Here is a 57,671-nt window from a genome sequence, read left to right on the forward strand (position 1 = left end):
TAAGTTTGAGGCGCACAATGTTAGCACAGCGCAGATACGTGCTGACTCTACATTTGGTGGGGCTAAAGATAAGCAGAATGTTGAGGCGACATGCTCCCCTTATCCTGGATTTCTTGAAAGTATCACAGCCGAATATTTTCCTGGAAACATTTGGGGTGGGTTCCGGGCTCGCTTCCTCGATCCATCGAAAGGAGGCTGACCTCGCTCCTGCGTGGAAGCGTAGTGTGAAGCCATAGGGAGGTCGGCACAATCAGTCGGTCCCTAACGAACTGTTCCGTTGGTGACCTAAGCACTTTCCATAGCGTGTATCGCGGATGCTTGGCACTTGCATGGGCCGGCCGCAGGACGCGACGCGGGACCGACTGTCCCCATGTGCGGTGGTCCGCATGTTGTATTCATTGTGGAAGCCGATCGGCCGAGGTCACACGCGATCCTGATTCTCGATCGGCGATGGTTTTCTGCCTTGCTGCCTGAAAATGCATGAGGAAAGCGAGACGGACAGGAGCGCATATCCCCGACCGCAGTTGAACGAGACGATTAAGGTCGTGGGCGCGACATCGAGCGCCAACGTCAAGCCTCGTCGGAAAGCCTAGGCAGCCAGGGACCGAATGGATCGACCGAAGACCATCTAGTGTCTTGAGGACGCCTGGGGTTTCAACTTAGGTCGACAGAAATGGAACTCGCGCCAAGAATCGTGGCCCGGATTCCCGCAACGTCTCTTTTTTCAGGAGATCCATCAATGCGATCGGCTCCGAGGGGTAACTGGCGGGAAGACGCTCTTCGATTTCCTCGACCATTGCGATAAATTGGCCTGGCCCAAGATCCTCGATCTGAGCCTTCGGTATGGTCGCGGACAAGTTCCACTGTGATAGGCCGTCCGAGACACCACGATCGCCAAACGGCCAGGCTTCGGCCACTGCAAGTCCATGTTGCGTTCGCCCTAGGCCCTCCGTCTCGCGCTCGTGGAAGATGGTCATTCTCATCAAAGGACGTTGCAGTCGCTGCCAGGTTTCCGTGAATTCCGCACCGTTCTTCGGATCCTCCAGCAACGCCTTCGCATCATCATGGAGCGGCTTCACGCCAATGCTAGCCTGGCCGCTAACGAGCGCACTGACTGTGAGGTCGCCGGTCTGCACGGCGCCTGAGATCGTCAAGAGGCGGCGAGGCAGCAGTTGCGTCCAGACGCGCACCGGTGTCGAGACCTTCATGCTGTCGTTGATCGCGTTGGACTGGTATCGAACGAGTCCCAATCGAATGAAAGGATCCGTCGCATAGGACGGGGTTATGTCAACGTCGACGAACCATTCCTCGGCATCGATGTCGAAATATGGTTCGAACGTGAGGAGGGCCACCTCAAGTGGCGGCGCTGGCTGGCTTGGAGTGGCGGACGTGTCCGTGGGAATAGGCATCATGACACTGCCGATGTATTGTGGATCGTGCGGCCAGGGCGCGTCGTCCTGCTTGTCACCCAGGCAGTCAAATGCGGTGGGCGGCATGAACCAGCCCTTTTGCGGGGACGCGTCGCCGCGAATGGGGTCGCCGCCCCAGCGCGAGATGTATTGACCTCCATCGCCCAGGTCTCCGTCCTGAAAGTCGCCCAGGGTCATCGGGCGATGCCCGGGGACAGAAATCACGTTGTTCTCGATGTCAGGGCGTGAGACGTCGCGGATGAACGGCGGCCACAGTACGATGCCAATCCGCTCGCCTTCACCGGAAGAAAACATGCCCCTTTCAAATCTCAAGCGCACGGAGCAGCGCCGCTCGAGATGCTGGGTCACATGTTTTCCATCCTGCAGCGCGAAACGCTTGGTTCTGAAAACAAGAGTCGGGGTCTTGGCTGCGGGCGGGGCAGGCGGTTGCGTAGCCCGGCTCCAGACTGCGGTAGGGTACTGCCACGATCTTTGCTGATCCACCGGCATCAATGGCTGGCGACGCGTCAGCACGTGCTCCACGCGATCGTCGGAGAACATCGCAGCTGTCTCGAAGCTATGCGCAAAACGCGAAATGCCCAAGACCTCTATCTGCAGCTTGCGGGCCCTCGTGTCCGATATTTGACTTGGGCGCGAGACGCTGATCAGTCGCGTATGGGACTTCACTTGCGCAGGATCGCCAAGCTCCGGATGACCCTGACTTGCGATGCGAAACTCCACCCTTTTGCCCGAGAGCGCTGCCGCATGCAGCAGGCCAAGGTCGAGCCGGGTCAACCGGCCCTCCTGCGGTTGAAGAAATACCGGCTGGCTGTCGGTGTTCTCGGCCGCGCGCGAGGCCGGCAGGCCCTCAATTCGCAGCAACGTCACTTTTTGCGGGAGAAGAGTCGTCTTGCCATCTGGGTCAACGTCGAATCCGAATATCGTGCTCTTGCGAATGTATTCGGCGCCCGTCCCACCCCTGGGCTTTTGCGGCCAGCGTCCGGAACGCTTTGCCAGAACACCGCGCCCACGTGCGGGATCGTCGATGGGCTCGCCGTTAGGACTGACTGCACTAGCGACCACCTCAATGGTGTCGATCTGGTCGAGATCGACGAGAATCTCGCCGGAGAGCATCAGGTTCGCCGAGCCCGCCTCATCCTTTGGAGGCGCCACTGCCCCGGGAGCGGACTTTGCAGCGTAGAAGACGAGACCTGGGGTACCCGGACGCCAGCTCTCCAGATTTCGCAGCGTTGCCGGAACCAGTGGCGCATTCACTGCGTGAGCGACGCGCAAGGTGGCTACGCCCGCTATCTCCGTCAGCGGCCAGTTGTTTTTTGCTCCGTTGAGAAGGGTCTCGGCGATTGTCTGGATCGTCGCCTGGTCGGGGACGGGATAGCCACCGAGGCCCACATAAGGAGAGGGACGCGCCCCATCCAGTGCCGCATTGATCTTGCCGACCGCACCGTCTGCGCAGGCCTCGCTCAGCGCTTGCTTCACGACTGCGCTGCCGCTGGCGCAGCAATGTTGAACTGCGATATTTTCCGGCAAGGCAAACCATTCGGCAAAACTGGTTTTGGTTGGCAGGCATGTGACTTCGAGATCAAATTGCTCGCCTGGCGCGAGCTGCACGTCGACGCGGTTGACACGCACACCAGTGCCGAAATGTCCGTTTTCGTCGATGCGCCAGTTGCCGGGCATGATCTTGAGGATGTCCGCCGCTGCCTTCGGAGGCGGATCCCGCGGTTTATCTCCGCGCCTTACAACGTTTACCAGCAGTGGCAAGGCGTTGGGATATTTGACCCCGGTCGGATAGAGATCGACGCTCACATCGCCGGCAAGATAGACGTCGGCGCCGACAATACGCAGGCGTAGCGACATCGTCTGAGCTGCAGGATCAGGCAGATAGGCCTTGCCATTCGAACGTTTGGCGGGCGTTTTCAGCGGTCGGAAATATGCGCCGCCCGTGGCCTTGGGAGAAGGGTGGTTGCCTGTGCTCACCTCGCGCCGGTAAATAAGCTGATCGGCATTGAAGCCTGTGTTCGGCCGGATAAGAGCGTTGGGAAATTTTCGCCCTTCGGCGTCAAACTCCACATCGAGAAGTCCGCCCGCCAGGATCTCCTTTGCGTGCTTGGGGTCATCGAAGACCCGGTGTCGCGAGCAAAACTCCATCCCAGCCATCGGCGCCACAAAAATCCGCATTGTTTCTTGGGGGATGGCGCGCTTCGCGACGTCGACATAGGGCGGGCCAGCGGGTTTCGACGTCGGCGCAGGTGCGCGCGCTGGGTTGGAAGGGGTCTGGGTGCGCACTATCGCCCTCGCCGGAGATTCAAATCCCATCGCGCCGTTTCTGTTTTCCACCTGATGCCTGGGTAGCAACAGGATCGGCGCGCTGATGCTCTCCTGGCGCCTGTAGCGACGCAGTCTGATCCGGCTTGTCTCGCTCTGATCCTTCTTTGGTGGCGCCGCCGGTGGCAGCAGCCACGTCAAATCCTGCGCTTCGTGGCATTCAACAGACTCCTGCACCGTGGGAGATCCGCCGCCGAGAAAGGCGGAGCGCAGCGAAAAGACATAGCCAATGCCAAAGCGCAGCGGCAACAGCCTCAGATCGGGGGCAAGCGATCCGGTTGGAAGGCCATATTCCCGTTGGAAATGCAGAATGGATTCGGAGCTGGCATTGTTGTCGCTGCGACAGGCCAGCGCCGCCAGTGACGCGCCGCCCCACGAGACGAAACCCTCCTCGACCAGCGCCTCGACATTGCGCAGGCCTTTGCTTGCACCGGGATCGCCTATGATCGGCAGCGAACGTGAAACCAGTTGGAAGGAAGCCTCGTCGATAAGTGTGTGTCCATCGCTCCCACGCGGCCGCGGATAGCTCCTGGTTGCCGCCGCCAGCCAGGTTTCGACGCGGGCGCTCAGGCCATGGAAGCGAACAAGGCGCGTCATGAGGCTTCGCCATCTCAGCCCCGTCACCTTTCCTGATCCGTCGAAGACGCCAACGCCGACATCGAGGCGGCGCCCGACCGTCAGTTCCTCCGCGTAGAGCAGGACCGGACTGGGGGCCCTTCTCTGCTGCACCTGATAATCCGAAACGGCCAGATCGCGCGCGGCGCGTGCGGCGCGATTGGCGTCAAGCAAGGTCCAGCCGAACGAATGTAGCATGGCGCCCTTGTCGAGAGCATCGGGGGCATCCGAAACGGCGCCGCGCACATCGAGCGAGGTCAAATCATATCCATCACCGAGATGAAAGACGCCGTGCTTCTGTTCGGGCGGAGGATTGCTGCCAGGCGCATCGAAACGCGGTGCGGGCCAGAACCTGGCACAGGCATCATCCGCAACTTCGGCGTAGAGTGCTGCCGTCCAGATTTCGGCATCTCCGCCAGAGGTGGCCGCAAGCCAGAGTGCGCCGCCCGACGCCTTGATCAACCCGGCATCAATGGCAAACTCGACATCAAAGGCGAAGCCAAAAAGCCTTGCTAGAAGTGGGTCGCCCTGCAGGGCATAGTAGACCGCAAGGAGCTGGTCCGTCGCACCACCAGTCTCGGCCAGACGCACCGCGGCAGGGTCGGCCCTCAGAGCTGATACATATTTGTCGTAGCTCAGCGACCATTGTGTCCAGCTGCCGTAGACGTGCCCTGCACGAGGCTGGGTGTCTTGCGGGCCGCCCCCCAGCACACTGGACGCAGGCGCAACCGGCATTGCTGTTCGCCTTGGCGGTGGTGCGGATACAGGAGAGCCCGTCAGGGCGCCCTTGACGGCCTTGAATATTACCCAGTTCGTGTTGCGCTCAGGCTGTGTGGCATCGACGGCTGCCTTGAAGCGCGCAAGGTAGGCCTCGGTTCTCAGTTTTGCGCTCAGTTTTTTCGTGTCGTCTCGTTTGGTGTCAGATTCCGGCAGCAGCGACAGCTCAAAGCTCTCCTTGCTCTGTACGCTCCTCTGATCCAGGTTGACCTGATCCGAGGTTTCCCCTGGCTCGAGCTGGTCTCCAGGCAGGTAGGGACCGATGCACAACTTGCTCACGACACGCTGGGCTCGGGCGCTTTCCGTCTCAAGCGCATAGTGGCCCTGTTGATTCGACACGATGTCGCGGACTTGAAGTTTAGTGGCCGGGTCATGCTTTTCCGCGAGAATGGCTCCATGCTCATTCATCTGGCCGGTACCATTGCTTGTATCGCCGACATAGCCGCCGTGGAGGTCGGCACCGATCTTGTTTCCCGATGCACTTGCCTTGATGTCGGCTATCAGTTCATTCCAAGGTTCGCTCGGTCCGCTTTTGCCAATGGCATCGCGCCAAAGGTCCGTGACCGCGCCTATGCCGCTGGCGCCGTCAAAGGCCGGAAACCGAACGTCGTCGATCTTTTTGGCGGCAGCCATGGTTGGCGTACCCGCAGTGCAATAGTAGAAGTTGACCGAGCGCTCCTTCAGCACTTTGACGATGTCGGAGGGCCAGTTCGCCAGATTGACAGGTCCACCAGCGTCCTCCTCCTTGGGAGTGACGATCAAGACCGCCTTCAGCCTGAATGTCTTTCCGTCGCCCACGGGGGTTGCGCCATTGGCGATCAGCCGCAAGTTGAGCGAAACCTTTGGTTCAATCGCCATCGCTTTGGGTCCTAGACGAGACTGAAGTCAAAATAGGAAGCGAACGCGCCCCAGTCCTCTGAGAGGCACACGGCGGTCGAGACCACGTCGGCTGGGGGGGATTTCATCGGCGCGGCCATCGGGCCGAGCTGCCGGGCCACAGAATGCTGGCTGCCACCAAACTGCTGCTGATCGTGTTGCCCCGTCACACTGTAGTTGTAGTCGATGAGGCCGCATGAGAATGAAAACGTGAAGATCGCTTCACCGTGCATCTGGCGAGTGGTGATGTTTTGCGACAGTCCAATGTAAAGCGTCGCCGAGAAGTGGAATATCCAGATACTGGCTTGTCCGGCTGCAAGAAAACTGCCGCCGATCTCGGTCTGGTTGATGCCATCCACTTTCATCACACGGATGAAAGCACCAACCTGAATCTGTACCTGCGCGTGGAGCGGGCCAAAGTCCAGTGATCCACCGGCACCGAACAGGAATGAGGCCTCGAAGCCCACTATTCCGCCCGGGCCAGCGTAGATAGAGAAATAGCCAGAACCGGCATAGGGCAGGAAGCTGATTGTCAACGGCGTCAGCCGTGTGCCCAGGGAGGCCTTGAACAGCGCTTGTTGGTCCGTGAAAGGCAGTTCGGCGGAGACAGCGAAGTTGATGTTGAAAATTGAAACCGGACCGATGCTGATCGAGCCGAGATTGACGTCATAGCCAACGTCCAGCCCACGCGTGCGTTGCAAGGGCGAGATCTGAACGGGCGAGCCGGAGTCGGGACTGAGGACAGGGCCTAGCAACGCAAAGAAGGCGAGATCCGATCCCAGGTTATAGGCATCGTACATCACGTCAAAGCGCGGCGCTGACCCACCTTGGCTCGTGAATGCCAGTCCACCGAAGTGCAGCGTCATTGCGTCCAGATAGTCGCCCACCAGCTTGACGGCGAAGGGTCCGAGCGAACCGTTCGTTGAAATCTGGGGAGAGCCGCCATTCAGCAGGTCCACCTCGATGGCGGTCCTAAGTGCAAAACGTGTACCCACGGCCGCCTGGAAGATGTCCGATGCGTGAGGTTCCTCAGAGACGTAGCTGTCAAATTCATAGGAAAAGAGCGCCTTGGTTGGGATAAGCCGCGCAATGGCGTCGAGAAGGGCATCACGAAGCGCAGAGACATCGATCAACGACAGCACTTCGCCCTTGAGGACTTCAACCGCGAGGTCACCGATCTGCGTGGCAATCTGCAAGGGCGCCGCCCGCTGAGTAATGTCGGCGGCCCGCCAGCTGTTCGCGAAGCGCGCAAAATTGGCAAGGATCGTATCGGGGCTGGGTGGCGACGATGGATAGCTGACGATGTCGGACAGCAGCCGCACTTCCTCTGCCAGACGGTCATTCGCCTCAAGAACAGCAAGCGTGGCGTTGTCGTCGGGAGCGTTGATCACATCCACAGGCGTTAAGAGCCCGTACACCGGTTGCACAAAGACCGAACGCCGAGCCCTCAGTGACAGCAGCGGAATATTGATGGTCTCTGCTGCACTGTTGCGAATTGTGTGCAAGGTTCCATAGCTTTTGAACATCGCCTGGAGCGTTGCTTGCATCGGCCCCAGCTTCAGAGCCGCCTGTTGCAGAAATACTGGCCATCCGCTGGCTCGCGCCTGCAGCGCACGCCATTCGGCGACGAGCATGGCTCCGGTATTGCAAAGATTGGTCAAAAGGTCGCCAAGTTGACCTTTGGGATCATCCAGCAGCGTCTGAACTGTGACGGGCGGGACGCTGGAGATGGGAGCGGCCAGCAGTCCCGCAAGGCTGGTAGGCAGAGGGGTTGGGATTGGCTTGAACCCGCCGGATTTCTCAATCGCCGCCTTTAATGCTGCCAGGGCCGCATTGGCATGGGTCTGCTGCGGATCGAGATCAAGCCCGATGCCATGAAGCGGCGCCACGATATCGGACTGCAATGTGTTGGCGGCATCGTAAAGAGTTTTCGAGAATACTGATGAAGAATTGAGTATGGTGACGATGCTGTTTATCGCACCGGCCCCCCAGGTCGCCAGAGACTTCTCGATCGCTTCAATGTCTGCGCGAAGTTTATCAAAAACCTGCTTTGCGCCACTGTCGACATTGCCACCCATCCCGTCGACAATTGACGTCACCGCTCCTATCGCGACATAGATGCCGACGTTGTTGACAATGTCGCTATTTGCTTTGATGAAGCTGCTGACCATCGATCCGATCGAGGCAATATGCCCGATGGCGTTACTTACCAATGCGGAAGCATCCCGCTGGTACTGCAGCAGGGCATCTGCGAGCGCCTTGTTTGCCGTCGCAAAGGTGGTTGCCGCCACCAAGTCTCGACTCTTCTGCAAAAGCGCCAGGTCGCGAACGAAATCGCAATACATGGCCGCGATTTCGCCAGTCAGTCCCAAAGGACTGGGGCTGCCGCCTCCAAGTAGAAAAACAGCAAAGTTGTCAATGAACTGGGTGTAGCCGGCTGAAGGTGCGGCATTGTCGATAGCTGTTCGCAGCGGCAGTCCGCTGCCGGCAACCTTGGTGTCGAGCGCCTGCTCCACGCCTTTGATCTTATCGACCAGAGCCTGCATTGACGCCAGCATCTGGTCGACAGGCTGCATGACACCGCTGACTGCCGGCGGGTTCGGCATGGGGAGCACACCCAGCGGCTTTCCAGCAATTGCGTAGTTCCAACAAGCCGCCTTCTCGGCAGCAAAGGCGGTGGTATCACTTGGGAGCAGGGCAGACGCAGCCATGTCAAATTGCGCCTGCGCGGCTTTGAAGACATCGTTCAGCTTGCCGCGCGCCTCGGCAATCGTTGTGTTGGCGATCCCTGCATCGCCAAAGCCAAACATCTGGTCGGCGAGTTGACAGATGTCGTCGACTGCGTCGCCAATGCCGCCACGCTTGACGTGGTCCCGAAACTGCGAAAGCAGGCGCACCGCATCGGAAAACATCTCGTAGGCAGCGTAAATATTGGTGAGAAGTATCGGAAGATCCTGAAATGACTTCAATTCCCGATCTATGAAGTATGCCAGATATTCGTTCAAATAGGCTGCAAGAGCCGGCTTTGTACCTTTAATTTGCGCATCGATATTACTGCTCGCATCTTTGATGGCCGTCTCGATAGTTTTATCGATATCTTGCTTTACGTCGGCAATAAATGATCCCAACGTAATACTATCATTTTTGAGGTAAGCACCGACGGCAGCGCTGGCGAAATCGCGAATGTCCAGGCGAATTGCACCAACGAGCTTGTCCTGAATTGGCTGTATCAGCGTGCCGGTACCCGCCTCGAAAGCCTCGGCAAGGTCGACCAGCTGGGGCGCAGGCATGGAGTAGGTAGAGCCATCCTCAACGTCGTCCTTGCCGGTGTCAGGAATAGAGGCTTTGATCCACGCCTTCAGGTTCGCGGCGCCGGCGCTGAGTTCTGTGTCGACAACCGTCTCAAGGCCCTGGAGCGCCTGCGTCAATGGGCCTTGTGCATCGGCCAAGGCGGTCAGTTGGCGTTGCAGGACCGCTATCGCAGCCTGTTTCAGCCGCGCCACGGGATTAGAGGCGATGCGGTCCAGCGCGGACGCAAAGGACTTGGCGCTCTCGTAGACCTCGGTGAGATCAAGAGCGAGAGTGACGGGGTCGTCATCCTTCTCTGCCCGAGCGAGTTTGGTGTCGAGGTCTGCCAGGCCGTTGCTGATTTCCGGAAAGACCTTCGCCAGGCTCAACATATTCCCGCCGGCTTTACCGCTGGCCAGGGTGGTGACGGCGTGGCGGAAAACCTCCGCCAGATTGAAAATGTTCCCGCCTGCCTGCCCCTTTATCAAATCATCGGCGCGCAGCCATTGGTCCTGAAATGTGCTCACAACAGCCCGCAAGGGGGCCAGGATCTGCGAATGCGTGAATTGCGTGAGCTTGTCGGCGTCTTGGTCGGACAGGACGTCAGCGCCGAACTGAAGCGTCTCGCGCAAGGTCGGCGTGGCATCAGACAGGGTTGGAATATCGAATCCGAGGAAGTCCAGCAGCTTGCGGAAGCTGATTATTCCCAGCAGCTTGGCGTCCTCGCTGAAGAAGACTTTCAGGACGTTGCGGATGTCTGCGAAACGGTCGTCAACAACACGTGCCGCCCGAGCCTTCTGGGCCGGAACGCCAGCCGGGTTGCGGATGGCCGGCAAGCTGGCGGCCGCCTGTCCAATATAATGGGCTTTCGGATCGAAGAAATCAGCAAGCGAAACCAGTTGTCCAAAGTTCGTTGGCGGCGTCGCGGCCTTTTCAGGATCGGGGATCAGCGCAAGCGCGTCAGCATTCACGACCATCACACCGCCACCGTTGTGGCTGTCCTCGCTGACGGGAGCAGCGGTTTCATACTGGATGTTGCCACTCGCGCTGACAGGGCCGTTCTTGCGTCCCATGGCAACGATCAGTCCCGCGGGACGTCCAACGGCGGCAGCGCGCTCGCCATTGTCACCCATCGCCATTATCTCGGCGATGCGGAGGTTCAGATATATCTCAAGTGGATTGGTCGTGGGTTCGGTGGCCGGGCGGGCGAAGCCGAAGCGTGCATAGCGGCCGTCATATTGCGTGTCGACATAGGCGGGGTGACCACCCGCAAGGCGCTCTTTCTGCGTGAGGCGGATCGTCGCCGTTTCAAGTGCCGGATAGAAGGACGGCTGCTCGGCGCCCTCGAGAATTGAGTTTGTCTGGAACTTTGTGAGATCGCCGACCCAGGCACTGGTCAGATTTGCAACTTGTCCGGTTACGCTCAGGACCAGCTTCATTGTCTTGAACGAGCAATCGCCTGACTTGGTCTCGGAGGCAAATCTGATATGTTGGTCGCCGAGTGCCACCGTGCGACGCGGCAGCCATTGTGAGGTACTCAGATAGACAGATGCCAATGCACCAAGCGAAGCAGCGTTGGTGGCAGCGATGTTGTCAACAAAGACCAGCGGCATCGACGTCGTCGCCCCGTCGATCGTCAGGTCGAACTTGACGAGGCCCTCGTCGGTTTCGTTGACACGGGGCCAGAATGCCAATCCCGGATTCGGGCCTATGTCGATCCGTCCGCCCGACAGATTCTCCGGCGTTGGGCTGCCGGCGGGACCTTTGTCGTAAGGATCCCGCAAGTCGGGCGTCTGCAACGTGCGGATCGTCACATCGCTGGCGCACCACAGCCGGCCGTCGAAGGGCTGCCCCACACAAGGATAGAGCTGCGTCTTCCTGCCGATGCGCAAGAATATGCGCTGAAACAGCACCGCCTTGACGCCCAGCGTCTCATTCCTGAGGAAAAGGCGCTCGGTCAGTTTCACCAGCGATGCGCGATGGCCGAGCGGGAAGAGATAGCCCTTATAGACCACCTCGCCCACGATATCGCGGCCGACGACGATTTCGGAACGCCAGCGCTCAATCGAGAAGCCGTTGAATACCTTGCCACCCCAAAGGTTGTCGGCACCGGCAGAGGGCGAAAAATGCGTGTCATGAACAAAGAAGGCACCCAGCGCGCTCAACTCAAGCTGCTGCGCGCGCAGCGGCTGTGGTCGCTGGATGGCCTGCGCGCCGTCTGCGTCGAGCACGGCAAATTCATCGCCAGGCTCGATCTGCCCGGAGTCGGGGACCAACGCCCCGGGCTGGCCGGTGTCGCTTATCCCGCGCTTGCCGATGACCGGCAGGCCATAGGCCGAAGACAGAAGCACAAGCTCGTGCCTGTCGTAGGCGTCAAGCGCGTTGAGGAAATATTGCGAGCCGTTGAGCGCGTTGCGGGCGTCGCTGCGGTCACAAAGGCGGCGCAGGACGTTCCAGATGCGATCGCGCCAGGGACCCTTCGGTGCGCATAGATCAGCCTCCGTCACATCCTGCGGCGGGTTACCCGAGCGTATTCTCGAAGCCTCAGGCAGACTTTGGTTGACGTTCCCCGCCGTCAGGGTCGTTTCATCCATTTGCTCGGGGCCGAGGAACCATGGAGCGAGCGACCCGTGCGGTGGCTCGCCCTGTCCGATTTGCCGGGGATCGCCGACCGGCTTGAGCCAGGTGAGTGCGTTGGGCCTGAGATCAGGAGAATCCACGACCCTGAGATTCGGCTCGATCGCGTCGATGTCGAGCCTTGCGGTCCATAGCGAAGCCCGCGCGCGGGCAACTGCATCAGCCGGCTTCATGATGAGATTGTCCGGCCGCGGCGGTTGGGGGTCGGGGCCAGTAGCGTCGTATTTCCCCTGTACCACCTGCCACGGCGGTTCGTAGCGGTTGAGCCAGATGGCGTCCTGGGCGGTCGACAGGATGAGCCGTGCCGGGATCTCGATCGCTGTCTCGAACATCGTGGGCTTGTTCGCCAGCGCTGCCCGGATTTCGCCAAGTCGCTGCTCGGCCGTCACAGGGTGCCGTGAAAGGCCCTGGAAGGTGAGCACGTCACCATCATCAAGGTTGGCTGCTCGTTCGCCGATGGGCGGTACAATGCCATCTGGCGCGGCAGTGAACAGTTTGCGCGCCCGCAAGGTCACCGCTGGCTCATGGCGCGACCAGTTGGTCAGCGCCTCAAATGAGTACTCCAGCGGCGGATAGTCGAATCCGCCGCCGCCCGGCGCCGACGGTGCCGCGCCCGAGAAATGTGGAAGCCCTGCGTCCTCAGCGTTTGCGCCCGCGGTTGGCATGCAGTTGATGCGAAACGCAAGACGGGTCGGCCCGGCGAGACGCCCCTCGGTCAACTCCTTGAATTCATTGGGATCGGCGCCGGCAATGTTGTCGACATAAAGCTTACGCAGCGCCGTCTGACGTTTCCCGCGCAACGAACCGTCATCGTCATCTGCGGCAACAGGCCGGTTGTATTTCGAAAGAAATTCGACCTCGCCCTTGTCCATCGATATTGGCCAAAGAGCCGATGGGAATGGCGGAACCGGGCCGGTCCGGGACGTCGCGTAATTGTAGGCCCTCAGCATTTGATCGCGGTAGAAATCCCGGAAGACCCCATAGATCGGTTCGCTCTGCTCGAGAACGTTCTCGTTGCGAAGCGCGTTTTCCAGGTATTCTTTGGCCGAAAGAGGAGGCGTAATTTCAGCGTCGCTTATCGGCAACCAATAATCCGGCTTGGAGCTGCGAGAATTCTCAGCGACACTGCTTACTCTCTTAAATACGGCATCTATGGACTCGCTAACCGTCTCATTCGCCAACTTCAATGCGACACGCCGGGCAAGCGCCATGGCATCAGGATCGAGGGCGAAAGGTCCAATATAGACCTGCTGATCAGCAGGAAGTTTTTTTACATACGGATCAGATGCATAGCTGTAACAGAATTTCGAAAAGGCATCTGTAGGAGCAATGTCGATTTTTTTCTTCTGGATGACCTTTCTATATTCTGCCAGCGCCTTGACGTCGCCGGCGTATTCAGCGAGTTTCTGGAAAATGGCGCTTCGATCGAGATCCGGGTCAGGAGGTGTGGCAACCACGTCCGGCAGAGGCGTCATCTGCCCGAATACTGCCTCCTCGAACACGTGCTGCGGGTTGAATTCGGCGACCAGCACCGGCCGATTGTCACTGAAGCGTCCGGGCTCCGTTTCGATGACGCGGCAATCTTTATGGGCAGGGTAGATGACTGGCTTCTCGCCCTTTGTCACTGCTACGGCGAGGTCGAGAAAGCGGAATCGCAGATCAATCAGGTCCCGGTCGCGGCAGACTGCAAGCGTGGCACGGGTCAGATCGAACGATGCGATCTGCTGCCCCTGGTCGACGGCGCCGAGCCAGACAAAGCTCGACGGGCGGCGGCGCGGGTATTCCCCCGCGAACAGTTCGGGGATGGCCTGGCCGTCTTCATACACCAGGCGCAAGTCCCCATAGCCCGTGGGGTCTGCAACATCGAACCGAAGTGTACTGTAGCTCGCGTCGGGCAGTGCCAGGTCGCTGGCGTGCAGTTCAAGATCAATGGCGATACGTCGAGCGGCGAAATCGCCGCCCGTCTTCGCTTGATCAAACACTGCCCAGATCGACGCGTCGAGAACACCACTTCGATCGCCAATCGCCGCTAGCGCCGACGGGTCCACGGCGGCGGCCACGGAAGCGGTGTCGAGTACTGCAGCCTCGGCTTCCGACGTCCTTGCGGGTGTGAGACCGTTGACCTTCAATCGACCAGCCTGTGTCAGGAGGCTTTCCAGCCCATTGGCCTGGTCAGCCTCCTGGGTGGCATGAGCCACCTGTCCCCAAAGCGCGTTGCGCAATCGCCTGTCTGTGCCGGGCATCCGCCATTCGGTTACGAACAGCGCCTCGGTGAGCAACGATTCCGCGGTCACCGAATTGCCGTCCAAGACCGTCAAGCGCGACTTGCCGAAAGTCAGCTTTGCGTAGGTCGTCAGGGCGCCGCTATCACGGACGAGCGGCGAGCGAATGCGTCGAACCTCCAATTCGGCATGGCCATCCGAAGGATCACCGACAATTCGGATACGGAGCTTCTTGGCTTGCCCGAGGACAAAACTGGCCGGGATTGCAACCGATCCCTTGTCCACGACAGCGCCGGCGCAATTTGTCGTGCCTAGAAAGAATGGTTCCTTCTGATCCTGGAAGAACCATCCGATACAGAGATGCTTCGCCGTCACACGACCGGAGAAGGCGTTGACCGCTGGACTCGCCGGTCGCGAAAGGTGCCAGACGCCACTCGCATCAAATTCCAGCAGCGGGGGGTCGTTGGTCTTTTTCGCAACCGACACCCTCTCGTCGAACATCTGTGTCAGCCATTTGCCGGCACGGTCCTGGTCGATGAAGCCTCGCAGCGGAACGCTGCCTGCGTCGATTATGGCAAAGTTTCGAAACGGTACCTGATCGCTGATCCAAGGGCCGCCAGCTGCGCCGCCCAGTGGGGCCTTCAGTCGAAACGCCCAGTAACCGCCCGGGGTGTCCGGTGAGATATGCCTGAACTGGAATTCAAACGCCATGGGCGACGCGCCGCCCAGACTGGCGTCTCGTACCCACAGCGATCTCTTCTCGTCATCCCGCGCGTCCACGACTATGTCGAACCAGGCGGCAGGGCCGTACGACTCAGCCTTTGTCTCCCAGTTCCAATTTAGTGACCGATTTTCACGCTTATCCCGGTCTACGGGAAATTCGCGAATGTTGAGTCTTGACCCATCTGACGAGAGATCAAACTCGATGGTCGTGTCGGACTTGTCATTGCTGTCGGCGAGGGTCACTTCCGGGGCCAACGGCAACGTTGCACTTGCCAACAGAAATCCGCGCCGAGATATCTTCGGGCTCAGGATTGCGCGCCAGCCCACTGGCCGCGGTTCCGAACCGTCGTCGCCTCGCACCCCATGCTTGGAGGCCATTCAACGCCCCTCTGGTGGAATTTTGCCTAGACAGCGATTATCGACTTAAGGTGTTTACCGGGTAGAACGTTTCTTCACATTCTGCTTCGTGCCAGCTTGCCTTCTTCTGAATTTGGCAATGGCGCGCAGCGCAGCGGCGTTCTCAATGACCGAGAAGGCATCCCCGTCGTTGACGGGTTTGCCGCTGCCGCCCTTAAACCTTATCGTTCTTTCATGCACCGCCTGTCCGAGCCATTGATCATGTACAACCAGGCCGTCGCCATCCTGACTGATGAAAATAGCCGCATGGGACCGTCCATCAGTGTAGTTGTTATATTTCCCGTCTTGAAAGGTTGCTATCGCGGTTCCGGTAGCTATTCCCGAATCTCTTACTTTGGAACCTTCTGCCCACTGCGACGTAGCCGGGCAACTGGCAGCGGCCTTGACGTATGCCACGCATTGCCCATCCCCAACCACTTCCCCCATGTACGCGTCAGTGTCCGGTGCCACGTAGCTCATGCAGCCCTTCCCAGTACAAATGGCGTGCAACATCGCGATTGCTACGACACTATCGTATATTTAAGAATCAGTCCCACACCGGTTGCGCAAAAATGCGACAACCCCACCTTTGTGGCGTTTTTTCACTATCAAACATCCGCCTCGACGCGATCGGTGTCAAGTAAAATGTCTTGAATTCATTGTGAGAAAGTAGTGGTAACTGATTTTCGGAAATCTATGGTATATTTTCAACTGCCAGGGTAGCGGTGACAATTTCGGTCAGATGCTGGCCCCGCATCCCCTGGTGCGGAGAAATCGATCTCCCAAATGGTGCGTCGACGGTGGTTGAATAGGCGCATGTCTCACCATCCCCTATTTGCGCGAGTGAGTGCGAGGCGTTACGTTGTACTGGGTAGATCAGGACACGAAATGTTTTGATCATGTCGCCTCCTTCTAGTTCTGGGAGTTGGGCGTTCGGTATATGCTGGAGGGCAGCATCAGGCGCGCGGGAGGGCGACTGAGAATAGCGATGCAACTGATCGAGGGGGGGGGCAGCGGCCTCAATCTGTGGGCGCGGACCTTCGAGGGTGAGCGGACCTCACCCTCCTGGCTGGAGACAGCCCTCTCGGCCCCCCACCCCGCCTCCTAGCGCCCGCCCGACCGGGCCACCTTCAGAGGCAAGGCGGCCAGCACTTGCGCCGGTCCGGCGTTGCTGCATGGTTCGTGAATTGCAAATTCCGATCGTCGCGTCCGGCGGCGCGGCACTCGTGGCAGAAGACGACCTTAATCAGATCCCAGTGCATCGCCCCATGATCAGGACCTAAGCGCTTAACCATCTCGGCCACGTTCAGGGCCGCATTTCGCTTGACGGCTTCAACTGATGACATGAGCCGCAATCATCGTGCGATCCCCCGATAGTTCTTTTGGGGAATGATTGCAGCGATGCTAAATTAGGTCGCCTGTCTGGTCGGACAGTTGACGCCTTCAAGGGTGAATCAGGCGCCGGCGAACCGCTCGGCCGTTGTGACTATTACACAGCTGCCAACGCTTGGCCGACCTTGCGTTCAAGGCAAAACCTCGCTCTACTCTCACCAGCAAAGGAGCGGGAGGTAAGAATAATGGCGAAAGTTACGAAGAGTAACGGCAAGAGAAGACTGCCAAAATCAGACACTGATGGGTTCGATAGGGCCGCTTTATCTTACCGGGGAACCATAGCTGAAAAGTCAAGTTTCGTTGTAGGGATCGATCAAGCTGACATCGCGTCGCCGCCGGCGCTCCGCATTGGGACGAAAATGCTGGGCAAATCGCCCACCTTTTGGGGTCGGTTTTTCAAGGGGCCAGGCAATACTTCTCCGATTCAATATCAACCGACCGTCGAGAATACTTTCTTCAGCCAGCGGGGCATCCGCGTCCTGCCAATTGCCCGCCAGACAAATAATGTTGGTCGTAGCGAGCGACTAGGCTACGTGGACGGGCAGCGGAACGGAGCTGCCGTGCTGGCCGCCTTCGGAGCCAATCACCTGGCCCGCATGGCGGATGGCATTCGAGTGTTTCTGGACGTGGAGCGATATGGTCCAATGTCCCCTTCGTACTATGAAGGCTGGAGCAAGGGACTCATTGACGCCGGGCGTCAAACAATGATCGATTTCAGCGACGAGATCGACATGGGAGTTTTTCCCAGAGACATTTCGGTCACTTTTCGCCCTTGTGTCTACGGTCATCACTCGGCCGACCGCACATGGCAATCCTTGGGTACTGCAATTTCCGGTGGCGCTGTCTGCGACGGAGCCTGGATTGTTTTCATGAACAGTCCGGCGCGCTTCCCGATCTGGCCTTGGCGCTCCAGTTTCACCTCGCGCCATATGCCGTCCAGCGTACCGGTATTGGCCTGTCAAAGAATCCTCGATTACTCCCAGGACGGTGTCAATCTAGACTACAACCTTGCAAATCCAGCGCATGAGGCGGATTTTCTGAACACCCTCGTACTTCCGGCTTGAGCGGGTTGAATGATGCGGCCGAGGCGCCCCTTTGGGGTGGATCACCTTTGTCGAGCAATGTCAGCCAACGATCGTGGATGGCCGTTCACCCTAAGTATCCCCGTCCGACGTTTGAAAGCATTCTCCAGGGTAATGACATGAACTGCGTTTATATTGCAGGGACCTTGCGTCACTCTATCCTATATACAACAATATCCTGACCGGTTAGTTTAACATATTCGCCACAACGATTAGCAGTGTGGCCATATATGTTACCGCCGTCTGCAGTGATACTGCCAGCAAGCGCCATAGCATGATCTTTGCTTAAACCAAACCAACTGACCACAAAGCAGTAGTCGCCCTCGCGTGTATCCGCAAGCGCAGAAATCCGCCTTACGTTGCTATATTTCTTTACCGAGTTCTTGAACGCCGCTGCAAGCTCTGCAACTCGAACACACAGCCCCGAAGCGCATGTCGCCGCCGGTATATTCACAGTGACGCTCGATTTATACAAACCGTGACACATAAAGTGTGTACAGTCTGAATCAAATTGACCGTCATCGCAGTCGTTTCCGCTTCGACAAAATTGCGTATAGTACGACTTTGCGTCAGACCAGCTGAAAGGGAGTTTGGCGGGTGAAGACCCATCGATTGGAATCAGAATAATATCTGCCGCCCTGGGTCCAAGTTCTTTGGTAAGGATCTCATCAAGGTCGTCCTCACTCAGTATACGTACGCCTGCCGCCGAGCGTCCATCATCCTCTTTGCTCATACATTCCTCCATCAATAGCCTATAGATAGCAGATCTGGATCACGCTTTGAAGTGCGACTGTTCCGAACGACAGTGGGGCAGCGAGAATTTCGGCACATTACAGCCATGCGGATCAATGTAGCGATCTTCATCATAGCGCTCCTCCAGCTCTAATCTCGCGATCATACCGCAGGAAGGGAGGAGAGCCGTCCACATTGGGTAATCGCGGGAGCGACGCGCCCTAGAACCGATCATAGCCTTGGAGGGTGGCTGTTCCCCGATAAGATGAAATTCGGGCTCACGACCTGACGCCGGGCCCAGCATCAACGGAGAACAGCCATGACAGAATATATTGGTCTCGACGTGTCGATGAAAGAGACGGCAGTATCGATCCGCCGTGAAGGCGAACGGATTTGGCGCGGGAAGTGCGCATCTGATCCCAACATCATTGCTGAGCTTGTCCGCAAGCGGGCACCGGCCGCAAAGCGCGTCGTGTTCGAAACCGGCCCGCTGTCGGTGTGGTTCTATCATGCGCTGCGCGCCGAGGGATTGCCAGCCATCTGCATCGATGCGCGCCATGCCAAAGCCGCTCTCGATATGGCGGCGAACAAGACGGATGCGAATGATGCCGATGGTTTGGCGCGTCTTGCTGAAGCAGGGTTCTTTCGCGAGGTGCGCGTGAAAGGCTTCGACAGTATGTTGACCCGCACGCTCGTGGCAGCACGCACCCGGCTGGTCCGGATCACCGTCGAGCTTTCCAACCAGATCCGAGGGATCATGAAAACGTTCGGCCTGGTCGTTCCCGCAGGTAAGGGAACTACATTCGAAAAGAATGTCCGGAGCCTTCTTATCGATCAGAACGAGCTTGCTCCTATCGTGCTACCGATGTTGGAGGCTTGGCGCAGCATTCGCATTCGCGCCGCCGAGCTCGGGCGCCAACTGGTTGCGGGTGCTCGTCAAAGCCAAGCCTGCCGCATCCTCATGTCGATCCCCGGCATCGGCGCGATCACCGCGACCTCTTTCGTCACCGCCGTTGAAGATCCAAACAACTTCAAGAAGTCCCGCTCTGTAGCCGCATGGATAGGCCTGACAACTCGCCGCTACCAATCGGGAGAAGTCGATTTTGACGGCCATATATCCCGGCGCGGCGATCGACATTTGCGGGGGCTCCTCTACGAGGCCGCGGCGGTCATCCTGACACGCAGCTCGATCGACAGCAGCCTGCGCACGTGGGGCCTCAAGCTCCGGGAGAGGATTGGCTTCAAACGAGCTGCCGTGGCTGTGGCGCGCAAACTGGCGGTGATAATGCATTCGATGCTCAAAACCGGTGAGTTCTTTGATCGAAATGCAGGCGCCACAGCATGAAATCTTGCGAATAGCGTTCAGGATCTGAGCGCCTGAGACGTCCCTGCCGGGACGTGAGCCGAGCCATTCCGCTGATGCGGTTGCACCGCTGTCTCAGCAAAGTGCGTCGTCCACATTGAAGGCTCGTCCGCGGAGCTCCATCATGCGGCGACTGATGTCGACCGCGAAGACAACCATGCACCCGGCAGCGTCGTCTCGACGCAATTACATGCTTGACGTCCCATCGGCGATTAGACAACCGCATCAAAAGCAGACGGTCCGGTTCCAGAACTAACTAGCCGGAAAGGGTGCCGTAATGCTGGCGCCCCCCCATGCCGAGTGGGCCGGCTGCTTGAGCACACCGCTGGGGCCGTTTGCACCGATGCACTCAGCCATGGAGCTTCTGCAATTGCTTGACAGCACCTGTCAGCATCCGCGTTCCGGCACGAAGCCCCTGTTCGCGGAGCTCTGTCGTGTTAGCCATCGAGGCGAGTTCATTGATGGCAATTCCCAGCAATGCATCCTGATGTGCCGGGGCCAAATGCGAAGCATTGGCGACCAAGGGTCCCCACGGACCGACAGGCTGCGGACCACTGGGTCCCAAAACCACTCCGGAACCATCATTTGTGATACCGAAAAGAATCTGCGCAACTTGGCTCCACTTGTCGGACGTGGTCGCCACCAGACCTATGGTGTCAGTGTCATAAATGGGTGGCGCAACGACCGAAGCGGACTTTGAGGTGATCGAGGTCTGTTGATTTTCAGGAGGGGCCCAAGGCACGAGGTGGGTTCCGCCGGCCCAAGGTTCGAGATCTGCCAAAATGGATGGTGCGGAGCCATCTATCCCATAGGTCTGGTTGGGGTCGACCCTCCAGCTGCGCCCTGGTGCGCGTTGCCAAGTCGCCCATAGCCTATCGACATTCGAATGCAGCAGGAAAACGAATGGATCGTGGAACGAAAAATGAGGATGTCCGATGGAGCCCTGAATGTAGTCACTGTGCGCATACGCGTGCGCGATCTTCAGCTTCGTATCCATGGCATGGTATTGGCTCACCGTCGGAAGTGCATCACCAGCAGTGATGATCGAATGGTCCGACTGCATGGAGGTCGGCCCGAATACGGGAGGACCAGCGACCACGTTGCGCCAGGCGTGGGTGTGGCCATTGCCGATTTCGTCATCTTCAGATGACTCAAAATTCTGAAACGGCGGGCCTATGTCGCCGCCGCCATCGGCCGCTACGCGGTTGATTCCTGCACTGCCGTCATCGCCCATGAAGTTTGGGTCCATCAAATTGACCGTCCCGCCTTGGCCGTCGGGAGAGGCTCGGGGATCCGTTGTCCAATCCCAATAGTGGAGGGACAGCCTTGCGTCGAATTGTCTGAGCAGCGCCTCCAATTTGTCGCAGATAACACGATGCCATGGCAGGAATGCTGGTCCGACATGCACGTCCTGACCCGCAAGATGAGCATCCTTGTGTACCTGCTCTTGCTTGTCCCAGAAACTTACCCCGTCTGAAAAAACGTATGGCGCGGCGTCAATGGCCACGAACGCATCGCGTAGGAGCGTTCTTTCCTGAGCGGAGACTGTAGCTACATTTCTGCGGATACCATCACCAAGTGCCATGGGATCAATCCTCTTCAAAATCGAGAAATGTACGGTGGAGCACGAAATATTACGGAGAAGTCAGCAACCATACGAGTAAAATAGAAGGGTTTCAACATCCATATGGCAAATAGCGCTTGTTAGCATACGATGAGTTTGGGTTATCCGACTAGAACAAGGTGGCATAGCAAGTCTTTGAAAAACTGGCGCACCTGAAAGGACACGAATTTGTGAACTCTGACATTGGAGGACAAACGTTCCCCTTTTGTTGAAGCCGCTAATCCTTGCCGCTTATTAGATCAGAAAGCACGCGCCGGCTTGGAACTACGGGCCAAGAGCGAGCGAGGGGGTTCGTTTCTTTCCTTCCCAAGCGTCCGGCTTCGAGCATCCGACGTGAGATCACCTCCTGCTGCTGGCGCAGGTGGTCGCTCAGCAGCTTGTTGCGCGTGATGTAACCTGCATTCACGCCCGGGATGGAGTGGTTCATCAGAAGATGGACGTCCAACTCCGCAACGCCAGCGGCTTGGGCGATTGTCCGGAAAGTCTGCCGCAGGTCATTCCCCCATTTCGACAGATCGCAGCGTTTCTCCTTGTGCTCGATGACGTGACCGCGTTCGCTCTCTGCTGGGAATAGCCAGTCACGCGATTGCTCGGCGTAGAGAGCCCGACCAATGCGCACCACTCGAACCAGGCAGCGGATCATAGCTCGCGAAAGCGGTATGTCGAATGCCTTGACCTCACCACCCTTCGGCTTGGGTATGTGCAGGACACGTGCGCGAAAGTCGACATGTTCAACCCGCGCCTTCCTGATCGCTTCAGGGCGATGGCCTGACAGCAGCATGAACAGATGGAGTTCTCGACGAACTGGGTTCTTCAAGGCCGCGAGTTGTGTGAACCATTCCTCCAGATCCGAAAGCCCGAGCGCGGTGTTGCGCCGATGTTCGGCATTCCAGTCTATGGCCGAGACCGGGTTGTCCGCAGGCAGCGTGCGGGCAACCTTGCGAGCATGATTGTAGACGGCCCGTAGCGTCCGCATGCAGCCGTTGGCTATATAGGCGCCGTTTTCCTTGGTGAGTGTCTCGTGCCGCACAGTCACGAGGGAAGGATCGTTGCCCAGCTTGGAAAGCGGCTCGTCAAGCCAATCGGCCAACAGCCGCTCGATATGATCACGATAGTTGTTGATCGTCCCATCGCTTCGGCCTTTGTTCTTCATATGCCCGTCGCGGTAGCGTTCCCAAGCAATGCGCAGCGTCGGGTCCGTAATCGATGGCAAATCAACCGCTACAGCTTCGCCGTCCCGCTTGCGCGTCGACGCGCGAGGGTCCACGCCGTTGGCGATCTTCCCGAGAATGTCCTTGGCCTTCGCCCGCGCCGCGCGCGTCGTGAGTTCTCCGACGTCGGCAACCTTCATCCGGACGGAAAGACGCTTGCCCGCCTTCATTCGATCACCCTGGACAACGAACGTCTTTTTCCGTTTGCCCACGAGCACCATGAAGCCCGGCAGGTCGCTGTCCCGAGCAAGATATTGGCCCGAGGACGCCTGCTGGAGGCTTGCAACGGCGCGGTCTGTAAGGGCGAGTCGAAGGTCTGTCATGAAATTAGTACGGGATTAGTACGGCAATTGCGTGGTGTTGCTACCGGATGGATCTGTTGGTCTGTCGACGCTATCATAGCAGCGCAGTTCGAAAATTGCAACAATTTGAATATGTTAATAGTAGCCTAATCGTACAACGACCGGCATTGGGAAACAATAGGAAAGGCCATCTGGCAAATTCCTAATCTGTAGGTCACAGGTTCGATTCCTGTCGGGATCACCAATCACTCACAGCAAATATGGTGCTGTCGCTAGCCGATCAGTTTCAGCAGATCCTTGTAGCGCGGATGGCTGCGGATGGGATCGAAATCCGAATCGTTCTTGAACCATGATTTCATGTGGTCCCCTACCAGCCGCAAATAGGGCTCCAGCAGGTCGATGCACAGGAGCGCCGACAGCGTGCCGGCTTCGTCAAGCCCCATCAGCCTGGAATAGCCGACCACGTCGGCGGCCAATATTGCGGTCAGGTGTCGTTCCATTGCTATCTCGCAAGCTCCAGCACCGTCTGCCAGCGCGGAAGGCTGTGCAGCGGATCAAAATCCGAGTCTTGCAGAACCCAAGCTTTCATCTCGTGGTTGGCGCGCGGCATCACCCTCTCGAGCATGTCGAACGTCCGGTCGAAATCTCCGAGGAAGCAGTGGAAGCAGGCAAGGTTGTATTGGGTCAGGACATCGTCGGGGTCGATCGCGAAAGCGCGCGCGGCCCACTCCTTCGCCCGATCGAACTCGCCAAGTCCGGCGAGCGCGTTGGCGCCGAGGTAGGCAGGCCGGGGATTTTCCGGATTCCTTGCAAACTCGCGCTCGGCTCGTTCAACACCCCTGCGAGCCGTCTCCCTTTGTTCCTCATGCCGTCCCAACGTGCGATAGATCTGAATCAGCAGAAGCTGGGATTGGTAGTCGTTGGGGTCTATCTCGGCGGCGCGCTCCCAGTGGACGGCGGCCTTTTCGAGCTTTCCCCGCGCATAACAGCTGCGGGCGTAGAAATAGTGGGTTTCGAACAGGTTGGGATTGCCCGCGATCGCTTGCTCGAATTCTCGATCCGCTTCGTCGTACCGCTGGCCGATCGAGAGGGCCAGTCCGCGCGAGGCATGCGCTTCGGCCAGTCCGCTTTCGATCTCGAGCGCCTTGGCGGCGTTGGCCAGTATGCCGTCGAGCGACACCTCCTCGCTGTAGTCGAGGAACAGGAAGGAGTCGCAATCGGCGCTGCCGGCATAGGCGCGCGCATAGAGAGGGTCGAGCTCGATCGCCATCGTGAACATCCGTCTGGCGAGCCGGTAGTTCAGCTTCGTGCCGCGGTGGAAAAACTCACGGCCTCTCAGATAGTAGGTGTAAGCCTCGACACTCTCGGTCGGCGACGCCTCGATCGCCTTCTTTTCTTCCGGCAGCAGCCTGACCTTGAGCTGATCGACGATCGTTTTTGTGATCTCGTCCTGAATCGCGAAGATGTCCGTCAGGTCACGGTCGTAACGATCGGCCCACAGATGCGTGCTGTCCTTGCCGTCGATCAGCTGCGCGGTGATGCGCACGCGCTGGCCGGCCTTGCGGACGCTGCCTTCAAGCACCGTTGCGACATTGAAGCGCCGGCTGACCTCCTGCACGTCGACGGACTTGCCCTTGTAGGTGAACACCGAATTGCGGGCGATCACCGACAGGCCGGAGATCTTCGACAGGTCGGTGATGATGTCCTCGGTGATGCCGTCGGAGAAATATTCCTGCTCCGGGTCGCCGCTCATGTTGTTGAACGGCAGCACAGCAATCGACGGTTTCTCCTTCGCCGGCGCTGGCTTGGGCCACGCCGCGCCGGCGAAGAGGTCGACATTGTAGACTCGAACCGGCCGGTCGATGTTCTTCAGCGTCTGCTCGCCGGTGTCCTCGAAGGAGAGATCGAGCCGGTTGCCGACATTGTCGCGGACCGAGCCGGACACCGCGATGCCGCCGGGCTTGGCGATGCTTTCGATGCGCGCCGCTATGTTGACGCCGTCGCCATAGATGTCGTTGTCCTCGAAGATGATGTCACCGAGATGGACGCCGATGCGGAATTCGATGCGGCGCTCCTCCGGCACGTCGACATTGCGCTCGTGCATCCGGCGCTGGATGTCAGCGGCGCACGCCACTGCGTTCACCACGCTCGGGAACTCGACCAGCATGCCATCGCCCGTGAGCTTGACGATGCGGCCCTGGTGTTCGGCGATCTTGCCGTCGGCCATCTCGCGCCGATGCGTCTTGAGCGCCGACAGCGTGCCAGCTTCATCAAGCCCCATCAGCCTGGAATAGCCGACCACGTCGGCGGCCAATATTGCGGTCAGGCGTCGTTCCATACTCGGTTGCCCCGCTTCCTTCGGAAGCATACCTTAGCAGTTTCCCCACGTCGCAAGCAGCTTTTCGCCGACCAGAGGAAGAATACCGGCGTTCGCACAAGGGCAAACTGGCAAACCGCTGCTCGAATGTCCGTTCATGCCGCGATCCGCGCCTATCGCGATCGATGCCTTCGAAGCAAAGCCTTGTTGCGAGCGAATTCGCTGCTTTGCTGTTTTCAGGGAATTCAGGCGGAGACTGGTTAGCGCGAGACTGCCGCCTTCACCACTCAGTCACGGCAAAACTGGACTATGCTAGGTAGCCCGAAATTCGCTCGACTTATCCGTAAGATAGACTGGACCATCTCTGATCAGTCGGGCTTGGTCGCCCAGCCGGTCTCTGTTTCTCCCGAGTATTTGCGATCCGTCTCTGTGTCCGGATCGGATCATTCTCGCCGGTTGTGGCCTGTCTGTTCACGTCCGGTCACGAAGCAATCCCGTGCATCTGGGTTCACCGCGGTGACGCACATCGCAACGCCAGCAAGCACCTTTGCGCTTGCCTTGAAGGCATTCTATTCTGGAGGTAGAAGCGGCTCGTGGGCACAGAATGTCGGTACTGCGTTTCTTAAGAATATACGCGCCGCTCAACGCGGTTCTGGCTGCGCCCGGGCTTTTGGCGGTGGCTACGCTCACGACTCCGAACATCTCCGGTCGAAGCAGACTGGCTCTGGCTGCCGTGCTCGTAGTCATTTGGGGCGCCTATCTCCTGGAACTGGCCGCGACGCTGCTCAAACGCCGGGCGGGCGACGTTCGGGACAGGACGCCGGCGATCGCTATTGATGTGCTCGCGGTTTTGGTTCCACTCGCTGCATTTCTGCTTGTCGGCACCCCCGACTGGAGCCTCTACTGTGCTGTCTGGCTGTTGAAACCGCTGCGCGACTCGACTTTCTTCCCGGTGCTGGGCAGGGTCTTGGCCAACGAAGCGCGCAACCTGATCGGCGTCACCACGCTCTTCGGCGTCGTTCTGTTCGCTGTCGCGCTGGCCGCCTATGTCATCGAGCGCGACATCCAACCGGAAAAGTTCGGCAGCATCCCCCAGGCAATGTGGTGGGCTGTGGTCACGCTGTCCACCACCGGCTATGGCGACGAAATTCCGCAGAGCTTCGCCGGCCGCGTCCTTGCTGGGGCGGTCATGATGAGTGGCATCGGCATCTTCGGGCTCTGGGCCGGTATTCTTGCCACCGGCTTCTATCAAGAAGTCCGTCGCGGGGATTTCGTCCGTAATTGGCAATTGGTCGCCACCGTGCCGTTGTTTCAGAAGCTCGGCCCGGCCGTTCTGGTCGAGATCGTGCGCGCGTTGAGACCTCGCATGGTGCCGGCGGGCGCCGTGATCTGCCGTATTGGCGAACCCGGTGATCAGATGTTCTTCGTCGTAGAGGGGCGCGTCAGCGTCGCGACGCCGAACCCGGTGGAGCTTGGCCCTGGCGCCTTCTTCGGCGAGATGGCGCTGATCAGCGGCGAACCGCGTTCGGCGACCGTGAGCGCTGCAACGATGGTCTCACTCCTGTCGCTGCATGCGGTGGATTTCCAAATGTTGTGCAGCAGCAGCCCGGAGATCGCGGAAATCATCCGCAAGACCGCGCTCGAGCGGCGCGGCGCGGCACCGACGGCTTGACCGTATCTGGTGTGCAGTCCCGGGTGTGATCGTGTGTCGTCGATGTGTGCAGCACCGACAGCGGCCACGGTTTCGTGAGTGGCGAGGGCGACCGCAGCGACATTCGGTAGTCGCCGCTGCCTCGGTGGCCTCGGTCCTAAGATAATATCTGGGAACTGTGCTAGGATGGCCGCCGCGCGGCGCGACTTGTCATGCTTCAAAGCGGTCAGGAACGATTGTCATGCTCAATCCAATCTCCATCATGGCCGACCGGCTCGGCGACTATCTGTCAGACCTCTATCTTCAGTATTTCTCGCATCGCAATCCGGAATATGCGAGCTACATAGGTGGAGCGGCCCGCCTTGTCCTGGAGCGCATCGGCAATTCGAACGCCCTATACCACAACATCGAGCACACGCTGATGGTTACGCTTGCTGGCCAGCAGATCATCCGCGGCCGGCTGCTTTCGGAATCCCTGACCCCCGATGACTGGCTGCACTATACCTGCGCGTTGCTTGTCCACGACATCGGCATGGTCCACGGCGTGTGCCAAGGCGACACCGAGGACAGCTTCGTCATTAACGAGGCCGGCGACGTCTTTACGCCACCGCGCGGCGCCTCCGACGCGGTGCTTGCGCCCTATCATATCGAGCGCGCCAAAATCTATGCGCGCCAACGTTTTGCTTCCTCGAAGTTCGTCAATGAGGAGCGCATCGTCGCGGCGATCGAGATGACGCGCTTTCCGGTGCCGAACGATCCGGCCTACCAGGTCACCAACACCGAGCCGGCGCTGGTCAGGGCCGCGGACCTGATCGGCCAGCTCGCTGATCCCTTCTATCACCGCAAGCTGCCGGCGCTGTTTGCCGAGTTCTCTGAGATCGGGATGGTGGAAAAGCTCGGCTGCAAGACCGCCGCCGATCTCGGCGCCATCTTCACCGATTTCTTCACGCTGCAGGTCGAGCCCTATATCGGCGACGCGATCCGCTATCTGGAGCTAACGACGGAAGGCAAGCAGTGGATCGCCAACCTCCACAGCAACCTCTTCCAGTCCGGGCATCGCGCCAGGATCGGCCCGTTCCCCGGCGTGTTGCAGCCGACCTCGGCGAGCCTTTCGGTGGTAACTTAAGAGCCTGGAATTGTTCCCTCTTTTCCGCCGGTGCCGAGCCGGCTGCGAACCATCGATGGGACGACGGGGAGTGGGTCTCGCCGTCCCCGGCCGCAACTCGACAATCCCCTCCCGCGCTTTGCGCACGCTGGCCAAGTCCGCTTGGCGCTGCGAAATGCTGACATATTCAGCATAGCCAAGGAAACGAACCTTTTGCCGCAGAACGGGCACAACTTATTTGCGTTTCGTTCCGCGCGTTTGCCCGCCACTGTGTTGATGTGCGTCAATGCGAAACGGCCTACGGCCCCTACCATGGTCACGGTCAGCAATGATTTTGGAGACAGCAGATGGACGAAGAGAGCAGAAACAAGATCGAGACGTTGTTGGATCAGCATCGGATCATGACGGTTGCAACGCTGAGGCCGGACGGCTGGCCGCAGGCGACGACCGTCGGCTACGTGAACGAAGGCCTTACCCTTTACTTCCTCTGCGGTCTGGAAAGCCAGAAGGCTGCGAATCTGGCGCGAGACGATCGCGTGTCCTTGACCATCGATCACGACGCGCCACAGGTGATGGACATCACCGGACTTTCCATGGCGGCGCGTGCACAGCCGGTGGTGGACCGGGCCGAAGCGGAAAAGGTTCTGCGGATGCTGCCGCTGAAGTATCCGGAGCAAGTTTCGCTGCCGGGCCCGATGCCGACGCCGGAGCAGGTGCGCATATTTCGCGTGATGCCTTCGGTCATCTCAGTGCTCGATTACTCCAAGGGCTTTGGCCACACCGAGCTCGTCACTTGCTGAGCGCGCCCTCCCCAAGATAACCTTTGGGCTATGTGGGGCAAGGACGGCAAATCGCCTGCAAGTCTGTCCATTCAGACCTGGGGCTGGCACCTCGTCGGATGACCGCCAGTAGCGCATCCCTGACAGTTGATCGTTCAAGCGATACCGGGGTTGATGATCCTACCCATACGGCGTTTGAACGGTTTCTCGCTTTGTTGGTGATGGGCGATCATGCGAAACCGCCGTCCTTTAGACTAGCGCCCGGGATGATAAGTCGCCATCAAACGCTCGAGTTCGTCGATGGCGGAGGACTTCGGAAGCTTCTCGCCCTGGAGTTCCGGCCGCACCTTCCAGCCCGGATCGACGCCCTCCATATTCGGCAACTCATGCGCGATGCCCTTATGACAGTCGATGCATGTCGCCTCGCCGGAAAGCAGGTAGCGTGTATGGATTTCGGCGGCCCGCACGGTTTGCTTTGACAGGTCCATGGCGACCGACGAATGGCAGTTACGACATTCGAGGCTGTCATTGGCCTTCAGCCGCGCCCACTCATGTTCGGCAAGATAGAGGCGCATGTCGAGAAACTTGCGTCTCGTGTTGATGGTGCCGAAGATCTTGCCCCAGACTTCTTTCGAAGCTTGCATCTTGCGCGCGATCTTGTCGGTCCATTTGTGCGGCACATGGCAGTCCGGGCAAGAAGCGCGGACTCCAGAACGGTTGGAGAAGTGGACCGTCCGCGTCAGTTCCTGATAGACGTTGTCCTCCATCTCGTGGCACGAAATGCAGAATTGCTCGGTGTTGGTCAACTCAAGCGCAGTATTGAAAGCGCCCCAGAACATGACGCCGCCAACGAAGCCGCCGAGCGTCAGGAATGCGAGACTGAGGGTTGCGGCTGGCGCGGTGAGGACGCGCCCTGCCCACAGCGCAATTTTTTTTATCCGCTGCATGCCTACTCGCTCCCGGCGGGTTTGACACCCAACTCGCTCATGTCCTTGAAGAGGTTTTGGACAAGAGGCTGAACGTTGGCCTGTGGCACATGGCAGGCCGTGCAGAAGTAGCGTCGCGGCGAGACATCGGCGATCATCTGACCTTCGCGCGTCATGTAATGGGTAACGCTGATCATCGGTGCGCCAGAACCTTCGGTGAACTCGCGCTTGTGGCACGAGAGACAGCGGTTGGTGTTGACCGACAATTGATAACCCTCGATCGAATGGGGGATCACCGGGGGTTGGTCAGGATAGGCGCGCATCTTGCGAATATCGTCGACGATCCATTTCGGTAGAGGTTGAGCGGGAACTGACTCCATAGGCGGCGTAGCCCCTGTCAGTTTCGAGGCCATCTGGGCGATCGCCGCGGTCCCTGTGAGAAGGATGGCAACGGCGATGCCCATCGCCAGTTTGCGCCGCTTTATCAAGAGGCCGAAACGATCTTGACCGCGCATTTCTTGAAATCCGTCTGTTTGGAGATGGGATCGGTGGCGTCGAGCGTGACCTTGTTGATCAACTGGCTGGCGTCGAACCACGGTACGAAGATCACGCCCTTGGGCATCCGGTTGCGGCCGCGCGTTTCCAGCCGCGATCTGATTTCTCCCCGGCGCGAGATGATCCTGATCTCGGCGCCCTGGTTCAGGCCGCGCTTGCGCGCATCGTCGGCGTTCATGAAGCAGCACGCCCCGGGAAACGCCCTGTAGAGTTCCGGAACACGCATAGTCATCGACCCAGAATGCCAGTGTTCCAGAACACGTCCGGTGACCAGCCAGAGATCGTATTCCTTATCCGGCGATTCCGCCGGCGGCTCGTAGGGCACCGCAAGGATGACGGCCTTCCCGTCGGGCTTGCCATAGAATCGCACGCCCTCGCCCGGCTTGACATAAGGATCGTAGCCCTCGCGGTAACGCCATTTAGTCTCCTTGCCATCTACCACGGGCCAGCGCAGGCCCCTCTCTTCGTGGTAGCGGTCATAGGGCGCCAGATCGTGTCCGTGTCCGCGCCCAAATGTGGCGTACTCCTCGAACAACCCCTTCTGCAGATAGAACCCGAAATCCCTGGCTTCGTTGTTGTCGTAGTCCGGGTCGACCTCGCTGACCGGAAATTTGTCGACATTGCCGTTTCGGAAGAGCACGTCAAAAAGCGTCTTGCCCCGATACTCTGGGCTACTTTCGAGGATTTCCGCGGGCCAAACATCGTCGGTCGTAAAGCGCTTGGAAAATTCGACCAACTGCCAGAGATCGGAGCGCGCCTCGCCCTTGGCCTGCACCAATTGGTGCCAGACGTGCGTTCGTCGCTCGGCGTTGCCGTAGGCGCCTTCCTTCTCGACCCACATGGCTGCCGGCAGGATCAAATCGGCGCTCATCGCCGTCACCGTCGGATAGGCATCGGACACGACAATGAAATTGTCGGGATTGCGGTAGCCAGGATAGGTCTCCTGACTGTCATTCGGCGCCGCCTGGACGTTGTTGTTGACCTGCACCCAATAGAAATTCAGCTTGCCGTCCTTCAGCATCCGGTCCTGCTCGACCGCGTGATAGCCTGGCTTTTCCGGCAGCAGGCCATGCGGCAATTTCCAGATTTCCTCCGCATGAGCGCGGTGCTCGGGGTTGGTCACCACCATGTCTGCCGGCAGGCGATGCGCGAATGTTCCGACCTCACGCGCTGTGCCGCAGGCCGAGGGTTGCCCGGTCAGCGAAAACGGGCTGTTGCCGGGCTCGGAGATTTTTCCGGTCAGCAGATGAATATTGTAGACCATCTGGTTGGCCCACACGCCACGGACATGCTGGTTGAATCCCATGGTCCAGAGCGACATGACCTTGCGACTGGGGTCTGCATAGAGTTCTGCAAGCTCCTCGAGGAATTCCCTCTCCACGCCGGTCAGTTCAACGGTCTTTTCGAGCGTGTAGTCCGACACGAACGCCTTGAATTCATCGAAGTCGATGGGCTCCATCTTGCCGGCGTTGGCCGCGCCGGTCGCGGCTATCTCCAGCGGATGTTCAGGCCTGAGACCATAGCCAATATCGGTTGCGCCCTTCATGAAGGTTGTGTGGTCGCGCACGAATGCCTCATTGACGCGACCCGTCGTGATGATGTGGTTCGCGATGTAGTTGAGGATGGCAAGATCCGTACCCGGCTTGAATATGATCGGCACGTCGGCCAGATCCATGCTGCGATGCGTGAAGGTCGACAGCACCGCGACCTTCACATGCGGGTGGCCGAGCCGCCGGTCCGCCAGTCGCGTCCACAGGATCGGGTGCATTTCGGCCATGTTCGAACCCCACAGCACGAACGCATCGGCGGCCTCGAAATCGTCGTAGCAACCCATCGGCTCGTCCATGCCAAATGTCCGCATGAAAGCGTAGGCGGCGGACGCCATGCAGTGACGGGCATTGGGATCGAGATTGTTGGAGCGGAAGCCGGCCCGCATCAGCTTGGTCGCGGCATAGCCTTCATGGATCGTCCACTGGCCGGAGCCGAACATGCCGATTGCCGTCGGCCCTTTATCCTTCAGCACCTGCTTGCACTTTTGGGCCATCACGTCGAAAGCCTCGTCCCAGGAGACCGGCTCGAACTCGCCTTCCTTGTCGAACACGCCGTTGCGTTTGCGCAAAAGCGGCGTGGTCAGCCGATCGGCGCCATACATGATCTTGGACAGGAAATACCCTTTGACGCAGTTCAGGCCGCGGTTAACTTCGGCCTGCATATCGCCGTGGGTCGCGACGACCTGGCCCTCCTTGACGCCGACCATGACTCCGCATCCGGTGCCGCAGAAGCGGCAGGGGGCCTTGGACCATTTGATTTCAAGCGCGCTCACGCCGCCGGGCACGGGCTGGGCGGACACAGGGAGCGCAATCCCTGCGGTCGCCGCGGCTATGCCCGCGGCATGGGCTTTCAGGATGTCGCGCCGCGTCAATTCGAACGTCATTGCCCGGTGCCCTCCTCAGCCTCGATATGTTCGAACACCATGTTCGCAGCAACAACCCCGTCGAGCAGCGCGATTTGGGTGAGATAGTCGCCCATCGCCCCTGTGCTCGTGCCCTCGATGACGACGACGATCTTGCCGCCTTCATGTGCATAGACCTCGACATCGCGCATCGCTGACAGCTGCGCCGCGACATCATCCCCCCTCGTCGGCAGCACCGAGACGACAGCGCTCGATATGTGATGGTAGCGCCGATCCTCAGGCATGGATGTCGTCCCTGGCGCGTTCACTCACGCCGATCGCGCTGGCGGGACAAACGCCGATGCACGCCCCGCATCCGCTGCAGGCGTCCTCGTTCAGTTCTGGAAGAAAGGGACCGCCAATGCGTGGCCGGAAGTGTATCGCCTGCTCGGGACAGGCGTCGAGGCATGACTGGCAGGCGATGCCTGACTTCGCAAAGCAGGACGCGGATATGGCGACCGCATGCGCAAATCTTCGCGGCGTGTCTGTACTGAATACGGGCTCCGGGCAGGCCTTCGCGCATTCGCCGCAAAAGATGCATTCTCCGACGGTGAAATCGAGAGCCGGAAAGGCGTGAACGAGAGAAATAATGCCTGTCGGGCAAGCTTCGACGCAGGCTGCGCAGCCCGTGCATGTATCAAGAACATGGTTCAACATGCCTGGAGGCCGGATTCCCAAGGCCGGAACGGTGCGGCCCTGCAGAAAATTGCGGCGGCTAAGATTGCGGGCGTGGTCCATCGCCGAACCTCAATGCAAGCCGTGGGGAGGTCCCGGCGGACCGAAGACAATCTGCCACATCCAGATGAGGAAACCGTATCCGCCGACTGCGCCAACGGCTGCAATCGGCCAAATGCCAAAAGCCAGGACGAAGAAAGTCAGCAACTCGGATCGCCGTTTCTGGCGAAAATCGGTCGCACTTGTAGCTTCGAGAGAGTCTTTGTTCACGGAACCTATCCATCCATGAGTGCAAACTCGTACCCTGCATACACCCCGATAAGATAGCCTGATACGAGCGCCGGACCAACACATTTCAGATCGCTGTGCGGATCGACGAAGGCAGTGAGTTGTGTTGCCGCCCCACAATGAGACGTAGAGCTCAACCACGGGATTCTCAGCTAATTTCTTCGCGCGCCCGCTCGGATAAGGTGTACGGCAACTCGACCATCGTCCTCATCATGATTGCGAAATCCTGATGGAGATCAGAAAATATGGCGGCGCGGCTCAAGACGTCGCTCGTCCGCTAGAATCGGGATTGTGGGGTTCTATGGTGGAGCTCTCTAAATTCCTGGACGCGTAGCCATGCCAGCCGTCGCAATCATGGTCATAGAGTTCGTCTGCGGCGCTGCAAGCGGAATTGCGCTCGGCCGCCGGGTGCCAAGTTTCAGCCTTGGCAGGACAGCCGACGGCATAATCGGCGGCATTGGCGGTCTGCTTTTTGTATGGCCCTCCGCCCGGATTCCAGGTGTTGGGCCCCTCATCGGCCACCACGCCGATGGCCTGACGCCGACCATGTTGATCGGAGCGGGAATAGCAGGGCTGCTCGGAGGTGTTGTCCTGATTGTGCTGGCCGGGTTCGTCGGGGCACTCATGAAAGGCTGACAGCTGCGAATGAAGACGATGGCCCTACCGCACTAGGCTTTCCACCCCATCCGGGTGCGCCATCGCTGAAGATTGCCAGGTAGCTACGAGGAGACCATCATGAGGAAATTGGCTCTTGCGCTTGCAGTCGCCTCAGGTTTGACAGGCTGCACCAACGCGGAAAAAGGTGCTGTGATCGGGGGGGTTGGCGGCGCCGCGCTCGGAACGGCAGCTGGCGGTAACGACGTGCGAAATGCGGTCGTTGGCGGTGCAATCGGGGCCGTCGCGGGTACCTTAATCGGAGCGGCGGCCGACCGTCGCGGATATTGTCGATACCGGGATCGGCACGGGCGAATCTTCGAGGCGCCATGCAGGTGATCGCGTTTCGTATCTTGCTCCGCCGTAACGCTCGCGGGGCGACGCATGACCCGTTTGGCCAAGGAGAACAGGACAGGAAACCCACTTCCATCTTCTGATGTCACCCAGCGGTGCTCTGTTCCCTGTTCGAATTCCCAATGCGCTCTCCCCCTTCGCGGAAGCCCGATCAGACAATGCCGCTTCATGCAGACCTCCGGATGACGGCTGTGTACCGCTGAGATGAAGTAACTGCCTGCGGCGATCCGGCGTCAGTCGAAGCCGTTCTGGCGTCTTGGGCTGCAATCAAAAAGGGACGGACCGCAAAGGCGTGGGATTCCCGGCTAATTTCTTCGCTTTGGTAGAGACCTAAAATGGCATCCCGCAATCTTGTGAGCGCATCTCGATCCCATCGATTTTCGCAGTGGAGGCCCCATGTCCGACCTGGTCGTCATAGTCTACCCCTCCGAAGCCAAGGCTGAAGAGGTGCGCCAGCGCCTGTTTGCATTGCAGAAGGAATACCTCATCAACATCGGCGACGCCGTGATCGCGACCAAGACGGAAGCTGGCAACGTAAAGCTCAACCAGATCATGAACACCACCGTCACTGGTGCTGTGTCCGGTAGCTTCTGGGGGCTGCTCATCGGTGTCATTTTCCTCAATCCCGTCATCGGCGTGGCGATTGGCGCCGCTTCCGGCGCGCTTGGCGGCGCACTGACCGACGTCGGAATAAACGATGCTTTCATGAAGGATCTGTCGGCCACCTTGCAGCCGGGAAATGCTGCACTGTTCGTGCTCGTCCACGGAATGACCGCCGACAAGGTGCTGAGCGCAATCAAGGGATTTGGTGGCGTCGTACTCAAGACATCGCTGGACGAGACGAAGGAGCAGATCCTTCGTGAGGCGCTTAGTCAGGCGTCCAAAGCCGCATAAGATTCAACGCCGCTCAGGAATCGCGTGAGCCGATCGCCTAGCAACGTGGACAGAACGATGGGCGCATTCGAGACTGCTGTCGTACTCGCCATAGAGGTCATCTGTGGTGCAGCGGCCGGCCTCGCTCTGGGGCGATGGACGGGTCTTCGTCTGGGCGCAAAAGCCGATGCCTTGACGGGCGCGATCGGCGGACTGGCTCTGACCTGGCTGGCCGGACAGCTGCCAGGCGTCGCCCGTATTGTCGGAAAGGTGGAGGGCGCGGTGGACGCCACGGCGCAAGGCGTTGGCGTCCTTACCCCGGCAATCCTTGTCGGGGTTGGCATCGCAGGATTATTAGGCGGCCTCGTCCTTACCGCGTGCGTTGCATTTGCCGTAGGCGGAGCCAGGCGTCGAGGGCGGTCCGAAGGAGAAATGAGGTGAAGCAGGTGCAATGCCTGTTTGCTCACCCGAGCACCTGCTTGCTGGTCGCGGCATTGTTGTCGGCATGCACTGTCGCCGTCGATCATCCTCGTCCTGTTCCCCCGCGACCCCAGGCCTGCACCTTCCAGCATGCACCTGTTTGCGGTCGACGAGGCGAAAGGCTGCAGACATTTGGCAACGCGTGCATGGCTCGCGCCCAAGGATTCCAGGTGGTGAGCAATGGCCAGTGTCGCATGTCGCGGCCGACCCAGCCGATAGCCTGTACTCGAGAGTTTGCTCCGGTTTGTGCGAGCCGGAGTGGGCGCCTGCGCACCTTCTCCAACGCTTGCCTGGCCCGTCCGGATGGTTTTCGGCCAGTTCATGCCGGCCGCTGCCGTTGAGGCTTCCGGCAGGAATTTGAGCTTGGCTTCTTCTCGGCTGTGAACACTTCCGTTCCGGAGATTGCGACCGTTGCGCTCGACAGACGACAAGCCAGAAATGACAGAAACGAGCGGTCGCGGGGCGGTTCATCCTGTTGCAACCGGCATCCTCGTCCTCGCATTGTTGTATTTCGCCAAATCAATCTTTATGCCAGTTGCATTCTCATTGTTCGTTCTCGCGCTGGTCTTGCCCGTTCAAATGGCTTTGCAAAGGCGGATTGCGAAGCTGGCGGCGATGCTGATCACACTGTTGCTCACGCTTGCAGTGATCGTAATCGTTGGATCCGCCGTCGTCTGGGGACTCGGCGAACTGTCGCAATGGCTGTTCTATAATACCGGCCGGCTTCAGGAGATATACACGCACTGGGCGGACTGGCTGGAGAGCCATGGCATCGCAATCGTTGGTCCGCTTGAAGAGCATTTCAATCTGACCTGGCTGATCAGCTTGACGCAAGGCCTTCTCAATCGGCTGAACAGCATGGTCGGCTTTGCCATATTGACCTTCATCTTTGTCATGCTTGGCCTGCTCGAAGCCGACGATTTCCAGCGTCGTCTTCGCCTGAGTTCGGCTCAACCTCAAGGCGAGATGCTCTTGCAAATCGGCCGCGAAATTGGCGCCAAGGTCCGCCGTTTCATGGTGGTCCGCAGTATCGCATGCGTGCTGACGGGCTTGGTCGTGTGGGGGTTTGCCTTGGCTGCCGGGCTCGAACTCGCAAGCGCTTGGGCGGCGATCGCTTTTGCGCTGAACTATATTCCGTTCGTCGGACCGTTGGTGGCTACAATCTTTCCGACCTTGTTCGCTGTCGCGCAGTCCGGGTCGTGGCAGCTGGCCCTGATTGTGTTCCTCGGCCTGAACGCCATTCAGTTCGTTATCGGCAGTTATCTGGAGCCATCCCTGACCGGCGCATCGCTGGCGATCTCGCCCTTTGCCGTGATGTTTGCCATCTTCTTCTGGAGCTTTTTATGGGGTTTGCCCGGGGCTTTCATCGGCGTCCCAATTCTGATTGTTGTAGTCACATGTTGCATGCACCAACACTCGACACGCTGGATTGCTGCGCTGCTGTCCGGAGGTCCTGTCGAAAGATCCGGTGCTTCTTAGCGGTATTAACTATGCTTCACGGCCAGGCGGGGGCGTCGAAATCCAACTACCTTGTACAACCGGAAAAACCGGTTTAGATTGGCACTTGCGGGGAGATATTCTTGTCTTTGAAAGATATCTCTGATGAGAGTGCTCTTGCCGACAGTCGCGGGCTGCGCGAAAAGGGGTGCGCATAACGCATCCCTAATGTATCTTTGCTTTCGGCGTGCCGACGTTGTGGACTGGTTGTTGAAGACCCTGAGCGGGAAATCTGGCCCGGTCAGGGCTTGCGCCCGTTAGGAGGTCCGATTGTGACCGCTAACGCAGCGAGGGCGCTTTCGGTCGACTTCGCCGAGCCGTTGCCTCAAGCAGCAACGGTCGCTCCCAAGAATGATCTGCGTCCGGTTGTCCCGGAACGCGTTCCGGTTCCCTGCTTTGAATTCTCGACTCGGGAACTGCCTCCGAGCGACCAGTTTGCGGCATGGCGCCAGAACTTTGCGACTATGCTCGACTTTGTCGAGCCGAGCGATACCGCGGCGGGTTTCGCCGGCACGCAGCTTCTCTGGGACCTAGGCGATCTTGCCCTGGCTCAGATCAGCACCAATGGCTTGGATTTTACCAGCCTGGCGGGTCGCATTCGCCGGGACCCCATCGATCATTGGTTGGTGACCCTTATCCGGGACGGCAGATCGCAAACGACCACTCCATCCAGGTCTTTCGACGGGGAGGCCGGATCGGTGCAGGTGCATTCGCTTGGCCGGGTCTTCGAGGGCAGCGTTACAGACAGCGAAATGCTGTTGCTCTTCGTACCCCGCGACTTCTGCCGCGACATGGGGTGGGGTCTCGACATGGCCGAGTTCACCGTGCTCGGTGGAGGCATGGGTGCGCTGCTTGCCGACTATCTGGCCAGCCTCGCCCAGAGGCTTCCTACGATCAATGTTGGCGATCTTCCTGGCTTGCTCGGTGCGACCAGAGCGATGCTACAGGGTTGCATCGCGCCATGCTCTGACCATCTCGCTGAAGCCCATGATCCGATTTCCGCCACCTTGCTCGAGCGCGCCCGTCGGTTCGTGCAACTTCATCTGTTTGAACCGGATCTCGGCACCGAGCGTCTGACACGCGGACTCGGGATATCGCGTTCACGTCTCTACCGACTTTTCGAGGCTTCCGGAGGGATCGTGCACTACATCCAGCATCGGCGGCTACTGGCGGCCCATGCAGCGCTCGCTGATCCGAATGACCGCCGTCGAATTCTCGACATTGGTGACGAGCACGGCTTCTGTGATGGCGCTGAATTCAGCCGGGCTTTCAGGCGCGAGTTCGGATACTGCCCAAGCGAAGTGAGAGCTGGTGTCAAAAAAGGACCATCGAACTGGCACATACACGAGGTACAGACCGCTGCCCCGTCCGAGCGTCTGAGCCGCCTGCTCCTTCGGCTCCAGGCGCAATGACCGGCACGGTCGATATCGCTGGAATCGGGCAACCCCGATCCAATCCCATCAAACAATGCGAACACCATATGTATTGACGGACCGATCCGCGGCTCCGCAACGCAGCACCGCGCAGTGATCACATCGGCGAGCCCGGCCGCCGCGAGAATTCACGCTGTCTTGGCCGCAGATACCCAGCCGTTTGTCAGCCAGGCAATGCCATGCGAAATAAGGTCGATACCCAGCAAAAATCCAAGCACCCAAAGGCCGGTCGTGGGCCATCCAGTCAGGATAACAAGTCCGGCCAGAAATCCGAATGTTCCCGACAGAACCATCGCCCAGCCAACGTCACTCCAGTGCCTGACGCCGACAAAGAGGCGCACGATGCCCGAGGCCACAAGCAGCAGTCCGAGGACGTAGGTCAGGACAAGGGCACCTGACACAGGCTGCCTCACCACCATGGCACCAAAAACAATATACAGGATGCCGAGGAGGAATTGCCATATGAAGCCGCCCCATCCTTTCATCCAGAAGGCATGCATCATCTCGAACGCACCCACGACGATGGCCGTAACACCAATGACAATGGCGCTGATCACTGTAGCCAGCGCCACGTCGCCCAAGACGAATATGCCCCCGACAATGAGCACGAGGCCAAGGAGAAGGCGAACCGATGTGGGTGGCAAAGTCGATGCGGTTCCATTCTCATAGGCAGTCATGGCTTCCTCCCCGATTGCTGGACTCCCTCATTGGTGTCGATTCCTGCCTTCGGCCGGACAGTGGCCCACTCCGCAATATGCTGGATCGCCGCGAATAGGGCCGGGATGATGAAAAGGCCGATCGTCGTTGCGGCCAGCATGCCGCCAAAGATTGTGACGCCCACCGCCTGGCGCGCGCCGGCTCCGGCGCCGGTGGACACCGCCAGTGGAATAATGCCCAGAATGAAAGACAGAGCCGTCATCATCACGGCACGGAAGCGCTGCTCGGCGCCAAGTCTTGCCGCTTCGTCGATCGGTTGCCCCTCCTCGCGGCGTTCCTTGGCGAATTCGACGATCAGGATGGCGTTCTTCGACGCCAGCCCGATGAGCAGCACGATGGCGATCTGCACATAAAGACTGTTTTGCAGTCCGAAAAGCATGAGCGCCCCCGTGGCGCCGAACAAGGCGGCTCCAAGGGACAGAATTACCGCGATCGGAAGCATCCAGCTTTCGTACTGCGCTACCAAGAACAGATAGGCGAACAGAAAGGCCAGTCCGAAGATCATGGTCTCCTGTCCGGCGCTGCGCCGTTCCTGGAACGATAGGCCGGACCACTCGTAGCCATAGCCGGCCGGCAGCGCCTGGGCCGCGACACGTTCGATGGCGTCCATCGCCGCTCCGGAACTTCCGCCTGGCGCGACTTGGCCGTTGATCTGTGCCGCTACCGAGAGGTTGTAGCGGGAGATGACGAAGGGCGCGAGCACCGTGCTGGTCGATACCACCGCCCTGAGCGGCACCATCGCGCCAGTCCGGCTGCGAACATGGAGATTGAGGATATCCTCGGCGTCCCCGCGATGCTCGGCATCAGCCTGCAGGTTGACCTGGAAGACTCGCCCCTGCAGCGTGAAATCGTTCACGTAACGCGACCCGAAGCTGGCGCCGATCGTCGAATAGATGTCGGACACGCTCACTCCCAGCGCTTCGGCGCGGGTGCGGTCGACATCGACATAAATCTGCGGCACATCGGCGCTGAAGGTAGTCGCCACACCGCCGATTTCCGGCGCCTGGTTGATCTCCGAAACGAATGCACGGACCACCGCCGCGATCTCCTCCGGCGGCTGGCCCTGCAAAGCCTGGAGGCGCAGATCGAGGCCGCCGACCGCGCCGATGCCGGAAATGGCCGGTGGCGAAAAGACTGCAACATTTGCGCCCGGAATGGTTGAGAATTGCGCACGCAATCTTGCGAGGATGGCGTCCAGCCGCAGATCCGGCGTGTTGCGCTGATCCCAAGGATCCAGCGCCGCAACCACCATCGCTCCGTTGGGAGATTGTGTGCCCTGTACGATGCTGAAGCCTGCGACCGAAATAACGTTCTCGACGCCTTTCGTTGCCGACAGAGTCCTTTGAACCTCGCCGACAATCGCCCTCGTGCGATCGAGCGAGGCGGCATTCGGAAGCTGGATATCGACAAACAGGGCGCCCTGGTCCTCGTCCGGGAGGAAGGTGGAGGGGAGACCGCTGAACAGCAGGAAGGCACCCAGGAAGCAGGCGGCAAGCGCGGCGAGAGGTATGATCCAAAGGCGCACCAGGAAACCGACCAACCGACCATAGCCGACACGCGTCGCGTTCATGAAGCGCGCGAACCAGCCAAGTGGACCGCGCCGGTATCCGCTCTGGCCGCGCCTCAGCAGGATCGCGCTGAGCGCCGGGCTGAGCGTGAGGCCGACTACGGACGAGATAACCAGCGCCGCCGACAAGGTGACCGCGAACTGACGGTAAAGCTGCCCGCTTATGCCGGACAGGAAAGCTGTCGGGATCACCACGGCGAGGAGGACGAGCGTGGTGGAAATGATCGGACCCGTGATCTGTCCCATCGCCTTGCGGGCGGCCGCCGCCGTTTCGATGGCGGGGTCGTCCTCCATGACATGCTTGACGTTCTCGACGACAAGGATGGCATCGTCGGCGACCAATCCGATCGCCAGCACCAGGGCTAGCAGCGAGATCGAGTTTATCGAATATCCGAACGCCAGCAGGATGGCGATGGCGCCCAGCATTGCGACGGGCATGGCCAGCGCCGAGACCAGGGTGGCGCGCCAGTCCTGCAAGAACAGATAGGTGACGACGAGCACGATCAGGAAAGCCTCGCCGAGGATCCGCACGATGAGCGAGAGGCTCGTACGGACGAACCGTGTCGCGTCGTAAACGACCTGGTACTGGAGGCCGGGCGGAAACGTGGGTGCAAGACGCTTTAGCTCGGCGAGCACGGCGTTGGCGGTCTGGATCGCGTTGGCTCCCGGCGCCTGGTTTATCTGAAGCATCGCCGTGTCATGCCCGGCGAAGCTCGCGCTCGATGAATAATTGCGCGCGCCGAGTTCGATGCGGGCGATGTCGTGCAACCGTACGATCGCTCCGGCCTCGCCGGTGCGCACGACGATGGCCCCGAATTCATCCGTGCTCATGAGGCGGCCGCGGGCCACGAGCGTATATTGCAGCTCGGTGCCTTCCCGCGCCGGTGGGGCCCCGGCCTGGCCAAGCGAGGCCTGGATGTTCTGCCGCTGAATGGCGGTGGCCACGTCATCGGCCGTTATGCCGAGCGCATCCATGCGTGCCGGATCCATCCATATGCGCATCGAATATTCGGACGCGCCGACGACGGACGCCTCGCCGACACCGGCGACACGCGACAGCGCATCGGCGATCGTTGTCGAGGTGAAATTGGTGATCTGCAGCACGTCGAGCTTGCCGTCCGGAGAATAGAAGGCGATGCCGAGCACGAAATCGGGCGATCTCGACCGCACCGACACGCCTTGCTGGGTGACCGCGGCCGGCAATTGAGAAATCGCCAGTTGCGCCCTGTTCTGCACATTGACCTGCGCAATGTCTGGATCCGTGCCGACTTCAAACGTCACGGACAGCGAATATTGCCCGGCATTCGAACTTGTCGACGACATGTACATCATGTTGGGGACGCCATTGATGGCCGTCTCCAGAGGCCCGCCGACGACATCGGCTATTACTTCCGCGCTCGCGCCGGGATAGATGGCCGAGACGCTGACGGTGGGCGGCGTGATCTCTGGATATTGCTGCACCGGCAGCGAAAAAATGGCGATCGCGCCTGCAATCGAAATGACGATCGACAAGACGATCGCCAGCCGGGTCCGGGTGATGAAGAGATCGGAGATCATTGGCCATCGCCAACGGGCTGGCCTTGGCTCGGCTGAACCGTCATGCCTTCGACAAGACGCTGGATTCCCTGGACGACAACCTGCTCGCCGCCGCTGAGGCCAATGGTGACCGCCCAGCCATTGTCGACGCGTGCGCCCGTGTCGATGCGCCGTTGCGAGACGGTGTTGCTCTTGCCGAGCAGATAGACGAAGCGCCCCTCGCGATCCTGCAGCACCGCTGCCTGAGGTACTATCGGCAAGCTGGGCGCGTCTTTCTCCCGCACGTAGAGGGTGACGAACTGTCCCGGCAGGAGGATATGGCGAGGATTGGGGAAAACTGCGCGGGCCGCGACCGTCCCAGTCTGCGGGTCGATCTCGTTCTCGATAAATTCGATTCGACCGGGCGTGTCGTAGTCCGTCCCGTTCGCAAGACGCAGCGAAAGTTTCAATGTGCTCGGATCGACGTTACTGCCGCTCGTCGCCTCCTGCTGCCGGATCGTCACAAGCAACCCTTCGGTCACAGCGAAAGCCACGCGGACGGTGTCCAGGCCGACTATGCGTGCCAGCGAACCGGAATCCGATCCGACCAGATTGCCGGTCGTGAACGTCGCGCGGCCGATGTTGCCGGAGATCGGGGAAATGATACGAGCATAGGACAGGTTGAGTTCGGCGGTAGTCAAGGACGCCTGGGCAACCTGCACGTCCGCGGCAGCGACATCGAAGGCTGCCTGGACCTCGTCTAAGGCGGCCTGTGAGATCGTTCTTCGGGCGAACAGATCCCGGTTGCGCGCCAGGCTCCGTTCGGCCGATATTCGTGTTGCCTCGGCACGCGCCACCTGCGCCCGTGCCGACGCGACCAGGGCATTGAGTTGATCCGGCTCGATCTCGAACAGCGTTTCCCCAGCCTTTACCGCTTGTCCACCCTTGAAATCGACGGAGTGCAGAAAGCCGGTGACACGCGCCCGGATGTCGACTGCCTCTATCGCTTCCACGCGACCGGTAAACTGCACGGGAGTGCTGACCCGCTGAACCTCGATCTTCTCGACGACGACAGCGGGCGGCGGCGCCTGCGTTCCGCCAGGTTGCTGGGCGAATGAAATCGAACTGATGAAAGGTGGTCCGGCGCCCCCCAAGCCAGCAGCCACCAAGCATGCCCAAAAAGCGCGGCTGATCCATCGCCGCATCGCGACCGGACGATGTCGCTCGGATGCTTCGCGTGGCGCCTTCATGACCCGGCTCTACGCATCGTCAGGGCAATGGCAATGTAGGCGCCACCGGCGACAAGGAGGGAAATGCCAGCGACCGTACCTGGTGTGTAAATGCTGGTGTAGGGCAACTTCAATGCGAGCGTCGCACTAGCGGCAAGGGCGACCAGGCCCGAAACTCCGAACCACTGCCAACCATCTTGATCGCGCACCCGGAGCGCGAGGGCGACTTGCAGGATGCCCTGCACCAGAAAAACCAATGCGATCAGAAGAGTGATCGCGAGAGCGCCCTTGAAGGGATTGAAGTATATTAGGATGCCGCCGACCAACTCGACCGCGCCTGTGAGCTCTTGCCAGATGAATCCGCTCCACTCCTTGACTCGCAGGGATTGAACCATCTTCACAATGCCCGCGAGCGAAAGGACGATTCCAAGGACAACGCTTGCAGCGAATGTGGAAACCACGGGCAGAGCGACGGCCAGCACTCCAGCCGACGCCAGGCCGATGCCCAGCACCAAAAACCAACCCCATTTGGAACGCAGGGAGTCCGCTTGATGCTGGTGATCGGTTCCGCTCGTGGATGCGCCGCTCATCGTCGATTGCCTAACCAGAATTGCTGCACGAGCGGCGCCCATCTCCGATCTCCGGGAACGCTCTCTTGTCAGTAATCCACCGGATCACGGATTATCGGACAGGTCATGCAGTGGCCACCGCCACGACCGCGGCCTAGTTCCGCGCCGATGATGGTAATGACCTCTATGCCCTCCTTTCGCAGCAGCGTGTTTGTATAGGTGTTGCGGTCATAGGCGTACACGACGCCCGGCGATGCACAGACCAGATTTGCGCCACTATCCCATTGGGTGCGCTCGCGGACGTAGGCATTGCCGCCGGTCTCAACAACACGCATCTTTTTGAGGCCGAGCGAGTCGCGCACCGTCTCGACGAAGGTGCCTTTGTCCTTGTGCAGTTCGACGCCGCCCTTGCCGTCCGGCCGGTAGGAGAACGCCTCGATGCCATTGACGATATCGGGGTAGAGCAGCACGCAGTCGCGGTCGGCAAAGGTGAACACCGTGTCGAGATGCATCGCCGCGCGCAGTTTCGGCATCGCCGCGACGATGACGCGCTCGGCCGCGCCCTTCTCGAACAGCGTCGCAGCGAGCTGGCTGATGGCCTGACGCGAGGTGCGCTCGCTCATGCCGATCAGAACATTCCCCTTACCGATCGGCATGACGTCGCCGCCCTCGAGCGTGGCGAGGCCCCAATCCTTGGTCGGGTCGCCCCACCACACGTTGACCTTGCCGGCGAAGTCTGGATGGAACTTGTAGATCGAGGTGGTGAGGATGGTTTCCTCATGCCGCGCCGGCCAGTAGAGCGGGTTCTGCGTGACGCCGCCATAGATCCAGCAGGTGGTGTCGCGGGTGTAGAGCGTGTTCGGCAGCGGCGGCAGTAGATACTCGTTCACCCCGGCCGCGTCACGGATCAGCTCAAGCTGTTCGCCTCCGATGGATTCAGGGAATTCATGGGTCGAGAGACCACCGATCAGCGTCTCCGCCAGATCGCGGTTGGAGAGCCCCTCCAAATAGGAGCGCACCTCGTCGACGAGGCCTAGGCCCACCTGGTTCGGCACCACCTGATTGTCGAGGATCCATTTCTTCGCCTCGGGGACGGCAACAGTCTCGGCGAGGAGGTTATGCATCTCCACCACCTCGACGCCGCGGTCGCGCATCTTGGTCATGAAGTCGAAATGGTCGCGCTTGGCGTTGTCGACCCACAGCACATCATCGAACAGCAGTTCGTCGCAATTGGTGGGCGTCAGGCGCTGATGGGCGCGGCCGGGCGCGCAGACCATGACCTTGCGAAGCTGCCCGACTTCGGAATGCACGCCGAATTTCGTTTCCATCGCCATGAATTGTGCCTTTCTCGTCAAGGTGTAATTGCGCCGGTCAACAGGCCGACGAAACCGGCGAGTCCAGCGACCAGTGTGACGGCGAAGATGATGAGTTCGACCGATGTGAAGATCCGCGCGTTCTGTTCGCGCCGCGCCCAGAGGTACAGGACGGTTCCCGGCACGAAGAGCACCGCCACCAGCAGGACGTATTTCAAGCCGGCGGCCAGAAACATGACAAGCGTGTAGACGACGGCGATCCAGGCGAATAACTGGTCGCGCCCGCGCTGACCAGGCGAGGTCTCGTACCCCTCGCCGCGGCGGGCGATCAGCACGCCATAGCCCGCGACCAACAGGTAGGGCAGCAGCGCCGTCACGCTTGTCATGTCGAGCATGAAGTTGAAGGCGTCACGCGACCAATAGGTTGAGATGACGAATAGCGAGACGACGATATTGGTCAGCCAAAGCGCGTTGGCGGGAACCCGGTTGCCGTTCTGCGCCGCGAAAAGCTTGGGCATGTCCTGCGACTTCGCCGCGGCGAACAGTACCTCGGCGCAGATCAGCGACCAGGCGAGATAGGCGCCGAGCACTGACACCAGCACGCCGATGGAAATGAACACCGCGCCCCAATGTCCCACGACCAGTTCGAGCGCGCCGGCGAGCGAGGGCTGTTGGACTCCGGCGATAGCCGCACGCGTAGCCGTGGCGTAGGGCAGAAGGGTGATGGCCACCATCAGGCCGGTGACGCCGACGAAACCCAGGATGGTCGCGGTGCCGACATCCGAACGCTTCTCTGCGAAGCGCGAATACACGCTCGCCCCCTCGATGCCGAGGAAGACGAAAACGGTGATCAGCATGGTGTCGCGCACCTGCGCCACCAGGGTCTTTTCCGGCATGCCTACGCCGCCGAGAAAGTTCTCGGAGAATTGCGTGTAGTTGAACGCGAACGCCATGGCGAGGATCGCCACGATGATCGGTACGATCTTGGCGACCGTCACGACGCTATTGATGAAGGTGGCCTGCTCGACGCCGCGCAGGATCATGAAATGGAAGGCCCAGATGCCAACCAGCGAGACGATGATCGCGGTCGCGGTGCTGCCATCCCCGAAAATCTCCGGGAAAAAGCGCCCGAGCGTCGATCCGATCAGCACCCAGTAGAAGACGTTTCCGAGGCAGCTTCCGAGCCAATAGCCGAACGCCGAGAGGAAGCCCATATAGTCGCCGAATCCCGCCTTGGCATAGGCGAAGACGCCGGAATCGATATCGGGTTTCTTCTCGGCCAGCGCCTGGAACACCCGGGCCAGCATGTACATGCCGGTTCCGGCTATCGCCCAGGCGATGATGGCGCCGAACGGGCCCGTCGCGGTGGCGAACCTGCCGGGAAGATTGAAGATGCCGGCCCCGATCATCGATCCGACAACCATTGCGATCAAGGCGAACAAGGACAGCTTCTGCTCGGACTTACTTGCCACGTGCCTCTCCCGAGTGATCGGAAATCATCTGTCCGTGAGCCAACAAGCGGGCTGGAATTTCAGTACAAACCAAACCCTATGCTTTTGGCGTGGTCGTGAAATTAGCTGAGAGTCTCATTCCTGTGCATCGCGTCTCTATTTCGGAGCCTCGACGCAATACACCGCCGCAGTGGAGTTACATCGGCTGGACTTGTGACTTTCTCCGATGCAGCATCGGGTGAGCGACCTGGACCGGTTTGGCAATTCGGACGGATTTCGCTTGTGCAATTGACGACCGGCTCGAGACGCGGCCATGGCATCCCAGACCTCGCAGAAGCTTTCGCTCGCGGCGCTAACGGCGATGGTGGTCGGATCAATGATCGGCGCCGGCATATTTTCGCTGCCTCGTACTTTCGGCAACGCCACCGGACCAGTCGGCGCAATCATCGCCTGGTGTATCGCCGGGACCGGGATGTATACGTTGGCCCGCGTCTTTCAGGCGCTCGCGGAGCGCAAGCCCGAACTCGATGCCGGCATCTTTGCCTACGCAAAAGCCGGCTTCGGTGACTACGCTGGTTTCCTTTCCGCGTTTGGCTATTGGTTGGTTGCCTGCATTGCCGACGTCTCATATTGGGTTCTGATCAAGTCGACGCTCGGCGCGTTCTTCCCGGTTTTTGGCAATGGTGACACGGTCCCGGCAGTGGTGGTCTCGTCGATCGCACTCTGGCTGTTTCACTTCACGATCCTGCGCGGGATCAAGGAAGCTGCCGTCATCAACACCGTTGTTACGGTGGCAAAAGTCATTCCCATCCTTACCTTCATTTTCATTCTGGCCGGAACGTTCAAGGCGAACATCTTCGTCAGCAACCTATGGGGCGGAGAGCTGGCATCGCGAAGCGGTCTCTTTGAGCAAATCCGAGCGACCATGCTGGTCACAATCTTTGTGTTCATTGGGATTGAGGGAGCAAGCGTCTATTCTCGCTATGCCAAGGAACGCTCCGATGTCGGCAGGGCGACGATCGTCGGTTTCGTCGCCGTTTTGTTCCTGCTGGTGCTGGTGACGCTTCTGCCGTATGCCGTACTTACACAGGCGGAAATCGCGGGAATGAGGCAGCCATCCATGGCTTCCGTTCTCGAGGCCGTCGTCGGTACTTGGGGCGCGGTTTTCGTCAGCGTAGGGCTGATTGTTTCTGTGCTAGGCGCTTATCTCGCTTGGTCGTTGATCTGTGTCGAGGTGCTGTTCGCGGCCGCAAAGAGCGGCGACATGCCAAGGATTTTTGCGCGTGAGAATGCCAACAAAGTCCCGGCCGCCGCGCTGTGGCTGACCAATATCGTCATTCAAGTCTTCGTTATAAGCACGCTTTTCTCGCAGGATGCGTTCGCGCTCATGGTGAAACTGAGCAGTGCCATGGTGTTAATTCCTTACCTGCTCGTGGCTGGATACGGCTTCCTTCTGGCTTTACGCCGAGAGACTTATGGAACCCAACCCGCGCAGCGATCCCGCGACTTGATCGTGGCTGGCATTGCCACATTGTATGTTGCGTTCATGATCTACGCAGGGGGCCTGAAATTTCTGTTGCTGTCATCTATTCTCTACGCACCCGGTACGCTGCTCTATGTTCAGGTCAGACGGGAGCAGAACAAGCAAGTGTTGGTCGGCGTGGAATGGATAGTGTTGGCGGCTGCGGCAATTGGTTGCCTCGTTGGCATTTACGGAATTGCCAGCGGCGACATCATTATCTAGCTGAGCGAGCGCTTCAGTTCCTTGGCCGACAAGACATACCAAGGAATGTCTGGCCTAAATCAAGTGCGTAATCCGGTTACCCTCAGTAGAATGTCGCCGCGAAGTGCCGTCGGCTATTCATCCCTGAAGTGACAATCAGCGTGCCAATCGGTCCTGGTTGGCAACGCATGGGAGACGTCATGGGTATCGCAACGCGCTTTCTGGCCACGACGACAGTTGCGATCCCTTTAGCCAGACCGCCGTTGCCGCGCCTTGCGGCCCTGAAATGCGGAACCAGCCTGCTCGGCGCAGAAGGATAGCGATCATGAACGACAGCCTCTCGCCGCGCGAAATCGTGCGGGCAATGGTGGATCTCGGCGCCGCAAAAGCCGCCCACAGCGTTCCTGATCTTTTGATCCGCGGCATGCTTTCCGGGGCGCTCCTTGCCTTCGCGACGAGCATGGCCCTGGAGGGTGCGCTTCAGACAAATGTCGCGCTCGTCGGCGCTCTCATCTTCCCGGTGGGATTTGCCATCATCATCATCCTTGGCCTCGAGCTCGTGACCGGGAATTTTGGCCTGGTACCCCTGGCCGTCCTCGCTCACCGCACGACGGTCGGCCGGATGTTGGCCAATTGGTTCTGGGTTTTCGTCGGCAACATGCTCGGTTCGCTCATCTTTGCCGGGCTGTTCTATGTCGTCCTGACCGATGTCGGCAATGTTGGGGCGAGTGCGCTCGGAGATCATCTGCGTGCGCTCGCCGAAGCCAAGACGATCGCCTATGAGCCGTATGGATACGATGGACTGGTGACCGCCTTCGTCAAGGCCATGCTCTGCAACTGGATGGTCTGCCTCGGCGTCGTCATGGGGATGAGTTCGAAGTCCACCCTCGGCAGGATCGTCGGATGCTGGTTGCCCATATTCGCCTTCTTCGCGCTCGGATTCGAGCACTGCGTCGTCAACATGTTCGTCATTCCCATGGGGATGATGCTCGGGGCCAAGATCAGCTTCGCAGACTGGTGGTACTGGAACCAGATACCCGTGACCTTGGGCAACATTGCTGGCGGTTTCCTCTTCACCGGACTTCCTCTCTATTGGACCTACCTGAAGGGCGGTGCAGAAGACATGCCTGCCCCTGCGGCGAGGATGTCACTCGGCCCGGCCGAGTGATGGGCCGGCATTCCGGCGAACACATCTTCTTCCTCGGCATTGGGCCGCCCACATTGCTTCGCGAAAGAATGTAGTCGTTTCGAAAAGAAGGCCTCAGTCGGGTCCGCCATGGTGGCGCCGACAGCACCCAGCCGAACAACTTCGATTGGACACAGCTAGAGCCAGGAAAGGCGCCGGCACATGCCTGACAGACCAGATGTGCAGTCCCGAACCAGAGGATGGCTGTGGCTGTCAGGTTCGCGGCCGACCGAGTTCAGTCCGGATCACAAATTGCAATCGCCGACATTGCGCATCGCCTGATGACCACGAACATGACGCAACTCGACCTTCCGCCCGATGTTTCGCCGCAGCCGAGTTTTCGCTCGGCTGACGCTTCTTTTTCGGCAAGCGGCGCGGCGGCCGAGATCACTGACGAACGCAGGCGAGCGATCGTCGCGGAGATTCCACGGCTGCGTGGTTATGCGCGCGCGCTGTTGCGGGACCGCGATGCCGCCGACGACCTTGTGCAGGACAGCCTCGAGCGGGCGCTGTCGAGGATGGCGAACTGGACGGCCGGCGATACGCCACGCCGCTGGCTGCTCACGATCATGCACAATCTGTTCGTCGACCAGTTGCGGCGCGCCAAACGCCATGCCCAGGCGGTGACCACGATCTCAGAAACGATAGATGCGATCGCGACGTCGCCACAGGCCGACAGGCTGGTATTCGTTGACGTATTCTCGGCGCTTCAGCAGATCAATCCCGAACGACGCGCAGCACTCGTGCTTGTCGCGGTCGAAGGCCTCTCCTATGCCGATGCCAGGAAGGCGCTTGGCATTCCCGTGGGGACGCTGACGTCGCGGATCGCCAGGGGCAGAGAGGAGCTGCGATCGATCCTGGAAGGTGTCTCGCAGCCAGGCCAACCAGGGTGAGCAAAGAATGAACCGTCAGCGTTTTCAATGATGAACCAAGGCACCTGCCGTCCACACCGGCGCGGCGTCACGGGGTCATATCCGGCGAACGGCGGAGGGTCGAGAACCGCTGGAGCGAGCGGGCGGGATCGATAGATTTTCGCGCGATACCGGATGACGACTTTGCCATCGCTATTGATTTGCCCTTCGAAGGCCCAACCGTTCTGCAATCCGCACCAGGTCGGGCAAGGTTCGCACCGCCATCTTCCGCATGAGATGCCCGCGATGGATCTTGACCGTAATTTCGCTGAGGCCCATCTCGCCCGCGATCTGCTTGTTCATCAGGCCCTTGGTCACGAAGAACATGACTTCCTTTTCACGAGAGGTCAAAGTTTGGTACAGGGCTGATATCGTCGCCGCTTCCTGGTCGGATTCCCACCTTATGCGGTCGTTTTCGAGCGCGCCGAAGACCGCATCAAGCATGTCCTGGTCCCGGAACGGTTTGGTCAGAAAATCGATCGCTCCGGCTTTCATCGCGCGCACCGACATCGGGACATCCCCGTGTCCAGTCATGAAGACGACGGGCATTTGAATGTTCGACTTTGCAAGATGAGCCTGGAAATCGAGGCCGCTCACGCCGGGCAACCGGATATCGAGCACGAGGCAGCTTGGCGTTTCCGGCAGCTTGCCCTGCAGGAATTGGCTGGCGGAGGCGAACAGTTCGACATGCAGCCCCACGGATCTGAACAGCCCACTCAGGGCATCGCGCACAGCGTCGTCATCATCGATGACATAGACTGTCGGCGCAAAAGCGGTCGACGCGGTTTGGCCTGGATTGGAACCTGCTGTCACGATAGCAATCCGCTCTCACGATTCCTGCTCCGCACGGCCCAGGAATGGCACAACGCCATCTTAGCATATTAATTTGGCAACGAGCCCCGCCACTAGGCGAGACGTGGTCGCGACTGTCGGTAATGCCGAGGGGGCTGGGATGGCTTCCGCGCGCTGCACCACCAATATCACCAATCCACCCATCGGCGCATGTGCGCTGATGTTTCTGCAGTCGCGCCCTCTTGTGCAGCGGGGCTAGGCAGGCGATCGCCGAAACCTGCCTGGAATTCAACCGCACAGGCTGCCGGCAATCTTCCCGGAACGAACGCAAAATTCCGATTTGGAACGCACGCGACTTCGTTCCGAAAGCAATGGCGGTGGCAGCGCTCGGCTCACCACGAAGACGTCATTCCGGCTTGATTTCGCGTGGCCAGTTCAGCGCATCTTCGATGCACCGGATCATGGCGGCGGCGTCAAAAGGCTTGTAGAAGAAGCCTGCCGCCCCTGCAGCGAGGGCATTTTGCCGGGTCCGTTCGTCAGGATAGGCCGTGATAAGAATCACCGGAACGGTGTGGCCACGTGCCAGGAGCAACGTCTGCAGTTCCAACCCGTTCATTTCCGGCATCTGCACATCGGTAATGACACAGCAGGCGTCGGCGAGCCGTGGCGAACGCAAGAGTTCCTCGCCAGAGGCAAACAGGTTCGCGGCAAAGCCGCAGGAACGTATCAGATTCGCGGTGGACGTGCGGACCGCCTCGTCGTCGTCAACTATGGCAACCATCGGAATTTTCGGCACATCGGTGTCCCCCGGAGACTGTGTCGCCCGGCGTCCCCCGGCGCGATCTCATCTCGGCGCCAGCATACAAACGTGGAGCCAAGACCGAAATCATACAGAGGTTTGACTAGCCTGAGGTTCGCAGGCGGCGATGCCGCGACCTGGCGACCGGTCGGAGAACCGTACGGCTACAAAGCAGTGTCAAGGCTCAACCGCACGGTGGGATCATTGTCGCACGGCACCGGCGGCCTCCCTGCGCAAGGTTGCCGACATCGCCAGACGCGCCCAAGGCGCCGCCGCCAATAGTAGATACCATCGTATACGCAGCATAGCTGATGATATGATTCATTCAGACGGCCATTCAATGGAGCAGATTTCCCACCCGTGTACCTTGGCCCATCAAGCAGAAGAAAATTCTGAGGCTAGAGGAGCACGGGCCCAATGCAGTTCCACTCATTGTCTGCATCCGAATATTACGATCGGCAACCGGCAGAGGATCTGCCCGTCCTTCCTCGACGCGACGGCATGGTCCGACCGATGCATGTCGCCGGCCCGCCTCGAACGCCTGAAGTCGGCTCGTCATTGTTCGACCCATTCGACGCAGGCAACGGCGCCTACCCGGTGGCGCCAGACTGCCGCATGATTTCGATCCCCCTTACTCATATGAATGTGGTTCTCTCGGTGTCCGCTGCAGCGATGCCGCAACCCCGTCGCGGCGGTCTAACGATGCATGCAAATGCGGCGGCAGACCCTGATCCTACGGCGGCGCCCAGTGGGGCCATGGCGCAATTTGCCCAAGCAGGCCAAAGCGCGATCGACGGTCTGAATGTTTTCCACGCGCCTCGGGACCTAGGCCTTGCCGAACTGGTCCCGGAACGGCACTCCTCTGATCCGGTCGTCCAGCGTCTTTCCAGGGCGCTCGAGGCGGCCGAAGACAGCCATAATGGATTTGGCAACCTCTATGCCGATGCAGTCCGCCTTGCCATCGTAACCCGCTTGCTCACGCTGCGCTCAGATCCGCAGCCAGACCCGGATGAGCCGGCGGCACGCTCTACCGCCGCCCTGTCCAAATGGCGATGGAAGCGCGTCGTCGAATACGTCGATTCACATCTCGATGAGACGATTACGCTCGCCGACATGGCAGCAGTGGCGGGGCTCAGCCGAATGTATTTCGCCGCACAGTTCCGGGCGGCCACCGGCATTCGCCCGCATGAATTCCTGCTGCGGCGACGGATTGACCGTGCCAAGCAGATGCTCATCGAGACCGAGATGACCCTGGTCGACGTGGCGCTGAGCGTGGGCTTTCAGAACCAGGCCCATTTCACCACGGTCTTCGGACGTTTCGTTGGCGAGACACCCTATCGCTGGCGTTGCGGCAATCGCAGGGATGTCGCAGATCGCCCTTTCGACAGCGATCCCGTCGGTTGGCGCCACCCGCCACGTGGGTCGGACACGCGGCCCATTCAGCTGGCAGCTCCGGGAGAGTTGCCGCCCCGCAGCGCTGCCGGTGCAACATAGTCGACAGCGCTGGCGGCAGCACTGCGATGGAAAGATGTTGCTTGCCGGAAGGCTTCTTGCCCACACAGGATTCTTCAGCTCTTCGTAGAGGCGTCTCCAATGGCCAATGACATTCGTCCTTACAATGCCCCGGCCGGCGGATGGGGAGCGCTCAAGTCGCTAGGCGAACACCTTGTCGAGCAGGGAATCCCGATCAAGGGGGCCGCCACTCTGGGGCGCATGAACCAGCCGGAGGGATTTGATTGCCCCGGCTGCGCCTGGCCGGACCCCAAGCACACTTCATCCTTCGAGTTCTGCGAGAACGGGGGCAAGGCGGTTGCCTGGGAAGCCACGGCGAAACGCTGCACGCCGGAGTTTTTCGCCGCCCATACCGTTGCCGAGCTTTCAAGCTGGAGCGATTTCGATCTCGAGATGGTCGGACGCCTGACCCATCCGATGGCCTACGACGCCGCATCCGACCATTACGTGCGGGTCGGTTGGGACGAGGCCTTTGCAACCATTGCCCGCCACCTCAACGCATTGCCGGATCCCAACATGGCCGAGTTCTACACATCCGGCCGCACCTCGAACGAGGCAGCGTTCCTCTACCAGCTCTTCGTGCGAGAGTTCGGCACCAACAATTTCCCCGATTGCTCGAACATGTGCCACGAGGCTACCAGCGTCGGCCTGCCGCACTCGCTCGGCGTCGGCAAGGGTACCTGCCTGCTTTCCGATTTTGACAAGACGGACTGCATCTTCATCTTTGGACAAAATCCGGGCACGAACAGCCCTCGCATGATGACGAGCCTGCGCAACGCCTCACGGCGCGGCGCAACCATCATGTCCTTCAATCCGTTCCGAGAGCGCGCCCTGGAGCGCTTCCAGTCGCCCCAGAGCCCGGTCGAAATGGCAACGCTTACGTCGACACCGATCAGCGCCAAGCTTTATCAGGTGCGTGTCGGCGGTGACGTCGCCGTCGTCAAGGGGCTCATGAAAGTTCTCATGGAAGCAGACGATGCGGCGCGGGCGGGCGAATTGCCGGCGATCCTCGACTGGGATTTCATCAAGGGCCATACGACCGGTATCGAGGCTCTCGCCGCCGACCTGCGGGCGACGCGATGGGACGACATCGTCTCTCAGTCAGGGCTCGCTCGCGAGGACATCGAATACGCCGCTCGCGCCTATATGCAGGCCGAACGAGCGATCATTGTCTATGGCATGGGCATCACGCAGCACCGGCGGGGAGCACAAAACGTGCAGCAGCTGGCCAATCTCGCGCTGCTGCGCGGTCATATCGGCCGCGAGGGCGCCGGACTTTGCCCGGTACGTGGTCATTCCAACGTCCAGGGCGATCGCACGGTCGGCATCACCGAAACGCCGACAAAGGAATTTCTCGAACGGCTTGAGCACCGCTTCGGCTTCAAGCCGCCGTCCGAACATGGCCACAACGTCGTGACCGCGCTGGAGGCCATGAAAGACGGCAAGGTGAAAGTGTTCTTCGCCGTCGGCGGCAACTTCGTGTCAGCCATTCCCGACTGGGAGATGACCCGCGCTGCCTTGCGCAAGCTCGACCTGACGGTCCAAGTGTCAACCAAGCTCAATCGCAGCCATCTGGTACACGGGCGCGACGCGCTGATCCTGCCTTGCCTCGGGCGCACCGAAATCGACGTCCAGGCAACGGGACCGCAGTCGATCACGGTCGAGGATTCGATGTCGATGGTGCACGCGTCGGCGGGCCGCAATGTTCCGGCGTCGGAGCACCTGATGAGCGAACCTGCAATCGTCGCCGGCATTGCGCGAGCGACGCTGGGTGCAGGTTCCGTCGTCGACTGGGAAAGCTTCACCGCCGACTACGACCTTATCCGCGACGCGATCGAAGACGTGTTCCCGATCTTCCAGGGTTACAATGCCCGCATTCGCATCCCAGGCGGCTTCCATCTGACATCGAACGCGCGCGAACGCATCTGGGCGACAGTTTCCGGCAAGGCGAATTTCCTCGTCTTCGACGGCCTCGGCGAGGATCCGCCCCTGGACAGTCTCGACGCTCTATGGCTGACGACGGTGCGCAGCCATGATCAGTACAACACCACGATATATTCGATGTCCGACCGCTATCGCGGTGTCTTCGGTCAGCGCGACGTGATCTTCCTCAACGAACAGGAGATGGAAAGGCGTGGCCTCCATGCCGACGACCGCGTCGACTTGATCACTCTGTCCACCGACGGCGTTGAACGCCGCCTGTCCAATTTTCGGATCGTCCCGTATGCCTTCCCGAATGGCAGCTGTGCGGCCTACTATCCCGAGGCAAACCCCCTCGTGCCGCTCTATGCGCACGATCCGATGAGTTTCACGCCCTCCTTCAAAGCAATTCCGATTCGCATTTCGCGCTCGCGTACCGGGGCGGTTTGATCATGGGTGAGGTCGAACTCGCGCGCCTCCATGACCAATGCCGATCCTATCCCTGGCGGCTAGAGCAGTTTCTGGATAATCACGGTTAGGCATCGTAGCCGGCGTGGGCGAACAGGTTTTCGCATTCTTTGGGGTGGAAACGATCGATGGCGACGGCCACGGCGTCCCATAATTCCGGGATGGACCGGGCTGCTGCCTTTCGCAGTAAAGCCTTCAGCTTGGCGAAGGCCATCTCAATGGGGTTAAAGTCCGGGGAGTAGGGCGGAAGATAGCGAAGGGAAGCCCCCGCAGCCTCGATGATTTCGCGGACACCGACCACTTTATGAGCAGGCAGGTTGTCCATCACGACGACATCGTCGGGTTGAAGCGTCGGTACGAGGACGCGGCGCAAGTAGACCAGGAATGCTTCGCCATCCATGGCGCCGTCCAGGAGCCAGGGCGCGACGATCCCGTCGAGGCGCAGGCCGGCCGTGAAGGTCGTGGATTTCCAGTGCCCATGAGGAACAGCCGCCCGGCAACGCTGTCCACGCGCAGAGCGGCCTCGTAGCCGGGCCATCTTGGTATTGAGGCCACTTTCGTCGATGAAGATCAGGCGGCTCGGATCGAAATCGAGTTGGCCTTCGAACCACTCTTCCCGCGCTGCCAAAACATCCGGTCGCTGCTGTTCGGCCGCGTGCGCTGTCTTTTTTTGTACGTGATGCCACGCTTTGCGAAGAACGCATGGACCGTCGTCAGGCTGGCTTTGACCCCGCGCTCTGCCGCAAGGCGATCGACGATCTCGGCAAGCGTGATGTCCCGCTCATCGGTCTCGACCAAGGCGAGAATGAAAGTCTCGTGCGCGTCCAGCTTCGATACCTTCGGCTTGCCCTGCCGCCCAGGTTCCAGATTGCCGCTCGAACGCCAGGCCCGATACCATGCACCAGACGTCGATATCCCGATGGCAAACCGCCGTGCCGCTTCTCGGGTCGACAGGCCTGCCTCTA

General features: G+C 59.8%; 39 protein-coding genes and 1 tRNA gene (2 of these 40 cut by a window edge). 17 read left to right on the forward strand and 23 right to left on the reverse strand.

What is annotated here, in order from left to right; genetic code table 11:
• Positions 1-199, forward strand: the 3' portion of a protein-coding gene (locus CGZ66_RS24830; protein ID WP_143748843.1) for a hypothetical protein. It extends 137 nt beyond the left edge of the window; 199 of the gene's 336 nt are visible here — the last part of the coding sequence; the start codon falls outside the window, past its left edge; the stop codon is at positions 197-199.
• A 460-nt stretch (positions 200-659) separates the two neighbouring features.
• Here the strand turns inward: CGZ66_RS24830 and CGZ66_RS24835 are convergent, their stop codons facing one another.
• Genes CGZ66_RS24835 through CGZ66_RS24845 form a run of 3 tightly spaced genes read right to left on the reverse strand, consistent with a single transcriptional unit; the run spans position 660 to position 15,769 of the window.
• Positions 660-6,005 carry a hypothetical protein gene (locus CGZ66_RS24835; RefSeq protein ID WP_095088995.1) on the reverse strand — a complete coding sequence of 1,782 codons (5,346 nt, stop codon included), beginning with the start codon at positions 6,003-6,005 and terminating at the stop codon, positions 660-662.
• Positions 6,006-6,016: 11 nt separating this feature from the next.
• On the reverse strand, positions 6,017-15,271 hold the full coding sequence (locus CGZ66_RS24840; RefSeq protein WP_143748844.1) for a hypothetical protein: 9,255 nt from the start codon (positions 15,269-15,271) through the stop codon (positions 6,017-6,019).
• A 54-nt stretch (positions 15,272-15,325) separates the two neighbouring features.
• Complete coding sequence (locus CGZ66_RS24845) at positions 15,326-15,769, reverse strand: BPSL0067 family protein (RefSeq protein WP_143748845.1); 444 nt, start codon at positions 15,767-15,769, stop codon at positions 15,326-15,328.
• Between the two features lie 1,097 nt (positions 15,770-16,866).
• On the opposite strand from CGZ66_RS24845, the gene CGZ66_RS24855 reads away from it, so the two are divergent.
• The gene (locus CGZ66_RS24855) at positions 16,867-17,745 is read left to right on the forward strand and encodes a hypothetical protein (RefSeq protein WP_095089001.1); all 879 of its coding nucleotides are present in this window, start codon (positions 16,867-16,869) and stop codon (positions 17,743-17,745) included.
• 169 nt (positions 17,746-17,914) lie between these two features.
• Here the strand turns inward: CGZ66_RS24855 and CGZ66_RS39330 are convergent, their stop codons facing one another.
• A complete protein-coding gene (locus tag CGZ66_RS39330) occupies positions 17,915-18,496 on the reverse strand; it encodes a hypothetical protein (protein WP_143748846.1) in 582 nt (193 codons plus the stop codon).
• A gap of 318 nt (positions 18,497-18,814) precedes the next feature.
• Between CGZ66_RS39330 and CGZ66_RS24860 the strand changes: the two genes are divergently transcribed.
• Entirely contained in the window at positions 18,815-19,840 is a 1,026-nt protein-coding gene (locus CGZ66_RS24860; protein ID WP_095089003.1) for an IS110 family RNA-guided transposase, read from the forward strand.
• A 367-nt stretch (positions 19,841-20,207) separates the two neighbouring features.
• On the opposite strand, the gene CGZ66_RS24865 is transcribed toward CGZ66_RS24860, so the two are convergent.
• Both CGZ66_RS24865 and CGZ66_RS24870 read right to left on the reverse strand, forming a co-directional pair.
• Positions 20,208-21,443 carry a tyrosinase family protein gene (locus tag CGZ66_RS24865; RefSeq protein WP_095089005.1) on the reverse strand — a complete coding sequence of 412 codons (1,236 nt, stop codon included), beginning with the start codon at positions 21,441-21,443 and terminating at the stop codon, positions 20,208-20,210.
• A 256-nt stretch (positions 21,444-21,699) separates the two neighbouring features.
• Positions 21,700-23,016: a tyrosine-type recombinase/integrase gene (locus CGZ66_RS24870; protein WP_095089007.1), complete on the reverse strand. Its 1,317-nt coding sequence runs from the start codon at positions 23,014-23,016 to the stop codon at positions 21,700-21,702.
• Between the two features lie 158 nt (positions 23,017-23,174).
• On the opposite strand from CGZ66_RS24870, the gene CGZ66_RS24875 reads away from it, so the two are divergent.
• Positions 23,175-23,239: transfer RNA gene (locus CGZ66_RS24875), tRNA-Arg, on the forward strand.
• A gap of 28 nt (positions 23,240-23,267) precedes the next feature.
• Here CGZ66_RS24875 and CGZ66_RS24880 read toward each other — a convergent pair.
• Together CGZ66_RS24880 and CGZ66_RS24885 are read right to left on the reverse strand one after the other, a co-directional pair.
• Positions 23,268-23,495: a TPR end-of-group domain-containing protein gene (locus CGZ66_RS24880; protein ID WP_095089009.1), complete on the reverse strand. Its 228-nt coding sequence runs from the start codon at positions 23,493-23,495 to the stop codon at positions 23,268-23,270.
• Positions 23,496-23,497: 2 nt separating this feature from the next.
• Positions 23,498-25,333, reverse strand: coding sequence for an adenylate/guanylate cyclase domain-containing protein (locus tag CGZ66_RS24885; RefSeq protein ID WP_143748847.1), 1,836 nt, complete (start codon positions 25,331-25,333; stop codon positions 23,498-23,500).
• Between the two features lie 583 nt (positions 25,334-25,916).
• On the opposite strand from CGZ66_RS24885, the gene CGZ66_RS24890 reads away from it, so the two are divergent.
• The 3 genes from CGZ66_RS24890 (at position 25,917) to CGZ66_RS24900 (ending at position 28,868) form a co-directional block, all read left to right on the forward strand.
• Positions 25,917-26,984: a cyclic nucleotide-gated potassium channel gene (locus tag CGZ66_RS24890; RefSeq protein ID WP_095089012.1), complete on the forward strand. Its 1,068-nt coding sequence runs from the start codon at positions 25,917-25,919 to the stop codon at positions 26,982-26,984.
• A gap of 220 nt (positions 26,985-27,204) precedes the next feature.
• The gene (locus CGZ66_RS24895) at positions 27,205-28,089 is read left to right on the forward strand and encodes a metal-dependent phosphohydrolase (RefSeq protein ID WP_095089014.1); all 885 of its coding nucleotides are present in this window, start codon (positions 27,205-27,207) and stop codon (positions 28,087-28,089) included.
• A gap of 326 nt (positions 28,090-28,415) precedes the next feature.
• Complete coding sequence (locus tag CGZ66_RS24900; RefSeq protein ID WP_095089016.1) at positions 28,416-28,868, forward strand: pyridoxamine 5'-phosphate oxidase family protein; 453 nt, start codon at positions 28,416-28,418, stop codon at positions 28,866-28,868.
• A gap of 233 nt (positions 28,869-29,101) precedes the next feature.
• Here the strand turns inward: CGZ66_RS24900 and CGZ66_RS24905 are convergent, their stop codons facing one another.
• From CGZ66_RS24905 to napE, 6 genes are read right to left on the reverse strand one after another with little or no spacing between them, the layout of a single operon-like run.
• Positions 29,102-29,794, reverse strand: coding sequence for a NapC/NirT family cytochrome c (locus CGZ66_RS24905; RefSeq protein WP_095089018.1), 693 nt, complete (start codon positions 29,792-29,794; stop codon positions 29,102-29,104).
• A 2-nt stretch (positions 29,795-29,796) separates the two neighbouring features.
• Positions 29,797-30,288 (reverse strand): nitrate reductase cytochrome c-type subunit, encoded by a 492-nt coding sequence (locus CGZ66_RS24910; protein WP_095089022.1) that lies wholly within the window; start codon positions 30,286-30,288, stop codon positions 29,797-29,799.
• Positions 30,258-32,762: a periplasmic nitrate reductase subunit alpha gene (napA, locus tag CGZ66_RS24915; protein WP_095089024.1), complete on the reverse strand. Its 2,505-nt coding sequence runs from the start codon at positions 32,760-32,762 to the stop codon at positions 30,258-30,260. Before napA ends, CGZ66_RS24910 begins: the two co-directional genes overlap by 31 nt.
• On the reverse strand, positions 32,759-33,025 hold the full coding sequence (locus tag CGZ66_RS24920) for a chaperone NapD (RefSeq protein WP_095089026.1): 267 nt from the start codon (positions 33,023-33,025) through the stop codon (positions 32,759-32,761). Before CGZ66_RS24920 ends, napA begins: the two co-directional genes overlap by 4 nt.
• Positions 33,018-33,518: a ferredoxin-type protein NapF gene (napF, locus tag CGZ66_RS24925; protein ID WP_095089028.1), complete on the reverse strand. Its 501-nt coding sequence runs from the start codon at positions 33,516-33,518 to the stop codon at positions 33,018-33,020. Before napF ends, CGZ66_RS24920 begins: the two co-directional genes overlap by 8 nt.
• A gap of 9 nt (positions 33,519-33,527) precedes the next feature.
• Positions 33,528-33,725 carry a periplasmic nitrate reductase, NapE protein gene (gene napE, locus CGZ66_RS24930; RefSeq protein WP_245331202.1) on the reverse strand — a complete coding sequence of 66 codons (198 nt, stop codon included), beginning with the start codon at positions 33,723-33,725 and terminating at the stop codon, positions 33,528-33,530.
• A 354-nt stretch (positions 33,726-34,079) separates the two neighbouring features.
• Between napE and CGZ66_RS24935 the strand changes: the two genes are divergently transcribed.
• From CGZ66_RS24935 to CGZ66_RS24965, 5 genes are all read left to right on the forward strand, one after another.
• Positions 34,080-34,379, forward strand: a complete 300-nt coding sequence (locus CGZ66_RS24935; protein ID WP_095089032.1) for a hypothetical protein — start codon at positions 34,080-34,082, stop codon at positions 34,377-34,379.
• A 99-nt stretch (positions 34,380-34,478) separates the two neighbouring features.
• The gene (locus tag CGZ66_RS24940) at positions 34,479-34,736 is read left to right on the forward strand and encodes a YMGG-like glycine zipper-containing protein (protein ID WP_095089560.1); all 258 of its coding nucleotides are present in this window, start codon (positions 34,479-34,481) and stop codon (positions 34,734-34,736) included.
• A gap of 411 nt (positions 34,737-35,147) precedes the next feature.
• The gene (locus CGZ66_RS24945) at positions 35,148-35,645 is read left to right on the forward strand and encodes a DUF1269 domain-containing protein (RefSeq protein WP_095089034.1); all 498 of its coding nucleotides are present in this window, start codon (positions 35,148-35,150) and stop codon (positions 35,643-35,645) included.
• An 897-nt stretch (positions 35,646-36,542) separates the two neighbouring features.
• The gene (locus CGZ66_RS24960; protein WP_095089038.1) at positions 36,543-37,583 is read left to right on the forward strand and encodes an AI-2E family transporter; all 1,041 of its coding nucleotides are present in this window, start codon (positions 36,543-36,545) and stop codon (positions 37,581-37,583) included.
• 290 nt (positions 37,584-37,873) lie between these two features.
• Positions 37,874-39,013: a helix-turn-helix domain-containing protein gene (locus tag CGZ66_RS24965; RefSeq protein ID WP_245331203.1), complete on the forward strand. Its 1,140-nt coding sequence runs from the start codon at positions 37,874-37,876 to the stop codon at positions 39,011-39,013.
• A 149-nt stretch (positions 39,014-39,162) separates the two neighbouring features.
• On the opposite strand, the gene CGZ66_RS24970 is transcribed toward CGZ66_RS24965, so the two are convergent.
• From CGZ66_RS24970 to CGZ66_RS24995, 6 genes are read right to left on the reverse strand one after another with little or no spacing between them, the layout of a single operon-like run.
• Positions 39,163-39,711: an HdeD family acid-resistance protein gene (locus tag CGZ66_RS24970; protein ID WP_095089040.1), complete on the reverse strand. Its 549-nt coding sequence runs from the start codon at positions 39,709-39,711 to the stop codon at positions 39,163-39,165.
• The gene (locus CGZ66_RS24975; protein ID WP_095089042.1) at positions 39,708-42,875 is read right to left on the reverse strand and encodes an efflux RND transporter permease subunit; all 3,168 of its coding nucleotides are present in this window, start codon (positions 42,873-42,875) and stop codon (positions 39,708-39,710) included. The genes CGZ66_RS24970 and CGZ66_RS24975 overlap by 4 nt, the downstream gene beginning before the upstream one ends.
• Positions 42,872-44,083, reverse strand: coding sequence for an efflux RND transporter periplasmic adaptor subunit (locus tag CGZ66_RS24980; protein WP_095089044.1), 1,212 nt, complete (start codon positions 44,081-44,083; stop codon positions 42,872-42,874). Before CGZ66_RS24980 ends, CGZ66_RS24975 begins: the two co-directional genes overlap by 4 nt.
• On the reverse strand, positions 44,080-44,694 hold the full coding sequence (locus CGZ66_RS24985) for an HdeD family acid-resistance protein (RefSeq protein WP_095089046.1): 615 nt from the start codon (positions 44,692-44,694) through the stop codon (positions 44,080-44,082). The genes CGZ66_RS24980 and CGZ66_RS24985 overlap by 4 nt, the downstream gene beginning before the upstream one ends.
• A gap of 26 nt (positions 44,695-44,720) precedes the next feature.
• Complete coding sequence (locus CGZ66_RS24990; RefSeq protein ID WP_167392253.1) at positions 44,721-45,959, reverse strand: arginine deiminase; 1,239 nt, start codon at positions 45,957-45,959, stop codon at positions 44,721-44,723.
• A 23-nt stretch (positions 45,960-45,982) separates the two neighbouring features.
• A complete protein-coding gene (locus tag CGZ66_RS24995; RefSeq protein ID WP_095089050.1) occupies positions 45,983-47,416 on the reverse strand; it encodes a basic amino acid/polyamine antiporter in 1,434 nt (477 codons plus the stop codon).
• Between the two features lie 292 nt (positions 47,417-47,708).
• On the opposite strand from CGZ66_RS24995, the gene CGZ66_RS25000 reads away from it, so the two are divergent.
• From CGZ66_RS25000 to CGZ66_RS25010, 3 genes are all read left to right on the forward strand, one after another.
• The gene (locus tag CGZ66_RS25000) at positions 47,709-49,139 is read left to right on the forward strand and encodes a basic amino acid/polyamine antiporter (protein ID WP_095089052.1); all 1,431 of its coding nucleotides are present in this window, start codon (positions 47,709-47,711) and stop codon (positions 49,137-49,139) included.
• A gap of 304 nt (positions 49,140-49,443) precedes the next feature.
• A complete protein-coding gene (locus tag CGZ66_RS25005) occupies positions 49,444-50,286 on the forward strand; it encodes a formate/nitrite transporter family protein (protein WP_095089054.1) in 843 nt (280 codons plus the stop codon).
• A 299-nt stretch (positions 50,287-50,585) separates the two neighbouring features.
• Positions 50,586-51,197, forward strand: coding sequence for a sigma-70 family RNA polymerase sigma factor (locus CGZ66_RS25010; RefSeq protein ID WP_245331204.1), 612 nt, complete (start codon positions 50,586-50,588; stop codon positions 51,195-51,197).
• A gap of 171 nt (positions 51,198-51,368) precedes the next feature.
• On the opposite strand, the gene CGZ66_RS25015 is transcribed toward CGZ66_RS25010, so the two are convergent.
• Positions 51,369-52,028, reverse strand: coding sequence for a response regulator transcription factor (locus CGZ66_RS25015; RefSeq protein ID WP_095089056.1), 660 nt, complete (start codon positions 52,026-52,028; stop codon positions 51,369-51,371).
• Between the two features lie 385 nt (positions 52,029-52,413).
• Entirely contained in the window at positions 52,414-52,803 is a 390-nt protein-coding gene (locus CGZ66_RS25020; RefSeq protein WP_245331205.1) for a response regulator transcription factor, read from the reverse strand.
• 759 nt (positions 52,804-53,562) lie between these two features.
• On the opposite strand from CGZ66_RS25020, the gene CGZ66_RS25025 reads away from it, so the two are divergent.
• Together CGZ66_RS25025 and CGZ66_RS25030 are read left to right on the forward strand one after the other, a co-directional pair.
• Positions 53,563-54,300 carry a helix-turn-helix transcriptional regulator gene (locus CGZ66_RS25025; RefSeq protein WP_095089060.1) on the forward strand — a complete coding sequence of 246 codons (738 nt, stop codon included), beginning with the start codon at positions 53,563-53,565 and terminating at the stop codon, positions 54,298-54,300.
• 99 nt (positions 54,301-54,399) lie between these two features.
• A complete protein-coding gene (locus CGZ66_RS25030) occupies positions 54,400-56,688 on the forward strand; it encodes an FdhF/YdeP family oxidoreductase (protein WP_095089062.1) in 2,289 nt (762 codons plus the stop codon).
• A gap of 85 nt (positions 56,689-56,773) precedes the next feature.
• Here CGZ66_RS25030 and CGZ66_RS25035 read toward each other — a convergent pair.
• Positions 56,774-57,671 (reverse strand): IS630 family transposase gene (locus CGZ66_RS25035; protein ID WP_417568610.1). Its coding sequence is split into 2 segments (ribosomal slippage): positions 56,774-57,376 and positions 57,379-57,671, totalling 945 coding nucleotides; it runs 49 nt beyond the window's last position; the frame shifts between segments, so codons are not numbered across the junction.

The sequence above is a fragment of the Mesorhizobium sophorae genome, from assembly GCF_002270415.1.
GTDB classification, from domain to species: Bacteria; Pseudomonadota; Alphaproteobacteria; order Rhizobiales; family Rhizobiaceae; genus Mesorhizobium; species Mesorhizobium sophorae.

Bases quoted from the DNA above. Each gene is read 5' to 3' on its own strand.
- CGZ66_RS24835 (WP_095088995.1), bottom strand. From the start codon at position 6,005: ATGGCGATTGAACCAAAGGTTTCGCTCAACTTGCGGCTGATCGCCAAT.
- CGZ66_RS24840 (WP_143748844.1), bottom strand. From the start codon at position 15,271: ATGGCCTCCAAGCATGGGGTGCGAGGCGACGACGGTTCGGAACCGCGG.
- CGZ66_RS24845 (WP_143748845.1), bottom strand. From the start codon at position 15,769: ATGAGCTACGTGGCACCGGACACTGACGCGTACATGGGGGAAGTGGTT.
- CGZ66_RS24855 (WP_095089001.1), top strand. From the start codon at position 16,867: ATGGCGAAAGTTACGAAGAGTAACGGCAAGAGAAGACTGCCAAAATCA.
- CGZ66_RS39330 (WP_143748846.1), bottom strand. From the start codon at position 18,496: ATGAGCAAAGAGGATGATGGACGCTCGGCGGCAGGCGTACGTATACTG.
- CGZ66_RS24860 (WP_095089003.1), top strand. From the start codon at position 18,815: ATGACAGAATATATTGGTCTCGACGTGTCGATGAAAGAGACGGCAGTA.
- CGZ66_RS24865 (WP_095089005.1), bottom strand. From the start codon at position 21,443: ATGGCACTTGGTGATGGTATCCGCAGAAATGTAGCTACAGTCTCCGCT.
- CGZ66_RS24870 (WP_095089007.1), bottom strand. From the start codon at position 23,016: ATGACAGACCTTCGACTCGCCCTTACAGACCGCGCCGTTGCAAGCCTC.
- CGZ66_RS24880 (WP_095089009.1), bottom strand. From the start codon at position 23,495: ATGGAACGACACCTGACCGCAATATTGGCCGCCGACGTGGTCGGCTAT.
- CGZ66_RS24885 (WP_143748847.1), bottom strand. From the start codon at position 25,333: ATGGAACGACGCCTGACCGCAATATTGGCCGCCGACGTGGTCGGCTAT.
- CGZ66_RS24890 (WP_095089012.1), top strand. From the start codon at position 25,917: ATGTCGGTACTGCGTTTCTTAAGAATATACGCGCCGCTCAACGCGGTT.
- CGZ66_RS24895 (WP_095089014.1), top strand. From the start codon at position 27,205: ATGCTCAATCCAATCTCCATCATGGCCGACCGGCTCGGCGACTATCTG.
- CGZ66_RS24900 (WP_095089016.1), top strand. From the start codon at position 28,416: ATGGACGAAGAGAGCAGAAACAAGATCGAGACGTTGTTGGATCAGCAT.
- CGZ66_RS24905 (WP_095089018.1), bottom strand. From the start codon at position 29,794: ATGCAGCGGATAAAAAAAATTGCGCTGTGGGCAGGGCGCGTCCTCACC.
- CGZ66_RS24910 (WP_095089022.1), bottom strand. From the start codon at position 30,288: ATGCGCGGTCAAGATCGTTTCGGCCTCTTGATAAAGCGGCGCAAACTG.
- napA (WP_095089024.1), bottom strand. From the start codon at position 32,762: ATGACGTTCGAATTGACGCGGCGCGACATCCTGAAAGCCCATGCCGCG.
- CGZ66_RS24920 (WP_095089026.1), bottom strand. From the start codon at position 33,025: ATGCCTGAGGATCGGCGCTACCATCACATATCGAGCGCTGTCGTCTCG.
- napF (WP_095089028.1), bottom strand. From the start codon at position 33,518: ATGGACCACGCCCGCAATCTTAGCCGCCGCAATTTTCTGCAGGGCCGC.
- CGZ66_RS24935 (WP_095089032.1), top strand. From the start codon at position 34,080: ATGCCAGCCGTCGCAATCATGGTCATAGAGTTCGTCTGCGGCGCTGCA.
- CGZ66_RS24940 (WP_095089560.1), top strand. From the start codon at position 34,479: ATGAGGAAATTGGCTCTTGCGCTTGCAGTCGCCTCAGGTTTGACAGGC.
- CGZ66_RS24945 (WP_095089034.1), top strand. From the start codon at position 35,148: ATGTCCGACCTGGTCGTCATAGTCTACCCCTCCGAAGCCAAGGCTGAA.
- CGZ66_RS24960 (WP_095089038.1), top strand. From the start codon at position 36,543: ATGACAGAAACGAGCGGTCGCGGGGCGGTTCATCCTGTTGCAACCGGC.
- CGZ66_RS24970 (WP_095089040.1), bottom strand. From the start codon at position 39,711: ATGACTGCCTATGAGAATGGAACCGCATCGACTTTGCCACCCACATCG.
- CGZ66_RS24975 (WP_095089042.1), bottom strand. From the start codon at position 42,875: ATGATCTCCGATCTCTTCATCACCCGGACCCGGCTGGCGATCGTCTTG.
- CGZ66_RS24980 (WP_095089044.1), bottom strand. From the start codon at position 44,083: ATGAAGGCGCCACGCGAAGCATCCGAGCGACATCGTCCGGTCGCGATG.
- CGZ66_RS24985 (WP_095089046.1), bottom strand. From the start codon at position 44,694: ATGGGCGCCGCTCGTGCAGCAATTCTGGTTAGGCAATCGACGATGAGC.
- CGZ66_RS24990 (WP_167392253.1), bottom strand. From the start codon at position 45,959: ATGGAAACGAAATTCGGCGTGCATTCCGAAGTCGGGCAGCTTCGCAAG.
- CGZ66_RS25000 (WP_095089052.1), top strand. From the start codon at position 47,709: ATGGCATCCCAGACCTCGCAGAAGCTTTCGCTCGCGGCGCTAACGGCG.
- CGZ66_RS25005 (WP_095089054.1), top strand. From the start codon at position 49,444: ATGAACGACAGCCTCTCGCCGCGCGAAATCGTGCGGGCAATGGTGGAT.
- CGZ66_RS25010 (WP_245331204.1), top strand. From the start codon at position 50,586: ATGACCACGAACATGACGCAACTCGACCTTCCGCCCGATGTTTCGCCG.
- CGZ66_RS25025 (WP_095089060.1), top strand. From the start codon at position 53,563: ATGGCGCAATTTGCCCAAGCAGGCCAAAGCGCGATCGACGGTCTGAAT.
- CGZ66_RS25030 (WP_095089062.1), top strand. From the start codon at position 54,400: ATGGCCAATGACATTCGTCCTTACAATGCCCCGGCCGGCGGATGGGGA.